The organism is Ignavibacteriales bacterium, assembly GCA_016709765.1.
In the GTDB taxonomy this organism is placed as follows: domain Bacteria; phylum Bacteroidota; class Ignavibacteria; order Ignavibacteriales; family Ignavibacteriaceae; genus IGN3.
The window spans coordinates 1,153,431-1,211,101 of the sequence record JADJMD010000013.1 but is presented as its reverse complement, the minus strand read 5'-3'; the positions used below and the strand labels follow the sequence as shown (position 1 = coordinate 1,211,101).

The following is a 57,671-nucleotide window of genomic DNA, read 5'->3' as shown; positions in this document are numbered from 1 at the left end:
CCTGAAAAACCTAAACGTATTTTTTTGTTGTTAGACTCTTCAATCTCCAATAACACGCCTGCGGAACCGAGAATATGTCCGGCATCTCTAAAACTAAACTTTATTCCCGGAAATAATTCAATTATTCTGTTGTACTGAACACCAACAAACTGACTCATTGCTTTTTCTACATCATCTAATGTATAAAGAGGTTCAATTGGACTTTCATTTTTCTTTTTTCTTTTCTTATTAACCCACTCAATATCTCTTTCTTGCAGATGTGCAGAATCGCGAAGCATAATCTGACATAAATCTACTGTTGCAGAAGTCGCATAAATCAATCCATCAAAACCTTTGCTAACAAGGTTTGGAATGTTTCCACTGTGATCTATATGAGCGTGTGAAAGTATCATCACATCAATATCGGCAGGATTAAATTTGAAGTTTTTATTTTTCTCGTAGGTTTCACTTCGCCTGCCTTGAAAAAGTCCGCACTCTAAAAGAATTTTTTTACCGTTGATGTGAAGTAAATGTTGTGATCCTGTAACGGTTCTTGCGCCGCCGATAAATTCTATTTGCAATTTGTGCTCCTTAAAGTATTACCAAGTTATTGCTTCTTATAAACTCAGCTTTACTATTTGTTTGATTAAAGTCTGTTATCAGTTTAAAAATTAATGGAGTTTTTTCCTTTAACATATCAATTACATCAGGGTGTAAATTGGATTTGTTGAAAGGAACTTGTTTAACATATTCATGAATAATTCCCGCTGTGCGACCGTATTTATATTCGTACGTAAAATTACCAAGCGAGTCTAGTTTTATATTTTTATTCTGAACATTCGGAACTGAAATATAAAATTCACTATTGTTCAATTCATTATCGCCAAACAGATTATTCTCTCTAAGATATTCATACAATTCCTTGGCTGTATTTAATGCGGGATCAATCAATTTAATTTCTTTATGCATATAGTTTCTGTAAACATATTTCTCATTCTCTTTTAAATTATATAACTCATCGAGTTTTTGAGCAAATATGTTTTTGTAGAATGGATAATGAGTGCAACCAAGTATTATTTTTTTAAGTGGCTTTGTGGTTTGAGACACTTTTAATTGCTCAACCAGAGAAACAACATTATAGTATATATAATTTTCTATTGAATTAAGCTGTATTTCAGTTGGATTGTTTTTTTCGCCCGAGTATAAAATTTTATTATTAGACCAATCAAAATTATATCGATTCAAAATACTTAAATCAATTTTGGCATCAATTGATGTTAATGATGGTCCCTTATATTCTTTTCTTATTTCTGTTGCCTGTGTGTTAATATAATCTATCACACCATCAATAGCTCCGGCTAATCCAATTCCAGCTTGCTGAAATGTCTGGATTTCTCCTTTATAATTGAGATCTGAATGATACTTATTTATTGTATTCAGATATCCATTTGATAAAACCGTACCCTCTGTTGCCATTACTCCGATGCTGCAATCTTCATCCTTAGAAATATTCTCAAAAGCACCTTTAACTCCGGCATTAATCACTCCAATTACTTGAATATCCAGCTTTGCTTTTTTTAAAAATGCCTCAATGTCATCCATTCCGTATGCTGTTGCAGTATTACATGCAATTACAATTGCTTTAACCGGAGATTTATCGATTTTAAATTCTTCATCACCAGATGATTGATAATATTTATTACTTAGAAGAAATTGAAGATCCTTAAGAATATGTTCCTTTAAAACATCAGTTTTATTTAGAGAAGGATAATTGCCATAAGGCATATTGGCTTGATCAGCGAGATAAATAAAATATTCTTTTTCAAAATCCAGAATACCATCAGAATTAAGATTTTTGTTTTGATTGTTAAAGCCATCATAATTTACGATTGCATCCATCACAGTCAATCCGCCGGTACCGGAATCAAAAATTCCTATTGGCAGTTTTTTATTTTTTACAGGATAGTTTTTTACATTAACATAGAAAAAGCTTGAAGCGTCTGACAGAATAGAATGCTCAAGATTTTTTGTTGTTGGGTCTTGTTCTGAATTACAACAAATAAAGAGAAGAGAAGAAAGAAGGAAAGTAAAGATTAATGTTGCTTTTGAATGTTTCATTTGCTCTTTGTTCGTTTAGAGTTTTTGAGATGCACTGGTACAGATATAAATTCCATTTAAACAATCACTTATGTAGATTGAAATATATCAAAAGTAATTTAATTATTTCTGAGAAGTTTTTATAAAGTCTTATTAATATTATTCATCATTTGATTATTTAAAACTATATTTTTTTATGTTTGCACAAGAAATAAATACAGGTATTTATTGCACAAAGCCAGCAGATTTTTGTTGTATATGCGCCATTTTGTGGCAGATATAAACGAGTTACCTCCAAGGTTAAAATAACAAGAACTAAATAGCTTCTTATGAAAAATCTATTTGTGGGGACTCTTTCTATCATCTGATCATTTTTTTTCTATATTGTTAAAAAATAGATTTTGAGGTTATCAAACTGCGAAGCCTGCAATTTATTAGGATGCCCTGTTATTACATTTTAACGCAAACAAAATATAGATAAGTGAATTTTAAATTATTTTACTTAACTAATAAAGTCAACATTAAAGAATCTGAACCAATACATGTATTCACAAAAGTGACATTATTATGAAGGAAAATAAATTAATAGACAAAAGTTTTACAAAGGAAATCACAAATATTGATCAAAAAGTACGTATTGCCCAAGTTCAACTACTTTATAAGCAAACCAAGACTGGTCTAATTGGTGTTCTAATTGTTGCACTTACTGCCTGTGTAGTTTTTTGGCAGGTTGTTCCTCAATGGAAACTCTCCTTGTGGACTGTTATAACAGTTCTCCTCACTTTAATTAGAGGAGGTGTTGTATTTGCCTTTCAAAAAAGAGCGTCTTTAAACTCTAATATTGATCAATGGGCAAGCCTCCATGTCATCGGTGTTGTGGCTTCTGGCTTGCTGTGGTCCATCCCATTTATATTCTTATGGCCTACTACAGAACATTCTGTATTTCGGCTAGTTTGGCCAATATTCATTTTACCTCTGAGCGCAGCAGCTGTTGCAACTTACTATACTTGGACTCCATCTTATGTTTTATTTCTCGTCCTCACTGCATTACCGATATCCCTAAGGTTTTTCTTTGAAGGGGGAGAGCTCTACTATATAATGGGGCTCCTTACTTTATTCTTCATTGCGGTCTTACTACGTGCTGGAAAAGTGATGCATGCAGCCAGTGTAAGTTCATTTGAATTCGGTATTAGAAACGAAGCGCTTAATATTGAATTGAATGAAGGCATATCAATAAGGGAACAACTTAATTTACAACTTCAACAGGAAATAGTCGAAAGAAAGTTGGCTGAAAATGAAATCCGAAAACTCTCCAAGGTATTTCTGGATGGAACAAATCCAACATTCATAGAAGATTTAAATGGCCACATATTGGAAATGAACAATGAAGCTGTGAATTTTTATGGCTTTTCAAGAGAGGAATTAGTTGGCAAATCTATAAAACTACTAGTGCCCGATGAGAAGCATGAAAAAATCGATGAATTGATTAAACTTTGTGTGGAAGGTAAATTGGTTCGTGATGTTGAAGGTTTACAACGGAAAAAGGATGGCAGTAAAATCCCTGTTCTTATAACTCTGTCCTTGTTAACTGATGAAGAAAATAATCCTTTTGCAATAGCCTCTATTGCTTCAGATATAACCGAACAAAAAAATATTGAGAGGGAATTAATAAAATCTAAAGCTGCCGCTGAAAGTGCCAATGCTGCCAAGGATAAATTTTTTAAAATTATTTCACACGACCTTAGAAGTCCCTTTAATAGTATAATTGGTTTTTCAAACTTATTGAATGAGGAATATGATTCATTTGATGATTTGAGAAGGAAAGAGTGTATTCGGCAGATTAATATGTCCTCTCTTAATGCCTATAACTTACTAGAAAACCTTTTAACTTGGGCTAGAACTCAAACGGATGAAATTACAATAAATAAAGAAGAATTAAATCTGAAAAAATTGGTTGAAACAAGTATTGCTACAGCTTTGTTAAATGCCGATGCTAAAAATATTAGTGTAATCAATAACGTTCAGCCTGAATTGTTTATATCAATTGATAAAAACACAGCTTTAACATTTATCAGAAATATAGTAAACAATGCTATAAAATTTACACATAAAGGAGGGCATATTACAATTGATTCACACGTCAATGAAGATAGCATTAGCCTCCATATCACCGATACGGGTGTGGGTATATCTCCTGAGGTTATTGATCATTTATTTCAAATAGGCAAGGATATATCAACTAAAGGAACCAATAACGAAAAGGGCACAGGATTGGGGCTCATTCTGTGTAAAGAATTTATTGAAAAAAATGGAGGTTCGATTACCGTAAAGAGCGAAGTAAATAAGGGCAGTGAGTTTATTATAATATTGCCACAATAGAGTGATTAGAATGCATTATTTAATTATGTTTTACTTTTAACAGCGAAAACAAACCCCACAATCAATTCATACAAACCAGCACACTGCCTAAAATGGTAAAATCTTATTTGCTGCTATTATTATCAAAAAAAACTTTTTCAATTCTCTTATCAGGAATTAACCAAATTAGGGCAACCAAAAGATAAATTCCTTGTGCAATTTTAGGATGATAAAAAACTGAAATAATAGCGACCACATACAATATAGGTGAAGCTTTGCCTTTTAAATCACGACCAATTGCTTTTGCTAACAGAGAGTTTTCACCTTGTGATTTTACAATTACAGTTTGAAGCATAAAGTACGAAATAGCTGCCATTAACAAAATAAACCCATATAATGCGGTTGGAATCTGTGCAAAATGATTTTCACCCATCCAGCCTGTTGTAAAAGGCACTAGTGATAACCAAAAAAGTAAATGTAAATTTGCCCAAAGAATGCCGCCCTTAACGTTGTTAACTGTTTGTAATAAATGATGATGGTTGTTCCAGTAAATGCCAAGATATATAAAACTTAAAATGTAACTTAAAAATACTGGAATCAATGGCTGGAGTGTAGATAATTCTGTACCAAGCGGGACTTGAAGCTCTAGGACCATTATTGTAATTATAATAGCAATTACACCATCACTAAAAGCTTCTAATCTATTTTTTGTCATAAGTTAATTTATTATTAAATGCCGTGCTAAGAAAATTTGGAAACCATTTTTTTTATCGTTGTTGAATTGCGCACAGTTATTTCCATATCAAGTTTCTTTTCTAATTGTTTTCCTGTAATTCCGGAATCGCTAAAATTTTTTCTGCAAAGCCAATACATTTCATTTTTATAAAAATTGAACTCATTCGCTTCCTTTTGAAAAGCTTTAACTTTGTTTTGATTTTCTTTAGACGGTGGATTTTGTAAAAAAGCAATGTAAAGCGAATTATTGGCATTATTTAGTTCAGATTCTTTAAAAGGTTTAAACTCTGATATTTCTTTAAGTTCTTTTGTTGTTCTGATAAAAGTGGAAACCTTATAACCGAGAGATTTTTCTAACTCAGTTTCTATTTTGTTTTTTATCGAACCAACATTTTTTAAATTTGTTTCGAAAATAACATTTCCACTTGCAATAAATGTTGCAACATTTTCAAATCCCATTTTTTCAAAAAGCGTTTTTAGATAATCCATTTTAACGTTATGTCCGCCTACGTTAATTGCTTTTAGAAATGCGATGTATTTTTGCATAATTCCTTTAACATATAGTTAATGCTTTAAACTTTTATTGGTGGATAGAAAATTGCGAAGGGATATCATCAGAGTGTTTGAAATTTTTTTTTAAAAGGCTGTCCAATATTTAAACAGCCCTTAAAATTTTATCAGTTACCACTTTCTGTTGTAATTGGTGGATTTTTATCTTCTGGATTACCTTTCTTCTTAAACAGAAAGACAAGAAGACCAATCAAAACTAAAGCACCAACTGCACCTAAAATATAATAAAGCATATTGTTCTGGGGAGATACAATTGATTTCCATTCTGACATTTTTTTCTCAATAGTATCTTTTTGCTGTGCTGTTAAAAGATTATTATCAAGTAAATACGGCATCCATTCAGTTGAAATTGTCTTAAACCAAACGCCATCTGCAAAAGAGTTATAAGCAGCTTCGGAATCTTGTTTGCTTTTTACACCATAGTTTTTTATCTCATCAGAGATAAACTGTGTAACTACGTTTGTAAATTCTGTTCCGTTAGAAAAATTTTGTAAGTTAATATTGTTTAATGAAAAATCTTCATTAATAGATTCCCATGCTTCCCTCTGAATTCTGTTTGACCACACATTAAAAAGATTATCAATGTCATTCAACTCAGCAGTTTTATCTCCCTTTCCTGCATAAACATCAACAAGCTTTGGTCCAACTTTTTGCCACATAGTTACAAAATTTTGCTGCTGTTTTTTTACATCGCTAAGATCTGCAACTTTTAAAGTAGTAACTTCAAGAAATCTACTATTATCTCTAAGTGATTTTTTTACAGCGGCAAGTATATTGTTCTTTTCAACCTGAGAATAAACAGCTTCTTTATCCTGCTGTGTCATTGTTGAAATATCACCGGCAAGTTTGGGAGTCAAACTATCCACAATACTAAAGACCAATTGATCTCTTTTGAGAATAGTTGCACGTAAATCAGAAACAAGTTTTTCTAATTTTGATATTGCCGCAGCATCTTTCACACGTTGCGATTCTAAAACAGTAATCTGGTTTATCAATTCATTATTTCTTCTATTTAACAGATCCACTTCTGATTTTAATGTGGTAACTTCTGTCTGCAAAACAGTAATTGATGTAAAATCACTTTTTCTTAAATCAAGCGAAGCTTCAAGATTTTCAAAAACGGAACCAAAATTTTCAGGATAAAGACTTTGATCTAAAATATTTTTTTTAGCAGAAAAATCTCTTTTTAGATTATCTATCTCTGATGATATTTTATCAAGCTCTTCTATGCTTGCTGCCGATTTAATTCCCTCTGATAGTGTCTGATATCTTTCTTTAAAACTTTGAACCATTTCATAGTCTGATTGGGCAAATAAGGTTGTTGTAGTAAACAGAAAGAACACAAGTAAAATATTATTAATAATTAATCGTTTCATTTTGCACCTTCCTCAATTCCCTCAGAAGTAAGTTTGTAGATTATTCCATCATCAAGCATCTCAATAAATTGGCTTCGTTGATTGAATGCTGGGTTTACTAATCCGGTTTCATTTATAGGAATTTTATTTTCCAGGCTAAATGCATTTTTCTCTACGGTAAAAACATAAACATTTTTAAAATCAGTAGAGGTCATAAAATAAAAACCTTCATTATTTCTAATAAGCCTCAGTGTTTTTCCCGCATATGAAAGAGTATCTTGTGTCTCCTCAAAAAACAACGCCTTAGTATTAAAATTAATAGAGTGTCTTTCTTCCTTTACAAACCCGTCTTTATCTATTTTTAATACGGACTCAATTGGCCAGCTAAATTGTGCCGGCTCTAAAAGCAAAGAAGAGCAAGAGGCAAATAAAGTTATTGATAGAAAGATTAAAATAATTTTTATGTAATTCATTTTTTCTCCAAGGTAAAAATCGTGTGTGTAAACTTAAGAAATCAATTTGCTTCACAAAAGACCAAAACAGCAAAAATCGTTTCTAAAACTGCAAAAAACTTAATAATTAGTTAGGATTTTGTTTGAATTGATTTTAATTGTCAGAAATTGATTTTTCTGGTTCCGAATTATCGTTCTCTGGTAGGGACTTGTTTAAACTAATTCTTCCTGATTTTTTTAATGCATCAGTTAGCAAAAACTCTATTTGTGCATTGATACTTCGTAAATCATCAGCCGCCCATCTTTCCAGGGCGGCATAAACATTACCATCTATTCTTAATAAAAATTTTTTCTTTTCACTCATATTTAAATATCAATTTCATTATTATCATTTTATCCTGTAGAGTTATGTCTTTTGTTTTTCAAAATCAAATACCAAATCATCATAACTATCCAGGGATTTTCATCAATCAAAACAGAAGGTGCTTCAATTATTATTATATTTCTATCCTTAATCGAGAATTTATTCTGAAATAGTAAAAGCAACTCCTCAGATTCGGATAAAACCTGGCAGGATTTTTTAAACGCACCAAGTTTGAACAATACTTTTTTCCCGTTTTGTAAATTAATTTCTCCCTTTGTTCTAAAAAAGTTTAAGTGTTTTAGCGTTGCAAATGTTAAATCGTAACTTTCCTTGCGAATTGCAATATCTAATTTCCAGAAACTTGGTCGAAATATTTCATACTTTTCAGCAAACCCATCAACAATTGCTGTTTGACTAAAAAATTTAGGAAAGTACATTTTTGCCAGCAGTTCATTTGAAGATCTAAACTCATATTCGCGTTTCCAGAATGATGGCTGGATAAGGGATAACTCTTCACCGATATATTTTGATAGAGGTTTCATCTTATTTATTGATAGATTGTTCCAGTATTTATAACTGGTATAGCTTCATGGTCGGCAACCAAGGCGACCATAAGATTATTTACCATTTGTGCTTTTCTCTCTTCATCAAGATTAACAATGTTTTTATCGCTTAAATCCTGCAATGCTTGCTGAACCATTCCAACAGCACCTTCAACAATTTTAAATCTTGCTGCAACAATTGCCTGAGCCTGCTGTCTGCGTAACATTGCCTGTGCAATTTCCTGAGCGTATGCAAGGTGAGTGATTCTTGCTTCAACAATAATTACTCCCGTTACCTCAAGTCTTTTTTGAAGTTCTTTCTGAAGATTTTCCGCAACTTCGGTCGGGCTGCTTCTCAATGATTCTTTCTCGCCTTCATTAGTGTCGTACGGATATTCTGATGCAAGAGTACGAATCGCAGTTTCAGCCTGTATCGCAACAAACTGTTCGTAATTTTGAACATCAAATATTGCGCGAGCAGAATCGACAACACGCCATACAATTACGGCCGCTATCTCAATTGGATTTCCGTGTAAATCATTTACTTTTATTTTATCGCTGTTAAAGTTTCTTATCCTCAAAGAAACATGTTTTTTTACTGTAAAAGGATTAACCCACCAAAAACCAGATTCCCGGACGGTTCCGGTGTATCGACCAAATAATATTAACACTTTAGATTCATTTGGCTGAACAATCATGAATCCACCAAAACTCAGGAATGATATTATTATCAAGGGAATCAGAAACCAGAGAACATCGGGATTGTTTAATCTTATTCCCGTTGAGATTAAATAAATATCAATTGCAAACATTGCGATAACTAAGAACAATGCTATAAAACCATTTAGTTTACTAGCAGTTTTTTCGGTAATCTTGTCCATTTTTTACTCCTTTTTAAAATTGCTATCGTAATGATATCATATTGATAGCAATAAATCAAGCGCTTTTTGAAAAAATTTTTTAAGGGTATTAAATATTTAGTTTTATTACTGTTTTTGAATTATCTATCAGTTATAAATGTTTTAACTGTATAATTATTAAGGTATTATGAAAATACTTCTAACTGGTGCCACCGGCTATATTGGTAAAAGACTTCTTCCGGTTTTGATTGAACAAGGTCACACTGTTGTTTGTTGTGTAAGAAATAGAAATAGGTTTCCATCTGATGGAGTCTATCATCATCCAAATGTTTCTCTCTTTGAAGTTGATTTTCTGAAAGAGATTCCTTCCTCAGAATTAATTAAAGACATTGATGCCGCATACTATCTTATACATTCTATGAGTTCTAATATTAAAGACTTTGGTTCATTAGAAGAAAGATCTGCAAATAGTTTTGTTAATCTGGTTGAACAAACTTCGGCTAAGCAAATAATTTATCTCGGTGGGATTACAAACGAAGACAAACTTTCCAAACATCTTGCCTCAAGAAAAAAAGTTGAAGAGATATTATCAAAAAGCAAAGTTCCTTTAACATCTATAAGAGCAGGAATAATTGTTGGATCAGGAAGTGCCTCATTTGAAATTATTCGTGATCTTGTTGAAAAACTTCCTGTTATGGTTACTCCCAAATGGTTAAACACGAGACATCAGCCAATAGCAATCAGAAATATTCTCCAATATCTTTCCGGTGTGTTGCTTAGACCTGAAACATTTAATAAATCTTATGATGTAGGTGGACCGGATGTTTTATCCTACAAAGAAATGCTGTTACAATTTGCAGAAATAAGGGGATTAAAGAGATTTATTTTTACTGTCCCTATTATGACCCCTCGTCTTTCCTCATATTGGCTTTACTTTGTTACATCAACATCGTACATGCTTGCAATAAATCTTGTTAACAGTATGAAGATTGAAGTAGTTGCAAAGAATAATGAACTTGAAAAAATGCTGAACATAAAACCCTTCACATATAAAGAAGCTGTACAGCTTGCCTTTCAAAGAATAGAACAAAACAATGTAATCTCCAGCTGGAAAGATTCTCTTAGTTCAAGCTACACTGATAATTCATTACTTGAACATATTAATGTTCCCAAAGATGGATGCTTTATTGATAAAAGAGAAAAAGAAATCACACAAGATGTTGAACAGGTGTTAGATAATATCTGGTCTATTGGAGGAGAGCGTGGCTGGTATTACGGTGATTGGCTCTGGCACTTAAGAGGATTTTTAGACAAACTCGCTGGTGGAGTTGGCTTGCGAAGAGGAAGAACTAATCTTCATAAAATAAATACAGGAGATACGCTGGATTTTTGGCGCGTACTTGCTGCGGATAAACAAAATAAACGATTGCTTCTTTATGCAGAAATGAAATTACCCGGAGAAGCATGGTTAGAGTTTGATATTATTAGTAAGAATGAAAAGTGTTTTTTAAAACAAACCGCAACATTCCGTCCAAAAGGAGTATTGGGAAGATTATACTGGTACTCAGTGTTACCTTTTCATTATTTTGTATTTGATGGAATGGCGAAGAATATCATTAATTATAAGATAAAAACATGAACAATTTAATAATAATAGCGCATCCTGATAAGAAAAGTTTTTGCCACAATGGTATTTTCAAAACTATTCACGAAACACTCTTTGCCAATAAAGAAAATATTGATGTAATAGATTTATATGAAGAAAAATTTAATGTTTTCGGAGATGAAGAGAAAACGAATTTATACAAAGGACTAATCACCAAATCAAATCGAATATACATTATTTCACCGGTGTGGTGGTTTAGGTGCACACCATTATTAGAATCATTTTTCGATCAGGTATTAAGTCCTGGTTTTGCATATAAATTCATACCTATTACAAAATCATTAGGTATTCCTAAACCGTTTTTAGGTAACAAAAAAGTAAGAACCTATTTAACGCACGGGGCCCCTGCCTTTCCTGTGCTTACCTTATATGTAAATTCTGTTAAACTTAGACTTGTTATGGGCGTTTATTCATTTGTATTTGGATGGTTCAAAACTAAAACTCGTCAATTCTGGTCGGTGCCCTTTGTCTCTGAAAGCAAAAGAAAAAAATATCTTGAGAGAGTTGTTAAAGATGTTAAGAAAGATATTAACAAAATGAGATAGTAATGTTTTTATCTTTTAAATAAAGGGAAAATTTGTAAAGTGATTCCTGTATTGGTTTCTCTAATCCTGAAAATTGAATATAACCATTAACTGCTTTAATAAAAGTTTCAATGGTTTTAACTGAATAATTTCGCAAAGAAAGGACTTCTCGCAATAAATTAGTTTTATTTAATTTCATAAACTTAAGCTCCCTATTTGGTGGTTTCCCTGAAGTAAAATAAAAATTAAATCAATATTTTTTTTATTGCGGTAAATAATAAGTTGTGACCATATCAAAAACAAAAAGCGAATAAAATGGATATTGAAATAAGGCATTTGACTAAAGATTTACAAGACGATTACTTGTTTCTTTTTGACAATATGATTCACAAGGAAAACCCTGATTGGTCAAAATGTTATTGTAACGACTATCACTTCCTTGGAGATGTGGAAACATGTACTCGTGAAGCCAGCCGTGCCATGATTATAAATCGTATCAACGAGAATGAGTTGAGAGGTTATTTGGTTTTTGAAAATGATAAACCGATTGGATGGTGCAATGCAAATAACAGATCGAATTATCAAAGATTATTAAGAGACTATGATTTAATTGATAATCCTGATGATAAAGTTTGTTCTATTGTTTGTTTTTTAATACATCCCGATTATAGAAGACAAGGGATTGCTCAAATGATTCTTGAAAAAATCATTGAGGATTACTCGAATGCGGACTATGATTATCTTGAAGCATATCCAAGAAAAGGAGAATCGAGCGAGAGTAATTTCAAAGGACCGTTGGAATTATATAAGAGATACGATTTCAAGATAAATAAAGAGTATGATGATTATTATGTAATGAGAAAAAAAATAAAATAAATACGGTGCACAACAATAGCTAAAACGACAAAATGGGCTACACGCCCATACTTCGTTTAGCTTGACGTTTAAATCGTACATATCATTATTATTCTTCCTTACCATTTGCTTTTTGAAACCTTCTGAAACAAAGTCTTGTTGTTCTAATTACAATTAAAACTTTAAAATCACTTTAATACGTTCAGAAAGAGCAACAAATGAATTTTCTTTCAATTATACTTGCGGCAATAATTATGAATAACTCCTTACTACTAAACGAAGACAACATTTTGCTAAATTCGTCTTTTATGCAAACAGAAAATAAATGGCGCATTGTAAATGACGGAGTAATGGGTGGATTGAGCTCTTCAAATGTAAATGTTAATGAAGACAATAAAATAGTTTTTAAAGGAAACGTTTCTCTAGAAAATAATGGTGGGTTTGCCTCGCTAAGAAGTCCTATTAAAAATTACAACTTTGAAAAGTTTTCTGGTATTGAACTAAGAATGAAAGGTGATGGAAAGCGCTACAGCATCTCGATGAAAGAGACTGCTTATTTTACTGGCTATTTTTATACAACATCATTGGAAACAAAAAAAGAAGAGTGGATGGTTATAAAAATTCCATTCGATGAGTTTAAACTTTATTATTATGGAAAAGAAACCGGCTCAAGCAAAAAAATTCCTCTTAACAATATCAAAGAAATATCTTTGCTTATTGGGGACAAACAGGAAGGGACTTTTATTACTGAAATTGATTATATAAAACTTTACTGATTAAATTAGTATATATTAAATAATAATTATTGCAGAAATGAATCGAGAAAAAGTAAAACAATTTGTAGAGAAGAGTTCGGTACAAAATTTCATAATCGCTTTAATAGTTTTTAATTCCATAACGATTGGAATGGAAACTTCCAGCGTAATAATGAACTCGTTTGGAAGAACGCTTCTGCTTATCGATAAAATAATTCTTGCAGTTTTTGTAATTGAAATATTATTAAAGCTTTATGCTTATGGATTTTCATTTTTTAAAAGCGGCTGGAATGTTTTTGATTTTTCAATTGTAGCGATTGCTTTACTGCCAGCTTCCGGAGTTTTGGCGGTTTTACGGTCATTAAGGATTTTTCGTTCTCTTAGATTAATCAAAAATGTACCGAAGCTAAGATTCATTGTTGAATCCCTATTTCATTCACTTCCTAGTCTTGTTTGGATATTTGTTCTGCTGGCACTGGTGTTTTACGTGTTTGCGGTCATAGGTACAAAACTTTTCGGAGCTGGGTATCCGGAGTGGTTTGGTAATATTGGTGCATCAATGTTTTCATTATTCCAGATTATGACTCTTGAGGGCTGGGCAGAAATTTCCAGAGCAATAATGGTTAAATATCCTTTTGCTAATATTTACTTTATAATTTTTATACTGCTGGCGTCTTACACGACATTAAATATATTTATTGCTATCGTTGTGAACACAATGAGCGAAGTGCAGCAAAAAACCAGTAAAGAAGGAATTGAGAAAATAGAGGATATTATTCAAGATGAGAAGGAAGAGTTAAGAAAAGATATTTTAAGCCTGAAGGAACAGATAATTAAAATGGAAGAGAAATTGACGAAAAGAGTAAATTGAAATTCCATACTTTATACTACATTCAAGATAATATTTTATGGTTCTATTCAAGATTATATGGATAACTAAAGCAGATTTATAAAAAATGAAAAATAAATTTTCACTTGCTGTAGCATTAATTTTATTGATAAGCGTTTGTCTAACAGCATCATTAAATGCCCAGGTAATTTTGGATGTTGAAACTGGTCTTGTAAGCACGGGATATAATGATGTGCGCATTCCTGGTAATCAAGGAACACTTATCTCCTTTAAAGATGATCTGACACCAAGTTCCGGTATTTTTTATAGGATAAGACTCAATTACACTTTTAGCACTGCCCATACTTTATCTTTACTATTTGCTCCATTAACTGTTAAATCTGAAGGACGAATAAATAAAGATGTTAACTTTGCCGGCAGTGTATTTTCCGAAAATGAAGATTTAAACGGTTCATATAAATTTAATTCGTACAGATTAACATACCGTTACGATTTTGTGCAAAATCCTAACCTTGAATTTGGTTTAGGATTTACTGCTAAAATTAGAGATGCAAGAATTGCACTTTCGTCTCCTGGAATATCTGCTGAGAAATCCAATGTTGGTTTTGTCCCAATTATTAATTTCAGATTGTTCTGGCATTCATACGAAAAGCTTGGCTTTCTTTTAGAGGGTGATGCTCTCGCGGCTAAACAGGGAAGAGCAATTGATTTTCTTTTCGCCGCATCATATAAATTATCCAGGCAGCTTGGAATTAAAGCTGGGTATCGTATTCTAGAAGGAGGTGCAGATAATGATGAAGTTTACAATTTTGCTCTTTTCCATTATCTGTCTTTTACTTTTTCATATACTTTTTAATTATTTATGAATTTAGAACAAATAATCTTTACGGGTATTTTAAAATTAAACCCTTACAATTGAGTTAGGAGAATTTTAATTAATGCGGAACATTATTATTAAAACTCAAAAGCAAGCCAAAAGGTTAATCATAATAGTAGTAGGTTTTACAGTACTTCTTTTAGGAGTGGCCATGATACTATTGCCTGGACCAGCATTCATTATGATACCGCTTGGGTTAGGCATTCTTGCAACAGAATTTGTTTGGGCAAGAACATTGTTAAATAAGTTTAAAGAAAAATTAGGCAGAATTACTAAGACTAATTTTACTGATAAAACAAAGTAATGTGGTAAATATCAGATGCATTGTTTTACACAATAGTCTTTATTTTTATTAATTCTGATAAAATTAAATCAAGACAAAAACAGTTATGAAAATATCTCACACTATCAAACTGATTATATCCATTTTATTACCATTATCCGTTGGCGCTGCAGCAGGAATGTTTACTTCTCAAGCTGTACCTACTTGGTATGCTTCATTAAATAGACCTTCCTTTAGTCCTCCTAATTGGGTTTTCGGTCCGGTATGGACTTCTCTATATATCCTTTTAGGAATATCATTTTTTCTTATTTGGAAAGAGGAAGCATCGAAAGAGAGAGACCTGGCTATCAAGTTATTTTCAATCCAAATGCTCTTAAACTTTGCATGGAGTTTTCTATTCTTCTATTTCAATTTGATTGGTGCTGCGCTTATAGAAATCATTCTTTTATGGATTAGCATTGCTGCAATGATTTATCTGTTCTATAAAATTAAACCGGTTGCAGCTTATATGAACATTCCATATTTGCTCTGGGTAAGCTTTGCTACTTTTCTTAATGCCGGATATTATTTCTTAAATTAAAAAATGTATGAAGGTAATTTTATGAATCAAACCATTCGAAATCGTTTGGTATTTATTAAAATTGGCTTATTAAACTCATTAACCATTAGTATTTTAAATAAATAAATTGTTATAAGAGAGAATTAACCCATGGAAAATATTATCCTGTTTCCTTTTGCAGATTACTGGTTGTTTTATGTTGGATTTACTGTATTTGTTTTAATGATGCTTGCTTTGGATTTAGGTGTGTTTCACCGGGATGCACACGAAGTAACTTTTAAGGAATCATTAACGTGGAGTATTATTTGGATTTCTCTCGCGCTCATTTTCAATTTTCTTTTCTTTAAATATGCCGGCTGGAAGTTTGAAAACGATGCACGGCTACTTGCAATTCCTGGTTTTGATGGCAATGCTGCAGCCAATCAAGTCGGACTGGAATTTTTAACCGGGTATATAGTTGAGAAAACTTTAGCAATAGATAACATTTTCGTTTTTGTGGTTGTATTTAGTTTTTTTGCTGTACCGTTAAAATATCAGCACAGAGTTTTATTCTTTGGAATTCTCGGAGCACTAATATTTCGTATAATATTTATTGCTATGGGTTCCATTCTGCTTCAGTATCAATGGATCGTTATTTTCTTTGGTGCGTTTCTTATTCTAACAGGTTTTAAGATAATCTTTGCGCCTGAAAAACCGATTGATCCGGAAAAGAATCCTGTTATAAAATTGTTTAAAAAGTTCTTTCCCGTTACATCCACTTTTGAAGGACAAAAATTCTTTATACGAAAAGAAGGAGTGCTTTATGCTACTCCATTGATGGTTGCGCTGCTTTTCATCGAAGTATCAGATATTATTTTTGCAGTTGATTCCGTTCCTGCAATCTTTGCTATCACAAAAGAACCACTAATTGTTTTTACTTCCAACGTTTTTGCAATTCTTGGTTTACGTGCAATGTATTTTATGCTTGCCGGGGTAATTCATAAATTCCGCTATCTAAAATATGGACTTGGAATAGTGCTTGTGTTTGTTGGATTAAAGATGGCGTGGTTAAATGAAGCATTTGGTGGGAAGTTTCCTATTAGCTGGTCTCTAATAATAATTGTAACTATTATCGGTTCATCAATTTTAATTTCATTATTTAAAAAACAAAAAGGAGTATAAACATGTTATGCCCAGTATGTAAAGTAGATTTATTATTAAGCGAAAACAGGGGATAGAAATCGATTACTGTCCCAAATGCAGAGGGATATGACTGGATAGAGGGGAGCTTGATAAGATTGTTGAAAAATCAGCAAATGTTGAAGATAATTTCAGACAGAAAGAAAGAAACACTAATACTAATTATAGAGATGATGATGATAATAAGTATAGATCACAAGGATATAATAAGAATAAAAGAAAATCCTTTCTTGGTGATTTGTTTGATTTTTAAATTCTATATGTTAAAACTCAAATACTTATTATTTTTTTAATAAACAGGACGAGGAAAAAATGGATATTTTAAACACAATTCAATCAGCACTTGGCGGCGGAGATAAAAAAGATGACCTGATGTCTACTGTTATGGGAATGCTTGGAGGACAAGGTGGATTGCAAAATATTATCAGCCAGTTTGATTCAAAAGGACTCGGCGATATAATTGGTTCTTGGGTTGGAACCGGAAACAACCTTCCTATTTCTGCGGATCAACTTCAGAGTGTCCTTGGCGCTGACACTGTTAAAAATCTTGCTTCAAAACTTGGAATGGACAGCAATGCACTTGTTGGACAGTTATCAAACTTTCTTCCACAGGCAGTTGATAAATTGACTCCTGATGGAAAAGTACCCGAGGGCAATATAATGAGCAAGGGAATGGATATGCTCGGCGGATTATTCGGCAATAAATAATTTATTAAATGAATATATTTTACTTAGGACGTAGTAGAAATATTGCGGCTTTTGTTAATTCAAGTTTAATCTGAGCATTTTTAATTTTGAACTTATATAAATAAAAATAATTATAATCGAAAAAATGATAACTATTAAAAAAACAGTCTTGCCAATTCTGCTTTCAACGATATGGATAAGTATCTCTGAATTTGTAAGAAATGAATTATTAGTAAAGTCATATTGGATTGAGCACTATCATAAACTTGGGCTTGTTTTTCCATCCGAACCAATTAACGGAGCAGTTTGGGGATTATGGTCTTTATTATTTGCAATTTCCATTTTTATAATTTCAAAAAAGTTTTCGCTCTTAGAAACTTTTCTATTCTCCTGGTTTGTTGGTTTTGTTTTGATGTGGGTTGTGATCGGTAATCTGAATGTTTTACCTTTTGGTGTTTTGGTTTATGCTATTCCCCTAAGTTTGCTTGAAGCATTTGTGGCAGCATTTATTATTAATAAATTCTCTTAACATAATCTGCTAACAAATTCTTACTTTTAAACCTTTTCACTTTTTCTAAGCGGAAAGCTAAATGTTTTGTTTTCCCTCCGCCTAATATATTTGACGTCAGATTTTAAAAATTGCTAGTCTTTGTAATTGAACGAATTAAAGATGATTATTGTTTTTATTAGGTATAAAAATCAACGAAAACGAGGATAAAATGAAAGATAAAATAGTAATAATAACAGGAGCTAATCGCGGAATTGGTAAAGCAGCAACTGAAGAAATTGCAAAATTAGGGGCAAAAGTTTATATGGCTTGCCGTTCAGTTGATTCTGCAAATAAAGTTAAAGAAGAATTAATCTCTGAAACAAAAAATAAAAACATCTTTGTAAAAGAATTAGATCTTTCTTCCGTTCAATCAATAAAGAAGTTTGCCGAATCATTTCAAAAAGAAGAAACCAAACTTGATGTATTGATTAACAATGCTGGTATTATGTCTCTGACTAAAAAATTAAATGAAAATGGTGCTGAGTTGACTTTTGCTGTTAACGTTCTCGGACACCATCTTTTAACCAAGTTGCTTGCCAATTCCCTAAAGAAAGCAAGCCCATCACGCGTAATTAATGTTGCTTCAGATTATGCGGGTGGACTTGATCTGGAAGATATAAATTTTGATGTAAGAAGTTATGATCTGACTGCTGCTTACAAACAATCAAAGCAGGCAAACAGAATGATGACACGTGAATGGGCAAAGCATTTAGAGAAAGATAATATTTCTGTTTATTCAATGACACCGGGCTGGGTGCCCAACACTGATCTCTTCAGAGAGCAAACAACTTTGAATAAGGCTGTTCTAAAAACCGCCGCCTTTGTTGGTGGAAGAACTGTTGAGCAGGGTGCAGATACAATAGTGTGGCTAGCTTCGAATGATAAGATTGATGGAAGCAATGGCGGATTCTTTAAAGATAGGAAAGAACGGGGATGCGGATTTACAGATCCAAAGGCAGAAAAAAGACTCTGGGATATTTGTGAAGAGTTTCTAATTAAGAATTAGTATATCGCCCAACAGAATTATTTTTGCTTAGCCACTTATGATTAATAATTTTGATATTTAATAAAATTCAATGGGTTTATATAACAGGTTTTTGTTTTTAAAATGAAAGGTTACAATGGATCTTTCCAAATCAATTAAGATGCTCAAAACCGAACGACAATTAATTTTAAGGGGGATAGAAAATTTATCTAATGAACAACTGCTTAAAATCCCCGAAGGAGGCAAAAACAATATTTTGTGGAATCTGGGTCACATAATTGTAACCCAGCAAGTGCTTCATTATACTTTATCACGACTCGAAATGAGGATCCCAAAAGAAATCTCTTCAATTTTTAGAACAGGCACATCCCCAGAGGTATGGAGAGAAACTCCCAACATAACAGAGCTTAAATCTCTTTTACCTGAACTCCCAGACAAATTACTTGAAGATTATAACAACGGAATGTTTAAAGAATTCAGACCTTATAAAACTTCAACTGGGGTTGAGTTGAATACATTTGAGGATGCAATTACTTTTAATCATTTCCACGAAGGAACACATACGGGAATTATTTTGGGATTAATAAAAAGACTTTAATTATAATTGCAAACCAAAGAAAAAATTTAAATCTTTATTAATTAACATTAAAAGATGTATACAAGATGGATTTTCAAATTTTAATTTCAAACATCACAAATCCTACTCTGCTATTTTTTGTTCTTGGTATTCTCGCGGTAATTATTAAAAGTGATCTGCAAATTCCAGAATCATCAAGCAAGTTTATTTCACTTTATCTTCTTTTCGCTATCGGGTTTAAGGGCGGACAGGAATTGGCACATAGTCAATACAGCAGTGAGATAACCTATACGCTATTGTTTGGTGTTTTTATGGCCGTGGTTGTTCCCGCATATACTTTTTTTATCCTTAAAAGAAAACTTAGCGCCAGTGATTCAGGGGCTATAGCCGCTGCATATGGATCAGTGAGTGCCGTGACTTTTGTTGCCGCAGTTTCTTTTCTTGAGATGCAGCAAATTTCTTATGGTGGATATATGGTCGCGGTAATGGCGTTGATGGAATCCCCGGCAATTGTTATTGGAGTAATTTTAATGATGCAATTTGGAAAAGAATCAGGTAAACAAGTCAAGTGGAAATCAATAATACAACATTCATTTACCAATGGAAGTGTTGTTATGATTTTGGGAAGCCTGGTTATTGGAATTATCGCGGACACAAAACAGGCAGAGGGCATTAAGCCTTTTACTAATGATATATTTAAAGGATTTCTTGCAATATTCCTGTTGGAAATGGGAATGGTTGCTGCAAAAAGATTTTCAGCATTTATAAAATATGGTTGGTTTGTGTCGCTGTTTGCAATAGTAATTCCAATTATTAATGGTTGTGTAGTTGCTTATTTAAGTCAATTTGTAACTCCGGATATTGGCAACAGATTTATTCTTGCAATACTTTCAGCAAGTGCATCGTATATAGCCGTCCCTGCTGCAATGCGAATCGCTGCTCCCGAAGCAGATCCCGGACTTTATATTCCAATGTCATTGGGTGTTACTTTCCCGGTGAACATCACGATTGGAATTCCACTTTATTTTACATTAGTTAACTTTTTTGTTTGATGGAGAAATTAGTAACATCAGAAGTTAAGCTTGGTATTATTGCCGGCGGTCAATTAGGAAAAATGCTTGTGCTAGCTGCAAGTAACTGGAATGTTAAAACATACGTGCTTGATAAAGATGATCACTGCCCTGCGTCCTCTTCGTGCACTTTCTTCTTTAAGGGGGATCAGCTGAACTATGATGATGTTTATAGATTTGGTCAGCTAGTAGATGTACTAACTCTCGAGCTTGAAAATGTAAATGTAGATGCTCTTAAGAAACTAAAGCAGGAAGGCAAAAGAATTTATCCAGATCCGGATAAACTTGAAATCATTCAGGATAAAGGATTACAGAAGCAATTTTACGAAAAAATAAAAGTTCCTTCATCATCATTTTCACTTTTTAATAACAAGCAGGAAATTATTTCGGCGGTTGAATCAGGTAAGTTACCTTTGCCATTTGTGCAAAAGCTCCGTAAAGGAGGATACGATGGAAGAGGTGTTTTAATAGTTCATTCAAAAAATGATTTGGTTAATCTGATAGAAGGTGCTTCGGTAATAGAGGACTTGGTAGATATAGATAAAGAAATCTCTGCAATTGTTTCACGTAATGAAAGAGGAGAAGTGAGATGTCATCCAACTGTAGAAATGGAATTTAATCCGGAAGCTAATCTTGTTGAAAAATTAATTTGCCCCTCAACATTGCCAATTAAGATTGAGAATGATGCTGAAGATATTGCAATAAAAATAATTACCGAGCTTGATCTTTATGGTTTGCTTGCTGTGGAAATGTTTGTTGATAAAAACAATAAAATCTGGGTTAATGAAATTGCTCCGCGTCCGCATAACAGCGGACACCATACAATTGAAAGCGCCATAACCTCACAGTTTGAACAATTGCTTCGTGCGATTTTCAATCTTCCTCTTGGCAGCACAAAATTAAAAATGCCTGCGGTTATGATTAATCTTTTGGGTGAACCGGGTTATGAAGGTAAAGTTAGATACGAAGGTTTAACAGAGTGTATGGCTGTGGAAGGCGTTAAAATTCATCTATATGGGAAAAAAATTACTAGGCCATTTAGAAAAATGGGACACGTAACGGTTCTTGCCCCAACTATTGATGAAGCAAAAAGTAAAGCTGATTTTGTAAAACAAAAAATGAAGGTTGTGTCATGATAAAACCTTTGGTTAGTGTTATAATGGGTTCAGATTCAGATTTAAACATAATGCAGGAAGCGGGAAAGGTTTTAAAGGAATTTAATGTTCCTTTTGAGATAACCATTGTCTCTGCACACCGAACCCCGAAAAGACTATTTGAATTTTCCGAAACTGCGCATAAAAAAGGAGTGCAAGTTATTATTGCAGGGGCAGGAGGCGCAGCCCATTTGCCGGGAATGGTTGCTGCAATATCACCATTACCAGTTATCGGAGTTCCTGTAAAATCTTCCAACTCTTTAGATGGCTGGGATTCAATTTTATCTATTCTTCAAATGCCCGGCGGTGTTCCCGTTGCAACCGTCGCATTAAACAATGCTAAAAATGCCGGATTGCTTGCCGTTCAAATTCTATCTGTAGCTGATAATAAATTAAGAGAAAAGTTAATCAATTATAAAAGTAAACTTAGCTCTGATGTGATGATAAGGTTAGAGAAGGTAGAAAAAAGTTTTGACTAAATATTAAATAAATCAAATGCCGCAATTAGGCTTAAATTTCTGATATTTTCAACTCCAGGCTTAATATAAGTTAATCTTGTCGTTCTTTTTGTTTTATGATACTATCCAATCCGCTGATTACTATTGAGCCCGCTTTTTCAATATCAACAGAACCATCCTTTGTGACAACATTATTTGGAATAATTACTTCTAAAAATTCATCCACTCAATTTCTTGTTCATCCCTCAATTCTACACGCTCATCGCCTTATTTTTTAAAACGCTAGATACATCGTTTAAGTTTGAATCATAAATTAAAATTTATTTATCACAAACTTAGAAGGAAATAAAAAATGAAAAGATCAATTTTAACAGTCGTTGCACTTTTAACTTTCTTCGCACTCTATCAAATCGAATCTCAGGCACAAGATCGATGGAGCCTTGAATTTAGGCCAGCTGTTGATTTCGCGGCCAAGGATATTTCCGATGCAGACCTCGGAACAGGATTCGGTTTTGAAGGAACAGTAGCTTATCGTTTTATGCCTCACCTTGCAGCTTATGCGGGATGGAGCTGGAATTATTTTGGAGTAGATCAATCTTTTGCTGGGCCTGATGCAAGTTTTGAAGAAACCGGTTACACTTTCGGTTTCCAATTTATTCATCCTATTGGCGATTTAGATATTAATTATCTTATAAGGTTAGGCGGAACATACAACCACATCGAAATAGAAAACAATGACGGTGATATAATTATTGATTCCGGACACGGTTTGGGCTGGCAGGCCGAAGCAGGAGTAGTGATTCCTTTAAGTGAAAAATTTTCTTTGCTGCCAAGTGTTAGATATCGTTCTTTATCAAGAGACAATGATATTAATAATGTCAGCACTTCTGTTGATTTGAATTATGTTTCAGTAGGAGTTGGTTTAAGCTGGTCATTCTAAATCTGGGCATGTCATTCTGAACGGAACGAAGTGGGGTGAAGAATCTTAAACAAATACTAATTCGATTCTTCGCTCCATCCAGGATGGTGAGATAAATATTGAGTATCTTAATTATTTTTTAACGAATTTTGAAGTGTGAAAATGAAATTAACCAAAAATATTATTCTAGCTATCCTTACGCTTGCCGGTTTTATACAGCTGATCATAATTAGCTACAATTATTTAACAGGTTACATAGATATTCCCGGCATCGGAAACTTTTTTGCAAGACTAATTATTGGAACCTCATTCAGTTTTGTTTTTGCTTTGCTTCTGGTTTTCCTAGACATCCAGATAATCAACAAACTTGATAAAACATTTCGATTGCCGGAAAGATTACATGCAAGGATTCCTTCCGAATTAATTCTTGCTATAATTTTGGGTTTTCTTGTTGGAGCAACTGTTTCTGTAATTGCCGGATCAGTTATGCCTTATCAGGATGGACTGATGAAAAATGTAATCACAAATTCACTTATAACTTCGGTAATTAATATTATAATGATTAGTGTTATTGAAGCAATCTCCTGGTTTAAAAGAAGCCAGGCTTCGCTGCTTGTTGCGGAAGTTTTATTAAGAGAAAACTCACAAATAAAATTTGAAACGTTAAAGAATCAGCTCAATCCACACTTTCTTTTTAACAGTTTAAACGTTCTTTCATCTTTGATTAAAAAAGATTCTGATAAAGCCCAAAACTTTGTGGATGAGTTTTCGTCTGTTTATAGATATACTTTAGATGTAATTGAAAAACCAGTTGTTGAGTTAAGAGAAGAACTGGCTTTTGCAAAATCGTATCTGTTTTTACAGAAGATACGGTTTGATAATGCTGTTGATATGCAAGTAAATGTCAATGCGTCGAAGTTGAATTATCTGGTTCCACCTCTTGCTGTGCAAACACTTCTCGAGAATGCTTTTAAGCATAATAAAACTTCTGCTGAACAAAAACTGACAATTAGAATTAATAATGAAGATGATTTTTTAGTAATTGCAAATAATCTTCAACCAAAGATTAAAGGATCTGATTCAAATGGCGTTGGTTTAAGTAACCTGAAAAAGAGATATGAATTGCTAGGAGAAGAGCTCCCACAGTTTTCTGTAACTGAGAAAGAATATGTTGCAAAAATTCCATTGATTAAACCAGAGCAATTATGAAAACAATAATAATCGAAGACGAAAAACTTGCTGCAGAAAGATTAGAAGAATTAATCCACGAGATTGATTCTTCAATTGAAATTTCTGCTAAGCTTGCATCAGTCGAGCAGTCCATAAAATATTTAAAGCAAAATAAACCCGACTTAATATTTCTTGATATTCAACTTGAAGACGGATTAAGTTTTTCAATATTTGATAAAGTTGAAATAGATGTTCCTATAATTTTTACAACGGCTTACGATCAGTACGCAATTAAAGCATTCAAGCTTAACAGTATTGATTATCTTTTAAAACCCATTAAAAAAGATGAGCTTCGTGAAGCATTGAGTAAGTATAAAAACATTAAGACAACTTACTTGATGGACTTTGAAGAAAATATAAAAAGCATTCAGAGCAAAGAAATCAATTACAAGAAAAGATTTTTAATTCAGTACGGACAGAAGATTAAAAAGGTTGAAACAGAAGAAATTGCATATATCTATGCGATGGAAAAGAATGTATTTCTTACAACATTATCGTGTAGCACTTACCCTATTGATTATACTCTTGATAAACTGCAGGAAGTTATTGATCCTGAAAAATTTTTTCGTATCAACAGAAAGATGATTGTATCATTTGATGCAATAAAAAATATGATCCCGTATTCCCGCTCAAGAATTAAAATAGAATTAAATCCACCTGAACCGAAAGATATTGAAGCGCTTGTAAGTGTTGAAAGATCTTCATCATTTAAAGAGTGGATGGATAAATAAATGGAAAAATCTAACAAGCAAAATGAAGAAAACCATGGTGTACATATTAGGATTCTTTGGATTAGTGATTATCAGCCTAATTATTATATTAATCATTCTGAGTCCTGGAAATCCAAAACAATTTTTAGATAAAAACAGAATCAAGCTTAATAATAGCATTTCAGAGAAAATATTCCTTGATATAAATGGATCTAAACAAGGAATGTTTATAAAAGGTAAAAATCTTGATAACCCCATTATTTTATATTTACATGGTGGAATGCCTGATTACTTTTTAACAGAAAAATATCCCACTCACCTTGAGGATAATTTTACAATGGTTTGGTGGGAACAACGAAATTGCGGAATATCATACAATTCTGGTTCAACAAAAAACACAACTACATTGGAACAATTGGCTGATGATACCATCGTATTAACAAAATACATATTAGAACGATTTAATAGGAAAAAAATATATCTAATGGCTCATTCAGGCGGGACTTTTCTTGGTGTCTATATTATTGATAAGGCACCGGAGTTGTATGACGCATATATAGGAATTGCTCAAATGTCAGATCAGCTTTTGTCAGAAAAGATTGCTTATAAATATATTCTAGATCATTATAAAGAAACGAAGAACAAGAAAATGGCGGATTATTTTCAGAGTATCAGTTTTAATGATCAAAATAAAATCCCTGAGGAATATTCGAAGATGAGAGATGTTGCAATGCATGAGCTAGGAATTGGAACAATGAGAAATATGAGGAATATAGTAACCGGTCTATTTCTGCCATCGTTGTATTTTAGTGAATATACATTGTCTGAGAAATTTTATTTATGGTATGGTAAATCAAAATCTGGTATCAGTCAAAACTGGGAGGAAATGACACAAACTAACCTTATGGATATTAAAAATAATTTTAAGATACCAGTTTATTTTTTTCAGGGATTTTATGACTACACATGTTCATACGAATTGGCAAAAAAATATTTCGATAAAATAAATGCACCTATAAAAGGTTTTTATACTTTTAATCAATCTGCACACAGTCCATTATTTGAAGAACCTGAGAAAATGAATAGAATCTTAATCAATGATATTAAGAATTTAAAAGTGGAGTTTGCTGATAAATAATAGAATTAAAGTTTGTGAAAGTCATATTTATGAAAAGACTAGATGGATAAATAAAAAGCCCACAAATATCTCTGCGGGCTTTTGACAAAAAATTAACCAATTATCTTACAATAATTCTAAAATTCAATCTTTATTCCGCCAGCCGGTAAGAACTTCCATTGATAAATATAATCTACTTTTTGATCTTTCTGATTCCAGATAATTTGCTCAACGTTTTCAATATTTAGCATGTTCTGGAAATCAAGATAAGTTGTAAGTGCCCAACCGAACAATTCGAACCTGTAATCTACTCGAATGTCAAGTCTTTGATAATCTTTGTATCTAACTCCGTTATACCTCGAATAATCATAAATAGTTTGATTGTACTGTGCTGATGCTGCTTCATCAAGCGGAGTATATGGTCGTCCGCCCATAAATCTGTACTTTGCTGATACTTCAAAGTTATTGGTAATTTTATATCCTAGAATTGCAGTAAGCACGTTCTGATAATCAAAGCTGCTTGGTCTTTCTATTCCATCAAGTGATGTGAATCTGATTTTTGAAAACGAATAGTTAAACATCCCATATAATCCATTCGTTAATTTTTTCTGAATAAAAAACTCAATGCCCCTGGCGTACCCATCACTTGCAGGAACAAGTGGTTCAAGTCCGAGAGTAAAATACTCGGCACCTGCATTTGCATAAGTAACCTGCGGATTCAGCACGCTGTTCGGATAGTCTGAGTATTGTTTTTCAAAATATTCAACTGTTATTTTTACATCACTTGCTGGATAATATTCTATTCCTGTAACAAACTGTTCTGCTTTAATTTGTTTTAAATCTTTGTTTTGATTGTAAGAGACTAACCATAATAATGGTGGAGCTTGATGATAGATTCCGTAAGCGGCATTTAGTTTTAAGTTATCAAGAATATAGAACCCGGCAGATGCTCTTGGTGATATTGTACTTTTATCATTAAGATAATTAAAATAATCATATCTTAATCCTGCTGTTAGATCCAATCTTCCAAAAAGATTTTTAGAATACTGAACATAGGGTCCAAACTTATATGCATCCGCAACAGCAGAATAATTCAGTTCTGGTAACACATTGCCGTAGATATCAATAGCTTGGGCCCGGAAAATAGTATTGTCATTACTTAAATATTTTGAAGTAAATCCAACTTCTAATAAATCTGTTGGAGAAAATCTTTGTGAAAGATCTGCACGAAGAATATATTCCTTATCCAAAGATTCGTTATTAAACACAGGTCTTCCGACAGAATCTTCTGCCACCTCACGTTGATATTGGTTTGTTGAAATTGATGTCTGAAGGTAAGTCTGGTTTCCAACTAACCACTTGTGTACAACCCCAAGAGCCGCTTGCCAGCCCGAGAAATTGGTGCTATTTATAAAAGGGTCATCTTCACTTTCATATCCTTTAAAATTAATTTTATCTATTCCTCCCAACCCAATAATTGAAAGCTTATGTTTTTCAGATAATTCATAGGTTGTTTTCAAATTAAAATTAGTATAATTAGGCACGGCTGTTAGCCCCGTTGAGGACAGAATTAAATCAAGATAACTTTTTCTTGCGGAAAAAAGGTATGAGCTTTTACCTTCTTGAATTGGGCCTTCTAAAATAATTCCTCCGCCAGCAATTCCAATATCAACTTTTCCATTAAAATTATTTCTATCACCATTACGATACTCAACATCCATTATTGAAGAAAGTCTATCGCCATACTTTGCTGGAAAACCACCTGCACTAAAAATTACATCGTTTAGAAAATCTACGTTTATCATTCCAATTGGTCCTCCAGATGCACCTTGTGTTCCAAAGTGATTAATATTTGGACACCTCTACCCCCTCTACTAAAATAAAATTTTCAATAGGGCTTCCACCACGAACAATTAAATCGTTCCTGCTATCCGTCGCAGTTGTTACACCTGGTAAACTCTGAACCATTCTGTTGAGATCTTCTACAGCGCCTGGTGCCCTTCTTATTTCCTCTGCAGAAAGGGAGTTCGTGCTAGTTACTAAATCATTTGGTTTATCAAAAAATCTTTCTCCCGATACAACCACTTCTTCAGTTTCATAAGAAGCAAGCTTTAGCTCAATAACAATTTTTGTGCTTTGCTTTCCAGTTACAAGCACATCGGTTTTATATGTGGTCACATAATAAGGTGCAGAGATTTTAAGGTTATAAGTTTTAGGATCAAGTCCTTCAATAGTAAAATCTCCGTGTACATTGGTAGCTGTAAGTAAGCCAGCATTCATAACTTCTATAACTGCTCCGGGTATTTCTTGTTTTGTATCTCTATCTATCACCTGTCCCGTAATCATTCCTTTATTAGCTTCATTTGCAAATGTTGAAAATGAAACTAGTGTCACTAAAATCAGCATCTTTGAATATTTTATTTTCATTTTTACTCCTTATAATAAACATTTATTATATAATGAACATTGTTTAGTCGGTCAATAAAATTTTTTAATATGCCCGCTCTATAAATTCTAATGCCCCGGTAACCAATGGCTTTACTGACTCGAAAGGAACCAACATCATTCTGTCTCTTACAAATAACGAAGAAATTCCATGAACAAATGACCATAGAGAAAAAGCCGCAACTTCAATATCAGTGTCTTTAAAGTACCCGGCAGCCTTTGCCTGGCTAATATTTAATTTCAAAATTTCGTAAGTCCTATCTCCTGATTTCCACTCATGCTGCTCACTAATAGTCTTCGCTGGAATTCGTGAGATAAACATTAAATCATAGTACAATGGCTCTTCAATAGCAAATTGTATGTATGCAAGTCCGTGCTCAGTTAGGCGTTGCAAAGGATCTTTAATATCCTGAATCGCTAACTGCCTTTTATAAAATTGTTCAAAACCCATTTTATGAAGTTCAAAAAATATCTCGTCTCTGTCCTTAAAGTACAAGTATATTGTTCCGACACTATATTCAATTTCATCGGCAATTTTTCTCATAGATACATTATCATAACCTTCATCAGAAAATAATTTAAGAGCTGCCTCAAGAATTAAATCCCGCATCTCAGTTTTCTGTCTTGCTTTTCTTTCTTTAATGCTCATAATAAAATTTTATCTAAACGTTGTTTATTAACTGAACAATAATAATTATTTTTCAAATATTTGTCAATAGTTCTGCTTTTTTTTTTAAGTTTACATTAAGTAGAAAAGGCCTGCGAATTTCTCAGCAGGCCTTAGTGGAGATAATATTATCATTTAAACTTCAATCTTCGCTGATTTTTATAGTTCCATCAATTTCTTTATCAAAGTGTCTTTTATACAGTTTTTTGTATTGTTCGTGTTTTTCGTGTGTTACATAAACGTCATTAACCTTTGTATTGTTTTTATCCATCTCTAAATCGAAATCTTCATCAACTGAATTGATGTAGCCATCTTTGACAAGTTCTAATTTAAGCTCATCCAAAAACGAATTAAATTTTTTCATTTCACCCTTCAGGTCGTGCATTTCTATTTTAATTCCATTTATGTTCTTCTTTAACTCTTTCATATTGCTGCGTAATTCGCTCATATCAAACTCAGAACTGTCAATTTTAATATCAAAATTCTTAAAAGATTCTTTAAATTTTTGCATACCCTCTTTAAATGCATCCATGTCTATATGAACATCTATATCAACATCCGGCGGATTTGGAGGAATAGGCATATTCTTTAAGTTTTCTTCCAGCTCTTTCATTTTTTCTTTAAAGTCTTCTGAATCAAAGTAAAGTTCTATCTTTTTATCTTTCAAATGTTTTAAACTTTCATCAAGTTTTTCCATATTTTTTTCAAATTCATCTTCATCAAACTCAAGTTTAAAGTGCATGAATTTGTCATTATCAAAATCATTTTTAAACTTTTTCATATCATCACTAAACTTGTCCATATCAAAGTAGAACTTGTGAACATTACTATTTAAATCTTTATAATTAGATTTTAACCCTTTAAGTTTTTCATAAATCATTTCTTTATGCTGATCAATTTCATTATCCGGCACTCTTGTTCCATCTTTATATAAGGCTGATATTTGATCATCATTAAAATCTACCCGCCAATTAGACCCTTCATCCTTGAATGAAAAAGATTTATCACCGGAAAAGCTTGTTTGATTGGCAGTGTTATTTTGATTAATATCAGAAGAGCAGCCGGATAGTGATCCTAAGACTATAAATACAAATAAGGAAAACAATAGCCCAAAGAAATTTGCTCTAAAAACAGTTTTTGTACAATTACGCTTCATACTTAACCTCTTCTATTTTGTTCTTTCTGATAGTTAAGACAGAGTTAAATGTGAAAATGTTTCGCTGTATTTAAGCTTTAATTAAGAAAGGAATAATTTGCTGATGAAGGGAAGAAAAAGGTTATTACTGAATCTATTTAAAAAAACCATATTTCTTGATATGCTTATAAGCCAGGTAGCCAACTGCACCAGCTTGCGCCATTCCAAGAATAGATCTTATCGGATCAAACTTTGAATCCTCGTAATATTTTTTTTGAAGTGGTGATAAAAAGTGAGGTGCAAACTTTTGATTTGAATTATCGGTATTTGAAATTGCAATCGAAGTTCTAAGCCAAACGGTTTGCGGATCGCCATCTAGTGATAAGTTTGTTTTTAATGAATTGAATTCCCGACGTAAATCGAACTCATCAAACTTAATTTGAAGTTGGGTTAATGGGTTAGCTTTTATTTCTAAGGAATCAATTGTGATAATTTTCTTTGTATCATCGCTGTTTTGGGCAAAGGAAAAGAATGAATATAAAAAAAGGATAGCTAATATTTCTATTATACTTTGCACATATTTAAAATAATGATTAGCATAAAGATTGTCCAACCACTAATCAGTAACTGCTGCTGTTTGTTTTGTTAGTGTTTTATAATCTACCGAATGTGTAATAAGATCAACAACTGTTTTTATTGCAGTAAATAAAATTATTATTGCAAGATTTGTGTTTGCAGAAAATATCCCGCCAGCAACTCCAATAAATCCTCCTAAAATGATTGTTAAGTGCATTGGAAAAATTCGAGCATAGGGGGCAAACATTATTTGTCCGATATTTGGAAGTTCATCATTTTCTTCTTTTCTAGAATTGATAAACTCAATCAAATAACTAATAAAAAACGTTCCGGCGGAGATAAGCAAAAATGTGGTGCCGGAACCTGTCGAAGTGGAATTAGAAAAAGTTGAAAAGGCTCCAAGAAAAACAGCATATACTAAGTGAAAAAATCCGTAGTGGAAAAGAAAAAATACCGCACTTGATATTGCTACCGCTCTTGTAGGGAGCACTATTTTACCCCCCTGTTTAAATCCTTCCACTGAAAAATCTTTAAGAGTAATCATTTTTATGAAATTAAAAACTCCAATTATTACACTTTGCCACCAGTAAATCCACAATACATCAATTGCAGAAATATCATCAACAATTGCAAAAAATATTACCAGCAGGTTAGAAAATATTAATGAAAGTGTAGAGGTTTTTGTAAAATCAACCTGCCGCCAAAGTTCTGAAAATTTTATTTTGGGTTTTTTGTTTGCCAATTATTTACTTGTTGCCCAACTTCTTACTATGTCTTTTTCTTCCTGGGTGAGCACTTTATCGCTGTGAAAAATTTTGTATTGCCATGGCGGCATTTGTTCTTCGCGCACTTCATCCCAAATTTCATCTTTCATTTTTTCCGTTTTGCTGGTATAGTTACCCCATTCAGAAAAATTTAAATGCCTTCTTCCGTCTTCAACATCTTTAACGGCAAGAAAGGATGCGGGTGCAACTTTTGTGTACCAAGCCCAATTGGTTTCGTTTGAGTGGCAATCGTAACAAGCCTTTTTAAAAATTGCTTTTACATTAGCGGGTGCATCAATATCAGATTGAACAGGAGGATTAGTTCTTTCCACCGGTATAAATTGAATGCCAATTAAAATCAATGCAATAAATGCAATAAACTTTTTCATTTAATTCCTCTTAGCTTGTTAAATATATTTACTTTTGTTTTTTCTTATCTTTGTTAAATTTCTTTTCCCCTTCTTTCTGTCCAAACTTTTCTCGATAAGTATTAGCTATTTTACAATCACTGCAAAATTTTCCACAGCAATCATTCCAATCTTTATCAGAAAATTTTTTTCTTACCTTGCTCATAAACTATCATAACTTCCGATCAATTAATTTTTTTGCTGTTGTAATAATATTATCAACAGTAAACCCATATTTCTCATATAAAATAGAATCAGGAGCAGAAGCACCAAAAGTTTCAATACTTAAACACTCGCCATTTTCTCCAACATATTTATGCCAGCCAGCAGCAACACCCATTTCAACAGAAAGTTTCGTTTTAACATTTTTTGGGAAGATAAATTTTTTGTACTCATCACTCTGCTGTTCAAAAATTTCCCAACTCGGAAAACTAATAACACGAACATTCTTTCCTTCTGCTTCAAGCTTTTCAGCAGCCTTTATTGAAAGTGAAACTTCTGAACCACTAGCAATTAAAAGAACTTCTGGTGTTTGTTTAGAATCTTTAATTATGTATGCGCCTTTTTCTAATTCTATCGCAGGTGCATATTTGTTTGGATTAATTACATCAAGCTTTTGTCTTGTTAAGATAAGCGCAATTGGGCCGCCTTTATGATTTATTGCAAACTTCCAGGCCTCAACAGTTTCATTAGCATCTGCAGGTCGAATAACTGTTAAATTTGGTATAGCTCTTAATGATGCTATTTGTTCGATTGGTTGATGTGTTGGGCCATCTTCTCCAAGTCCAATGCTATCGTGAGTAAAAATATATATAACTTTTAATTTCATCAATGCGGCCAACCTAATTGCAGGACGCATATAATCTGAAAAAATTAAAAATGTTGCACCAAATGGAACTACTCCGCCGTAGATGGCCATTCCGTTTAAGACAGCACCCATTGCATGTTCACGAATTCCAAAATGAATATTTTTTCCAACTCTGTGTTCTGATGAAAAAGATTTTGATGATTTTATTTCAGTCATGTTTGATTCATTCAAATCCGCTGAGCCACCAATAAGTGTGGGAATATCAATAGCAGCAGCATTAAGAACTTTGCCGGAAGCTACTCGTGTTGCAATCTTTTCTGTGTAGTCTTCAAACTTTGGTAAATGATTTAACCAATTGTTATCAAATTCACCTTTTAGAACGGATTCATACAAAGCAAAGTCTTTTGGATATTTAGCCTTATAATTTTCTAAGGTTTTTGGCCACAAATCTTCTGCCTCTTGCCCACATTCCGCAATTCCCTTAAAATGCGAGTGAACCTCATCAGGGACATAAAAAATTTTATCCTCTGGCATCCCGAGGTTTCTTTTTGTAAGCTTTACCTCCTCTTCACCAAGCGGCGCACCATGTGAGGATGATTTATCCTGTTTATTCGGGCTTCCAAAACCAATGTGTGTTTTAGTTATAATAAGAGTTGGCCTTTCGCAAATGGATTGAGCCATTTTAATTGCTCGATCTACTTGCGCAACATCATTAACATCCAGGATTGTAAGCACTTGCCAGCCGTATGATTCAAACCTTTTTGCCACATCATCTGAATATGATATATCCGTTTTACCATCAATCGTTATATTATTATCGTCATAAAAGAAAACTAACTTACCAAGTTTTAAATGCCCTGCTAACGACGCAGCCTCGTGTGAAATGCCTTCCATCAAATCTCCGTCGCTACAAATTCCCCAAATACCGTGATCAATAATTTTACTATCATCTTTATTAAAAAGTGCCGCCAAGTAATCACGTGCAATTGCCATTCCAACTGCGGTTGCAAAGCCCTGCCCTAAAGGGCCTGTTGTAGTTTCAACTCCAGCTGTATGTCCAAGCTCCGGATGACCAGGCGTTTTGCTATTCCACTGTCTAAAATTTTTAAGATCATCTAAAGAAACTTTGTAACCGCTTAAATGAAGAATAGAATAAAGCAGCATACTTCCATGGCCTGCAGAAAGAATAAATCTATCTCTGTTTAACCAATTAGGATTTGCAGGATTGTGTTTCATTGTTTTGTAATAAAGCGCATAAGCAATTGGTGCCATTCCAAGAGGCATTCCGGGATGACCTGAATTTGCTTTTTGAACACCATCAATAGCAAGTGTACGGATTGTATTTATAGAAAGTTGTTCAATATCAAGTCTGGTTTCGGGCATAGAATTTCCGTTTAAATTGAAGAATTAGGTTGTTAAAGATAAAAAAAATATCATCTAATTTTTGCCTTATTTAAGCGGTTCTATTTTAAATTTGTATTAAACTTTTTATCATCCAATTTTTGGATAAAGATTATAAAAATATCCGCATAAACTTTGGAGAAACGATGTTTACTTCATCAAAAAAAGTCTATTTAATTATTCTTTTTGGGATTTTCTCAATCCCACTTCAGTTTTATACAACTGCACAAAATAAACAACTTACCTTTAACCAGGTTTACATGTTTGGTGAGCCAAGAATTTTAAAACAAGTTCCGCGTCTGCAAGGCTGGTATGATGATGAACATTATCTAATGCAAAAACGTGATGCAGCAACAAGTGCAATTGTAAAGGTAAACGTCAAAACGAGTGAAGAAACAATCGTGTTGAATTTCAATGCAATCAATCCAAATCTAGATGAAGCAGAATTAACTGCCGAGGAAAATATTGGAATCACAAAAGATTACACGGGCTTACTTTTTTATAATGATAGCGATTTGTTTTTCTATTCCATTCCCAAGAACAAACTAACGCGATTAACAAACAACAAAGATGAAGAATCAAATCCAATGCTTTCTCCCGATGGAAAGAAAGTCGCATTTACACGCAACAGAGATTTGTACTTGGTTGATATTGAATCTACAAAAGAAACACGATTAACTAATGACGCAAGCGAGGTTGTCTATAACGGTTATGCATCATGGGTTTATATGGAGGAAATAATTGGTCGCTCACTTAACTATCGTGCTTTCTGGTGGGCACCGAACAGTGAGATGATTGCATTTTTGAGATTTGATGATTCACCTGTTCCTAAATTTCCGTTAGTTAATTATAGCAGTATTCATGGTGAACTCGAGTGGCAACATTATCCAAAACCAGGTGATCCAAATCCAATTGTTAAAATGGGTATTGCACATATTAATACAAATAATGTTATTTGGGTTGATGAAGATGAAACTGCCGACCAATACACAGCATGGCCGTTCTGGTCCCCGGATAGCAAACAAATGTTTTACCAGGTTTTAAATCGTAATCAAAATTATATCCAAATATTATCTGCAAACCCTGAGACAGGAAAAAACAGATTAGTGTATGAGGAAAAAAGTAAGACATGGGTTGAGTTTTTTGAAGACATTTACATCTTAAAAAACAACAAGGGTTTTATTCTTCGTTCCGAAGCTGATGGATGGAGACATTTATATTTTTATGATATGAATGGCGAGCTTAAGAAACAGTTAACCAAAGGTGAGTGGAATGTTTCAGATATTAAGTTGGTTGATGAAAAGAACGAAAGAGTTTACTTTGAGGCAAATAAAGGAGACAGATTACAAACTCATTTATTTGTTGTTGATTTTTATGGCGATGATGTTGAACAGCTATCAACAATAAATGGCACACATAAGGTTACTCTATCTCCAAATGGAAAATATTATTATGACTCTTATTCAGAAATAAATTCGCCGGGTAAATTAGATTTGTACGATGGCGAGGGAACGCTCATAAAAAATTTAGGTGATAGAAAATCAAAATTGTTCGATGAATATAAACTTGGTAAAACAGAACTGTTTTCAATTAAAACTGAAGATGGATTTGATCTACCGGGATTGTGGGTTCTTCCACCGGATTTTGATGAGAATAAAAAATATCCTGTTTTGTTTTCTGTTTACGGCGGTCCGGGTGGAACTGATGTTACGAACTCTTTCTCCGCATATTTAGATAGATATTTTATTTCGCAAAGTGGAATAATTTATTTTGTTGTTGATCATCGCGGCTCGGCATACTTTGGAAAAAGGGGAAAGGATTATTTATTTCACAATCTTGGAAAGTGGGAAACAAATGATTACTCTGAAGCTGTTAACTGGTTGAAAACAAAATCATTTGTTGATACAACAAAAATAGGAATTACCGGAAGCAGCTACGGCGGATATGTTACATGTTTGGCGCTAACTCTTGGTGCAGATTATTTTACTCACGGCCTTGCAGAATATTCTGTTACAGATTGGCAACTTTATGATAATGTTTACACAGAACGATATATGGATTTACCTTCTGAAAATAAAGAAGGTTACAAGTTTGGGTCCGCAATGACACACGCAAATAAGTACAAAGGATTGTTACGCATTACCCATGGGACTCTAGATGATAATTGTCATATGCAGAACACACTTCAGCTTGTGGATAAGTTTACGAGTATGGATAAACATTTTGAGTTAATGCTTTATCCAAATGAAAGACATGGTGTTGGATTTCCCAAATGGCAAGATGCACAACGAGAGTATGTACAATTCTGGTTTAAGAATTTTCTTGGAAAGGATTTTATAAATGAATGAGAATAAAGATTATTCATAAATTGTCATTCCCGTGGAAACGGGAATCTACATTAATAAAATCGATTCCCACTTTCGTGGGAATGACAAATTAAATAAATATTAGACTTTACATTTTAAACAGCTCGAATCACTTTTCTAAAATGAAATCCATAAACAGCAAGCGTCATTGCTGTGGGGAACTTACGCGGATATTTCCACAGACTAACAAATAAAAGTTTCCAAAAGTATTTTTTGCCGCGCTCAATAAATCCAAGTAGCCAAAGCAATCTTACAAATGCCTTTAGTTGCTCAAAATTAATAATTGTTGGCGTCCATTCCGGTACTTTATATTCCTTTAAAAAGATTTTCAATCGTTTATAATATTCTTCTTGCGAGTAAATTTTATTCAGCAATCTGCTGTAACCACGAATTAAATTTTTAAATTCCATTTTAGGAACAAAGTTTATACTTGCGTCCATATTATTTCCGGACCACATTTCAATTAATCTTCCCTCCTCTTTCATTCTATTGTATAACTTAGTTCCTGTGGGTGCATTTAGTAATCCAACCATTGCATTTGGTATTCCACTTTTTTGAATAAAGTTAATCTGCTCATCAAACACACTTTCGGTATCGTTATCAAATCCGACAATAAATCCACCGGAAACAAGCATTCCGCTTCTTTGTAATTTATTAACAGATTCAACAAGATCACGTTTTAAGTTTTGCATCTTGCCGCACTCAACAAGGCTATCGCTGTTTGGGGTTTCTATTCCAACAAAAATGCTGTTAAATCCTGCTTCAACCATAAGTCGCATTAACTCATCATCATCTGCAAGATTGATTGAAACTTCTGTTATAAAAAAGAATGGATATTTTTTTTCTTTAGACCATTCAATCAAAGCGGGTAATGTATCTTCTTTAAGTTTGCGTTTGTTGCCGATAAAATTATCATCGACAACAGAAATTCCGCCGCGCCAGCCAAGTTCATACAAGCGATCTAATTCGGTTATAAATTGTTCGGTACATTTTGCCCGTGGTTTTCTTCCATTAAGCATCGTGATACTGCAAAATTCGCAATCGTAAGGGCAGCCGCGCGAATACTGCAAACTCATCGAAGCATATTTTTTCATATCCAGCAATTCCCACATAGGAATAGGGGTTAATGCAACATCTGGAAATTCATCAGTTTGATAAACTTGTTTTGGATTTCCATTTTTTAGATCTTCTAAGAATAGCGGCAAAGTAATTTCAGCTTCATTCAAAATAAAATGATCAACACCGAGCAAGTCTTTATGCTGGGTTGTGCAGAGCGGACCGCCGGCAACAACTTTTACTCCAAGTTTGTTGCATCTTCTAACAATATCTCTAAAAGATTTTAAATGTACATTCATTGCGCTGATAAAAGCATAATCAGCAGCTAGAATATCTTTATCGTTCAGTATGGACACATTAAGATCGATAAGTTTTTTGCTCCAATTTTTTGGAAGCATTGCAGCTACAGTAATTAAACCAAGAGGAGGTTCTGCGGATTTTTTGGAAACGAATTTTAGTGCTTCTTTAAAAACTCCAGAACGTTGATGGAGTTTCAGGATAAATCAATAATACTTTCAACGTAGTTTCCTTTATAAAGTTACATACTAAAACTGCAAAGAATTTTAATACACTTTTGTAAAACAAATGTAAAATGGAAACTACGTTTTAAATGGCTTGTTAGTGGTCAACTAAGTTGGTGTGTTTTTTATCCATCTTTTTACGAAGTAAATAGTCTACACTAAATTTTCCTGCGCCATAAATTAAAATTACAAGTAATAGTAAAATGTAGTAAACCGGAATTTCAAAACCATTGTTGCCGGATTCGAATCCATTGCTTAAATGGACAGTTACAATTGCAACAATCATAATAAATATTAACGGGATTGATATTATACGATTTGCCAAACCAAGTGTTAACAATATAACACCAGCCATTTCAGTAGAGGCTGATAAATAGGCATTTAATCCCGGCAAAGGTATGCCTAAATCTTTAAACCAATCAACTATAGAACCAATGTTTTGCCACTTCATAATTGCAGGATTATAAAATCCGTAAGCAAGAATTAATCTTATTGCAAGAAGATGTAAGTCTTTAAGTTTGGTAATCTGTTTAAATACTAAATTATATTTTTCTAACATTTTTCATCTCCATTTGTATATCCAAGTATAAATCCTTTTGATTGCATTGATTTTATAAATTGATAAATATTTTCTCTAACTAATTCTTCCGGAAATGTTTTAAATGATTGAATTGAGTCCATCACAATATTTTCAATCAAATTATTTCCTTCGTTTATTTTTTTTATTAAAAAAACAAAAAATGGTGACAAATCATAAAATTGTACTTTATCATTTGCGCGGAATATTAAAACAAAATATTCGCGCTTATCTTCTTTCATAATTTCATTTGCTGGTTTTGTATGAACAGGAAAATCAAGCTTTAATATTCCAAATTCTTTGTTTAAGGTTATCAGGCTATGATCGTTAAATTTTGATTCAAATGTTTTTTCATCATCATTTAAATCCTGCATCATATAAATTTCAATTTCTTTCCATTCAAGTAAAAGCAAATCCATTAGAAATGGATGTTTTAATTTTATATCAAAGTTGTTTTCTTCTATAAAAGAATAAAACTCAAAAGGCATTTGCCAGATTTGCGGAGATTGACAATTATGTTTTTCAATAAAATTATCAACCAGATATTGCCACTCATCCTCTTCTAAAAGATTTTCTGTTAATGGATAGGCTGATCGCAAACTATCATCAATAACACCATAAATTAATCTTCTGTAATGATCAATTCGGTTTTCTGTTAAGCCATCAATTTGTTTCAGTTCTGTAGTTTTACAGAAATTTGCAAAATTATTTTGCTGTGTTGATGTATAAATACTAAGCTGCATATTCAATGCTCCAGGATTGTTTACAAATTCTTTCTAACTCATTCATTTCAAAGGCCAGCTCATCAAATTCAGGAATGTTAAAATCTCTTTCTAATAAAACAGGAACTGGTTTTTCAAGTTTATTAACCGTGTATTCAAATAAGCTATAAACTGGATCAATAATTGGCTGACCGTGAGTATCAATTATCAAGTCTTCAGCAACTTTTTCATGTCCCGCCATATGGATGTAAGAAACTTTATCAAGTGGAAGATTATCTATAAAATTAACGGCATCATATTTATGATTGAATGCATTAACATAAATGTTATTAACATCAAGCAGGAGATTACAATCAGATTCTGCAAGTATTGAGTTTATAAATTCAAGTTCGCTCATCTCTGCAGCAACAGGAGTATAATAAGAAACAATTTCCATTGTGATTTTTCTTTCCAGAAAATCCTGGACTTGTTTTATTCTTTCAACAATATGTTTAACCGAGTCGTGCCTAAATGGGATAGGAAGAAGATCATATAAATGTGCATTATTGCATTTTGAATAACTTAAATGTTCTGAGTAAACATTAATATTATAATCTTGCAAAAATTGTTTTATTTCTTTTAGAAAATTCCAATCTAATTCTTCCGGACTTCCGATTGAAAGTGAAAGACCGTGCGCTGTGATTGGATATTTATTAGTTAATTTCTTTAAAATCTTTTTCCAATAACCGCCAATGTTCATCCAGTTTTCAGGCGCAAACTCAATAAACGATGGCTGCAGAACTTCAGAGGCAAGAAATTCTTCGCCAAAATCTTTTCGGTATCCAATACCCACGAACTGTTTCATCTAATATTCCTTTTTATTAATAGCTGTCCTTTGCAAAAAAGGACAGCTTAATCATTAGCAGCTAGTTATTTTTTATCTGTGGTTTTCTTTTCAGTTGATTTGCTATCTCCGCACTTGCCTTCTCCACATTTTGCATCTTTTGTTTTACTATCCATTTTTTTCATGTCTTTCATATGCATTTTTGTGGTATCACTTTTATCTCCACATTTTCCATCACCGCATTTGTGTTCTGTGGTTTTTGAGTCGCCGCATTTACCTTCTCCGCATTTTGCATCTTTTGTCTTACTATCACTCTTGGAATTGTCTTTTGTTTTTTCACCACAAGACAAATCCAAATTGTACTTTTGAGATATAAGATTATCCAGCAATGCTGTTCTTAGTTGTGAGCCTGAGCCAAGATCTGTAAAACTGAATGGATTTGCCGAAGCTGTGCTTGTGCTTAGCAGTGAACCTGCAACGATTGTTCCAGTGAAGAGAATGCTTTTTAAGCTTTTGTTTGTCATAGTAAACCTTTCGATTTGTTAAAGTTAATTTGTTAGTTCAGTGGTAAAGACGAAGGGAGTTTGGATTCCTTACAGGGAGAAAAAATAATTTTAAATTATATTTAATCCTTTTTCGATTTCTGATTGCAGCTTGTTTTTATCAGATTTTGATAGTTTTTTGCTTGTTTTCCAATTTTTAAGAAGCTTATCTATGATTTTGTTTTGTTTTTCAAACAAACGGCAATATTGGCAAATCAATAAATGCATAAATAAACGCAACCTATCCTTTAAAGGAACACTAATGTCTGCTTTCTTAACAGAAATCATTGTTGCTTCTTTGCAAGTTATCATAAATTTTTTGTTACTGTTCTTTTCCATAAAATAATTTTTCTATGCACTTTCTTATCTTTAACTTAATTCTGTGGATAAGCACCCAATAGTTAGACGAATTTATTTCCATTTCCTTACAAATCTCATCTGACTCCATTTCATCTAAAAATTTCATTGCAAATAAGTTCAATTGAATTTCGTTCAATTTCCTTTTACACTTTTCTAATATTTCATAAAATTCAAAGGAATAATTACTGTTTTCAACTGTACTGTTGAATTGTGAAGGTAAAGCTTCTTTTTTCCAATGACCTGCATCGTTAAAAAATTCATCAAGCTCTGATTCTTCTTCAATTCTTGTAAGAGGAGTTTTAGATTTTTTTCTGTAATGATCTATAATTTTATTTTTTAAAATCAAGTAAAGCCAGTTCTTTTCAGAAATTTCGCCTTTAAATGATTCTAAATTTTTTAATGCAGAAAGGAATGTATCCTGAATTAGATCACGAGCAGTTTCTTCATCGTTACAACGAATATAAGCATAACCGAACAGCTCATCGCTGAATTTTCCTACCCAGTCGTGAGGATTTAATTTGTGAGAAATATCCAAAATTCTTTTTATGTTTATTTTTAGATAGTTTAAATCTATATCAAGATATTAAGAATCAAAAGATATAAATAAAATACTAACTCAAACGAAAGAATATATTAATTATTTCAACTATAAAAATTAGTATATATATCTTATTAGATTTGATGTTGGCAGTATTATAAATGATATTTGAACAGTTCATTTTAAATGGTCAAGCTGAACTTGTTTCAGCTTTCCACAACCAGTTTATAACAGAGCTTCCGAAACGAGTTCGGAATAACTTAATTATCTAAAACTTATGTTACGCAGAAGACACTCATTTGCTTATAATCTTGTAATCTTTATTCTGGCACAGCTAGTTTGGCTTGCTGTGTTATTGCTTTGGATTTACTGGTATGTAAAGAACAACTTAATATTTGAGCAAGTTGGCGAGAATATTTCTCCGCAAATTGTGTATGATGCCCCAAGTGTTTTTCCATTTGTTGGCGGAATTGTTCTTCTTACCGGATTATCTGTTAGCCTCGTGTTAATTTTTCGTCATCTAAATATTCAAATAAAATTAAATGCTCTTTATGATAATTTTATAGCAAATGTTACACATGAACTTAAATCTCCGTTATCATCAATTCAACTTTACCTAGAAACACTAAACTCACGCGAGGTTCCCGAAGAAAAAAGAAAAGAGTTTTATGGTTTGATGATGCGAGATGCTGAAAGATTGAAAAATCTTGTTAACTCCATTTTGGAAATTGCATCAATGGACAAGAAAAAAAATTATAGGGATTTTGAGGTTTATAAAGCTGATGAAATAATTAAAAAAATTATTTTAGAATCAGCAGCACAATTTCAGTTAGAAGAAAGTTCAATAAAATTTAGTGGTGATGCAGGTTGCGACATTTTATTAGATAGAAATTCGATAAAAACAGTGTTTGATAATCTTGTTGATAATTCTATAAAATATAGTACTAATCCATTAGAGATCAATATAAAATTTAAACGCAACACTAAATGGGCAGAAATAGAATTTTCAGACAACGGAATCGGAATTCCGGGTGAGGAAATAAAAAAAATCTTTCAGAAGTTTCATCGAATTTATGATAAGGACATACCTAATGTAAAAGGCACCGGTCTTGGTCTTTTCGTTGTTAGAGAAATAATAAAAAATCACAAAGGAAAAATTTTTGCGTTCAGCGAAGGAAAAGGTAAAGGTTCAAAGTTTAAAATAGATTTGCCAATCTATATCGATAAGAAAAAATCGGCGAAAGAAAATAAAAAGGATTTTAAGAATGAGTGAAGAACAATTGGAAAAATTAAAGATTCTTTTAGTTGAGGATGAAGAAAATCTTGCGCTTGGATTGGAGTATAATCTTACTGCCGAAGGATACTCCGTTACTTTAGCAAGGGACGGTAGAGAAGCAATAAAATTCTTTGATGAAAATGAGTTTGATTTGATAGTGTTGGATATAATGCTTCCTTACTTCAATGGATTTGAAATTGCAAAGCATATTCGAGTCAAACATCCGCAAATGCCAATACTTATGCTAACTGCCCGTACTCAGATTGAAGACCGTGTAAAGGGACTAGAACTTGGAGCCGATGATTATCTTACGAAACCGTTCCATCTTAAAGAATTGCTGCTTAGAATAAAAGGTATGCTAAAACGAAAGAAATGGTACCAAAAAGTTGTTATAGACAACCCACTCTACAAATTTGCTAACATCGAAATCAATTTTGAAAATTTAAAATGCCTGAAGAATAAAAAAGAATTCCAACTTACATCTTACGAAGCCATGATTATAAAATACTTAATTGAAAATAAAAACAAAGTTGTAACGCGCAAAGAATTACTTGAGAATGTTTGGAATATGAACCCGGAAATTGAAACGAGAACGGTTGATAATTTTATTGCACGACTAAGGAAACATTTTGAGGATGATCCGTCAAATCCAAAATACATTATAAGTGTTAGAAGCGCCGGATATATTTTTCAAGCTTAACTTCTAATAAAATATTTTTTTCCTCCCTATTGTTATTAAACACTGAATAAATAATATTTACAAAAAAAATTCAGGAGAATAACACAGGAATTGAACAAACAAACTCCCCAGCTTAAACGCATACTTGGTTTATCTGATCTCTCCTTCTTTTTAATCGCAGCTTTAGTGAATTTAAATAGTGTTCCGGTTGTTGCAAATGCTGGTCCGGTTGCATTAGTGTTATGGGTTGCAGGATTTTTTCTTTTCTTTATTCCCCAAGCAATTGCTGTTCTAGAATTTTCAAAAAGAGCACCGCAAGAAGGTGGAATTTATGTATGGAATAAAAAAGCATGGGGGGATTTTCACGGTTTTGTTTCCGGATGGGCTTATTGGGTTAATAATATTTTTTATGTGCCAACTCTCCTTTTTTATATCATAGGATTTATTCTTTACATTGGAGGAAGTAAAACTGCCTCTTTTGCAACAAACCCATTCTTTATGATGAGTGTTTCTCTGGCCTTATTGTGGGTTATAACATATCTAAACATTCGTGGATTTGGCGTTGGAAAATGGATTCAAAACCTTGGTGCTTCCGGCACTTTTATCACGGCAATTACAATACTGGTTATTGGAATTATTACTGCTTTTACTCGCGGGGCATCAAATGATATTTCAATCTCTGCAATCATTCCCTCGTTAGGTAATTGGCAATTTCTTGCTTTACTCAGTATTGTATGTTTAAACTATGTTGGATTGGAACTTGGGTCTGTTATTTCTGATGAAATTAAGAAACCAGAAAAAAACATTCCACGAGCTGTGATGATTGCGGGAGCATCTACAGTGTTATTGTTTCTTGTTGTTACATCGTCACTACTTATTGCAATACCTTATAAAGAGATTGGAATTATAGAGGGGATTTTGCAAGGCATTGAGCATGCCGCAAGCGCAATTGGTTTTGGCTGGATTGTTTTTCCAATGGCAATACTTATGATAATGAATGCCGCAGGGAATACTTCTGCCTGGCTTTCGGGTGCTGCAAGAATACCATATGTGATCGGAATAGATAAATATCTTCCTTCATCACTGGGTACTGTGCATCCCAAGTATAATACACCTCATATGTTGCTTTAATAGTGCAAGGAGTTGCATCAAGCTTTGTAATTGTTATTGCAGCAATTGGTTCCTCTGTTGGTGACATGTATTTGTTTCTACTTCAAACAACTGTTGTACTACAACTTATCCCATATGTTTATATGTTTGCGGCATTAATAAAAGTCCGTGCAACTTATGGTAATGAAAATGCATACTTTAAAAACAAAGTTGTAACTTTGGCTGCGGGATTTATCGGTGGTGGAATGACAATCTTTGGAATTGCATTTGCATTTGTCCCCACGGAAAATGTTTCATCAATTTTTGTATATGAAATAAAATTAGTTTTAAGTTGTGTCGGCTTTATTGTCCCTGCAATAATTTTTTACTACTTAAATAATAGAAAAGTAAAACTAAAAGAGGCTGCTGAATTAGTTATTAGAAAGTAAAAGTAAATATGAACAGATTAATTCCTATCACTTCAATAAACGATATCTTGCCTGAGTATAAAGACACACCAATTGGTTTGCTGCTTGAATACCACAACCTACAGCGTGAGTTTGAAAATTATTCAGATGCACAATTGCTTGTTGGAATGTGTATGGATAATCGTAAGCATCTTCATATGCCTGATAACTTTGCTTTTATAATACGTACTGGCGGGGCAAATTTGCGTTATAGTGAATTTAAAGTTTCATTTGCTATCTCGGTGGGCGGTGTAAAACACATTGTACTTATTGCACACAGTAATTGCGGGATGGTAAATCTTGCTTCAAATAAAGATCTTTTTATAGAAAAGCTTTCAGAAAATGGCGGATGGACTAAAGAGCAAGCCGAAGAACATTTTAATAATTATGCACCGATGTTTGAAATCAATAATGAAATTGATTTTATTTTAAGTGAAACTTTAAGATTAAGACAGCGTTATCCAAAAGCGCAGATTGCCCCAATGTATTATAAATTGGAAGACAATCTGCTTTATATGATTAAAGAAACTTAAGGCACAACATCTAAATTTAATTCCCAATCCGCTGAGCCAGAACCTGTACTTACAGAAACATGTGAACCTGTCATTACGGCTTCGTCTAAAGAAAAGACTAAACCACCATTCCAAACTGAGTTGATGTTTTCACTAAACGCTTGAGTCCAGTTAACGCCATCTCCATACCAAACAGTCATTGTTTCATTGATTGTAGTATTTTCTTTAACATCAAACTTATCACTCATATTATCGAAAAAATAACTGCCATTTGGATTAAGTGTTAGTGTTCCATTTCTTCTAATCCTTGTTTGTCCATTATTCTCATCTGCATCATATGAAACAGAGCCAGTTCCAAAAGTCATGTCGCCGTACTTATTAATTTGGACATTGACAGAAACTGTTTTATCAATTGAGGGAAAATCATTTGTAAAATGCAGTCTTAAAGTTCCCGTGTATTCATAATCTAAATATTCTTTTGGTCCTGTTTCGGTTTCATCTTTTGAACATCCAGTAAAAAGCACAATAACAAATACGATTATTCTAATAAAATATTTTAATGGAGACATTATTAATACTCCTTATTTTTATTTACGAAACTTAAAATCCAGGCATCTCAGAAAATTTTATGTTCTTTGGTATCTCAAAATATTTTTCATCAACCGGAATATTTGTTTTTATGGAAGTGACTTCTTGCTTTGTTTTTACACCGCTGTAATTCATATCCATTAACATTAGAATTCCGTTCCAAGTTAGAACTTTACCCATATCACCTTTAAAGACAATACAGTCTTTGTCTAAAAATTTTTCTGTTCCAGCTCGTTTCATTCCTATTTGTGAATACAAATCTTCTGCTACTCTATCGTAATCTTGTTTCTCCATTTTCAGTAAAGATTCGATCATTGGATTTTTCATCTTTAATCCTTTACCAGGTTGTGCAGGATCGAACATATATTGATACTCCTTAAATGAAATTACCCAGCCTTTGTTTGGTTTGTCATTCGTTTTAGTGTCCATTTTCATCGCACTTTTGTAACCATATTCATCAAAGTACATGGTGCCCACTCCTACTTGTGACCCGGAATACTTGTATTCAATAATTCCGCTTTTTATACCATAAGGTTTTAATGATACTTCTTGTGGAATTATTTTATACGCGTTTGCAAGTACCATAAAACTTGTTAAAAATATTATAAATGCTTGATGTTTATTTTTCATAATAGTTTTCCTAAAAAGTTATAGTTTTATCAGTTCAACTCTTCTGTTTTTTGCTTTTCCTTCCTCGGTATTGTTATCTGCAATTGGTTTCTCCTCGCCAAACCCTGTAGAGCTTAATCTGGATTTGCCAATTCCTCCTTTAACAATTGCATCAACAACAGCTTTCGCTCTTTGTTCAGAAAGCTTTAAATTTGATTCGTTTGTACCATCACTGTCTGTGTGTCCATCAACGCTAATTTTTATATCACTCGCTTGCTTCATCATTTCTATTATCTGATCAACAATAGGAAGAGATTCTTTTTTAATTGTTGATTTACCAGAATCAAAATTGATGTAAAGTATTGCTTTTCCTGTTTCGTTTAACTCTTGCAGAATAGCATTCGCAGTAATTTCCTGTTCAACTTCACCTTTTTCAATAATTGTAAGATCATAATCATAATCGCCTGCAAAAACTTCCGCCCAGGTTTCTTTGTTGCCTTGTTTGATATTCAAATAAACTCTGTTGCTGGAAGATTCAAGCGCTTTACCTCCAATTTTTTAATTGCATTCGTAAAGTTCCTTATGATTTTTAATGCTCCGACTTTCTTTTCGCTTTCATATTTAATGAAAGTCTTTTCCCCCCTCAACAGTTTTCTCATTGTCGTTTTCATCATAAAAAAGATGTGAACCAAAATCTTCAACAGAATAATCTGTAATTATAAATCCAGAAAGTCTGTTAAACATCGGGTGATCTTTACTTCCTACAACATCTTGTGCGGGGCAGTAAGAAGTAAAGAGCAAAATTATTATCACAACAAATACAAACCATATTGTTTTCATAATGACTCCAAAATATTATTTGATTGGTAAACTTCTCCTATCTATAATTTTAGATTTAATTGTTTTCACTTTCCAAGTTAGGTTTCATCCGATTTAAATATTTTTTTACTGGTCTAATCGCAACAATCAACCAAACAATAGCAGAGTACTCCAAAATTTTGCAAGTAGTAAAGTGTCTACAAAAGCTTCTATTTTTATCAAGTGAACATCTATCCAATCTGCCAAATAGCTGTTAAGTTTTTCAATTAACTCATTTATTATCTAAATGAGTTAATTGCTTCCTCGAGTGCTACACGAATTGGCGTATATTTTATACCAAGCTCTCTTTCTACTTTACTTCCATCAACATTAAAACCAGCTTTCATAACCTTCATCTGATCTATAGCCATTCCCCATAGTGGCGGTTTCTTAATAATATTTGCAATGCCTGTTAATAAATAAGCATTCATCATAGTTAGTGCATCCGGCAACTTGAATATTGGCAATGACACGCCTGAAATATCACTGATCATTTTATTTATTTCTTCCCATTTGTAACGATAATTACCAACCAAATATTTTTCGCCAATATTATTTTCTTTTTCCAAAGCATTAACTATTGCCTGGGCAACATCTTTTACATAAACAAAAGTGAAAGTATGATTGTTAAATATAGTTGCAGGTAACTTATGGTTAATTAGATCTTGAATGTATCTCCCGCTGGCCTTTGTATCTCCGGAACCCAAAACACAAACAGGATATATTACAACAACTGGCAATCCTTTTTCCTCAAATAAATTCCATACAATTTTTTCAGCTTCAAATTTTGTGCGGAAATATTCACTATACTGAATTGGACCAACAGGGCTTTCCTCGTTGAAAGGATCATCTTTAGGTTTACCATAAATTCCGGCAGTACTTATATGAACTATTTTCTTAATCCCAGATTCGAGAGCACATTCCATAAAGTTCCGAGTCCCTTCAATATTTACTTTGCCATAAATGTTATTGTCCGATTCCCAGAATGTATAGTGTGCAGCTAAATTTATTACAGAGTCGCAGCCCTCCATTCCCTCAAGCAGCGAGCTTCTATTATTTAAGTCACCTTCAACAAATGTTATGTTGGAATATTTCAGTGAAGAAGTATCGCTGGATTTCCTGATAAGTAATTTTATCAGATAATTTGATTTACTTAATAATTTGACAGTATGCTTTCCTATAAAGCCTGTTCCGCCTGTAATTAAGATTTTCATTTTTCATTCTCCTTTTTACTTTAAGAGAATCATCTTCTTTGTGTTTATATATTCTCCAGCTTTAATCTGATAGAAATAGACTCCGCTACTAAAGCGAGATGCATCAAAAACAGTTTCGTGATTTCCCGCATTGAGTTCTTCATTAACAAGTATCGTTACTTCTCTACCTAACACATCATAAATTTTTAAAGTGACTAAGCCTGTCTTTGGCAATTGCCATTTAATAGTTGTGCTTGGGTTAAAGGGATTAGGGTGATTTTGAGAGAGTGAATAGTCTGTAACAGTTAATCCGGTTCCCTCAATTGTCGTTGGAACATAAGCATAAGTTTGTTTTTGCGAATTTACCCATTCTGCTCCATTCCACAGTTGGCGTATTTCTTCAATCAGGTTTGCTTGAACATTATTCGTTTTGCATAATGCGGTTCCATCATACGTATATTCATACTTGTAATAATTCACCCAATTTCCCTCTTGCCATATTTCAATCAGACCCACTGTTAAATTATTGTTTACATCATAGGTTAGTGTAGATTTCATAGAATTAACCCAGGATGAGCCATCCCATCCCTTAGTAACTGATTCGATTAAGTTGTTATTTAAATTGTAAGTGTTCTCAACAAGTGCCCAGTCTACCCACATATTGTTTTCCCAATGTTGTCTTAGGGTTGAGGTTCGATTATTTTGACCATCATATAAATGGGTCCAAATGTCTCTGTTCATCCAATTCCCGGCAGACATAAGTTGATAAAGTTCTTCTATAAGATTGTTATTAGGATCGTAACTCAGTAAATGCCGAGTGTCAAGAAATCTTAATCCATATAACCTTAAGATCAGATTCTCATTAGAATCGTAGAAATATCTTATAAGGTTTGTACTATACCAGAGATATTCTAACATGTCCCAGCTTTGGTTTAATACTCCAGTTGGTAAATTACTCTGAGCATTAGCTAGTCCGTTATTTATTTGTGACCAGCTAAACCCATTATCTGTTGAAAGAAATATTCCTCCCCCGGAAGTTCCGGCAAAAACATCATCACTTGAATTGATAGCAAGTGAATTGATATACTGATTAGTTAAACCATTATGTAATTGGGACCACATTGCCCCATTGTTAGTTGAACGAAATACTCCCCCCCCCGAAGTTCCGGCAAATAAATCATCACTTGAATTGGTTGCAATACAATTGACAACATCATTAGTAAATCCATTGTTTATTTGTGTCCAATTTGTTCCATTATTTGGCAAGAGGAATACCCCACCTCCATAAGTTCCGGCAAAAACATCATTACTTGAATTGATTGCAAGAGACAGGACTTTATCATTAGTCAATCCATTATTTAGATGTGTCCAGATTGTGCCATTGTCTGTTGTTAAAAACACTCCATCATTATTGGTCCCAACAAAAACATGATCGTTTGAATTAATAGCAATAGAACTAATATTACTAAAATCATAAATATTACTTATTAGTGCCCAGTTTTCTCCATTATCGGTGGAAAGGAATACTCCTATGTCGGTTCCGGCAAAAACATTATTGTTTGAATTTATTTCAAGACAATTGACAATATCACCCGTCAATCCACTATTAATCTGTGTCCAGTTCGCTCCATCGTCTGTTGAAAGAAAAACGCCGTCTCCATAAGTACCAGCAAAGACATAATTCATTGAGTTGATTGCAAGGGAATTGATGAGATTATTAGTTAATCCATTGTTTATTTTTGTCCAATTGGCTCCATTGTCTGTTGAGAGAAATACGCCTCCTCCATAAGTTCCGGCAAAGACATAGCCAACTGAATTAATAGCCAAATAACGCACGCTTGGGCCATAAGAGTATACGTACCTATAGTCATTTAACCAGTTGCTTTCATACCAGGCCTGATGTGTGATCGTGTCAGGCAAATTGTTTTCTGTATATAAATAGTTAGTTCTTGAATGATTTTCCCATAAGTTGTTTTCCCACAATTGCTTCAATAATTCAATAAGCCTTTCGGTGTTATCATAAGTATATGTTTCCATTATGGAATTAACCCAATCTGAACCATTCCAATCTTGCCGAATATGCTCGGTTATTAAATATCCATCATCAAGCATTTTCTTGTTCATTTTTTTTATTTCATCACTCGCATTGGATGGAATGATTTGGTTGGGAGATAGACCTATCCCTGAATCTGAATTGGATTTAACACCAACTTGTGGGTGGTTTGTCACAAACAGAAAAAGCACGAGAAATGCTATGAGTTGCAATATAGTCTTCATAGATCCTCCAATAAATATTTTTTTTAAAACTATTTCATTAAAATCATTTTTTTTGTTTCAATAAATTTACCTGCCGTTAATTGATAGAAATAAACTCCGCTTGGAAGATTTTCTGTATTCCACGTTATCTCATAAGTACCAACTGGTTTTTCTTCATTAACTAATGTTTCCACTTCCTTTCCAAGTACATTAAATATTTTAATTACAACATTATTTGATTGTGGAATTGAGTATTGAATTTTTGTACTTGGGTTAAAAGGATTGGGAAAATTATTACTCAAGGAATATGTGGTTGGTAATTCATAAATCTTTTCTTCTTCAAGAAACGTTACACCGCCATTTGTCGTATGAAGTATTGTACCGTTATTACCAACAATCCATCCGTCATTATCATTTATAAAATCAATCCCATTCAGAGTTTCATATACACCACTTTTTTGCATTTGCCAGGTATAGCCCCAATCATCAGAATGGGCTATTGATCCATAAAATCCAACGGTCCAGGCTTTTCCGGTTTCAGAAAGAAAAACTTCCTGCCAAACTTTACTACCATTGGGTCTTTCTTCCCAGTTTGCACCACCATCGCTCGTATATAAAGTTTTTCCATTATTTCCGACCGCAATTCCCCTCTGATCTGTGACAAAACAAACATCACGCATATAGGGTTCTATTATAGGATTAGTCTGCTCTACAAATGTGCCCCCGCCATCTGTGGTGTGCATTATTGTAATAGTATTAACAGTGCTTGGTGCCCCAACAAGCCATCCGTTATTTTTATCTACAAAACTACATCCAAGGAAGTTACCATTAGTACAAGCATATCCTCCACTCCAAGTTTCACCCCCATTTGTACTTTTCCAGAAACCAGCCAATCCGCCGCAAGCAAAACCAAACACTGGTTCACCGGGCAGGCCTTTAACAAACTCTACATCAAAAATTACTTCATTAGGTTGAGGCAAATAGAGTTGCTGTTCCCAACTCAAACCCCCGTTTGTTGTACGATAAATATAATGAGAAGAAGCAACCCAACCAGTATCTAGATTTATAAACTGAACTTTACCTAAACCTACAGTTATACTAGTTGGTAATAATGGCCAGGTTAACCCTCCGTCTGTTGTGCGATAAATTTTTCCATTTACTCCTGTAGCATATCCAATATTGTCAGTTACAAAGTCCAGACTTAATAGATTATCCGTGAATCCTGTCGATTCAAATTCCCAGGCCTGACCGCCATTAGTTGATCTTAGTATTATGCCAGTTTCACCCACAATTCTATTACCAGAAACTCCATATAAAATATTTTCTGTGCCCGAGTTTTGAAGATTCCAATTCTGTCCAAAGTCACTTGTATAAATTATCACGCCATCATCGCCAACGGCATATCCATTACCTTGATTATCATAATCTGCATCCATCAGATCACTTGTAGTTTTACTATCAGCTAAATACCAATTAAGCCCTGCATTTGTTGTATACAAGACTGTTCCATTTTCACCAACTGCTACACCATTATCAATATCTTTAAAGTAAATTGATCTTAATCGATTATTTAGCGCTGGATTGATTTGACCTGGCCAATATGTCCCACCGGTTGTAGTTTTAAGAATTATTCCTTTAGAGCTTGAAAGGTCGTAACCACAGGCGTATCCAACAGATTCGCTAATCATAAAAACAGAGTACAGATGAGTGTTTCCACCAGAAGATTGAACTCCCCAATTTTGTCCACCATCAGAAGTATTGAGTATTGTACGTTCTAAACCTACTGCCCAACCTTTTTGGTCGTCCAGGAAAAAAACGGAACGCAATTGTTTATCCACTCCGCTTGTTTGTGACTCCCAGGATGTTCCGCTTCCATCACTGCAATGCAAAATGGCCCCATCAACACCACTTGCCCAAATATTATTTCCAGATATACAAACTGAAAATAAAACATCTTCAAATCCTCCATCCCTTATCTCCCAACCGCTGCCGTTGTTAGTCATTATTGTACCACCATAACCTACTGCAACACTAAGATTTGCCGTTACTTCAATATCGCTCAAGTGATTTCCCTGTGGAAGCGGATTTACCCAAGACCAACCGGATTGTGCGGTAATATTAAGTTGAAATAAAATTGAAATGACAAGTGTAACAAATAACTTTTTCATAACCCTCTCCTTAATTATTGATAGTTATTATTCTATTTGGGAAGACAATATGTTTCTGCACAGCATATTAATACATCACTGCGCCTTAATGGGGAGAGAAGATAAACGTAGACGATATAAGAATACTACAACAGTTTGCCCAAAAGGTGCTGGGTCAACAGTTGGAATAATTTCTTATTTAATAAAACCTTTTAAATAGTTAATGTCAAGAAAATAAAGCTTTACGTTTATTTACTGTTTATGTTTGGCAAACAATAAACAATTACAGCCAAACTGACTAATCTTACTTCAGAAAAACAATATGTAAAGTTTTATTTAATTAATATCATTTTCTTTGTTTGAATAAAATCTCCTACTTTAATTTGATAGAAATAAACTCCACTGCTAAAACTTGCTGCTTCAAAAACAATTTCGTGGTTACCCGCATCTAATTCTTCATTAATAAGTGTGGCAATTTCTCTGCCCAACATATCATAGATTTTTAGTGTTACTAATCCTGTTTGAGGCAATTGCCATTTAATTTTTGTATTTGGATTAAATGGGTTGGGGTAATTTTGAGCTAAGTTAAATAAAAATAATTGAGGTTCGGGATTTTCTATATCTGTTATTGCTGGATTGAAATCTGTGTCAATCCTGGATAGGCTGATGTGTGAACTTGATATGGTTGTTTCATTAGACCCATCAACACCAACACATTTTACCAGATCAGCCAAATAATCCACCCAATAGACCTTGTTGTTTGTTGCATCAATTGATAATCCATCTATCTTAGCGGAGCTGACAATTGTTTCTATCCCGCTTCCATCTGTATTGGCTTTTTCTAATCCGTCCATATCACCCCAGAAAAGTTTTCCATTATAATATTCAATATCGTGTGGATTGCAAACGGGATTTAGAATTATTGTTAACCCACTTCCATCCGTATTTATTCTTTTAATGTAACTGGAATAACAGTTTCCGCCTCTTTCTGTAAACCAAACTCGACTGGTAACAACATCTAATGTAATTCCCCATAAATCTCTTGATGATACTGTAGCAGAATAGATTTGTTGAATAGAAGAATTTAAGCTATCCATATTCGCTCTAAAAATTCTGTCATCATTATAGGTGTCCTGCACCCAATAAATTTTTCGATTTAACAAGTCAAGTGCTATCGCATTAAGCCCAATCAGATTGGTCAGAACATCTTCCTGATTGCTTCCATCGATATCACAACGAATTATTTTGCTATCACCTATCACATCAATTAGCCCTACGTATAACTTTTGAGGGACACTTTTCCAATCAACAGCAATTGCATGTGGTCTAATGGGCAGTGGTATTGTAATCTCATTAGATCCATCCAGATTAGCCTGGTAAATGTTCATTTGTGTTAAGCTATACTGGCTGTAGTATATCTTTGATGTGGACTGAGAAAAAAGATTACTTATTGTAATAAGTAAAACAATAATTGGTAAGTAAATTTTAATTCTCATTAAGCTCTCCTGTTAGTAAATTTTAGATATAAATTATTTTAATAATATCATCTTTCTTGTATGAGCAAAACTTCCAGCTTTTAGTTGATAGAAATAAATCCCAGTTGACAATTCAACGGCAGAGAACTCAACTTCATAACTTCCCGCAGGTTTATACTCATTAACTAAAGTAACAACTTCATTACCCAAAACATCATAAACTTTTAAAGTTTGCCAACTGCCTATTGGCGACTGCCAACTGATTTTTGTACTTGGGTTAAAAGGGTTTGGGTAATTCTGAGATAAAGAAAAAGAAACTGGTTCAAATTTAATTTCTTCTACATCTGTAACTGTAGATGTTGTAGTTTTGAACATAGATTTACCACCTGTACCTGCATACACGTAATTTTCAGAATCAACGCCAACAGATCTAATATCCATTATGGGCAAACCTGAATTTATTTGTTCCCAGGTATTGCCACTGTCTGTCGAGCGCCACACACCACTGCCAAAGTTAGTTGTTCCACAGAAAATATGTCCAATCGAGTTTTCAGCAAAGGCAGTATATCCAGAGTTCATACTTAAATTAGTCCACGTAACTCCATTATCAGTTGAACGACTACCTCCGGCATAGATGTAATCATTACTAGCTATGAAAAGACTTGCTAACCAGTTGTAACCGTAGTTTGAAGTGAGGTCAACCCAAACAGTATCTCCTGCAGGTAGTTTCCAGAACCCTCCACCCCAGCTTGCCATAAATAAATCACCTGCCGAATTGAATGCTACTTTTCCCCAACCAATATTTTGTCCGTAGCTAATATCCTGCCAGGTAATGCCATCATCAGTCGATTTTTTACATATATAAGAATAACCCGTAGCTGTGGCAATAATTTCACCGCTAAGACCAACAGCCAAACCATTGATAGCTATTCCGCTTGGAAAATTATCTACTCTTACCCAGTTCTCACCATTATCAGTCGAGCGAAATACAGTTCCGTTCTGGCTATCATTTGTTCCCGCAAAAAGATATCCATTGCTATTTTTCGCAATCAAGGCCAGCACATCGTAATTACCCAATCCATTGTTAATAGGCTTCCAGGTAATACCTAAATCTGTTGAGCGGCTAATACCCCATACACTAACAAAAATATCATCGTTAGAATTTATAGCAAATTTTTTTACACCAGCAACATATAATCCAACCTGTGTCCAGCTTTCACCCTCATCTGTAGATCGATAAATTCCACCACCGTCTAATCCTGCATAAACATCACCGTTTAATGCAATGTGCATAGACCGAACATAGTAGTGCCCAAGTCCAGAATTATTTTGATTCCAGGTGTCACCGTTATCGGTAGACTTCCAGATTCCGTAGCCCCAGCTGCCGACAATTATATCTCCATTATTATTTATCACTATATTTTTACTGAAATTAACCCTGAATCCTGGCTTTACAAAAGACCAGCTATCTCCATTATTTGTTGATCTATAAATCCCAGAGGTTGAGTGGTATTCACCCCAACTTCCAGCAAATATATGCCCGCTATCATTTATGGCAATTGATCGAGCCTCGTCTGATAACCCATTACTTAATGCGGTCCAATTATACCCATTGTCTGTAGAACGATATATAGGTCTCGAGGCAAGAAAAATATGGCCGCTATCATTTAGTGTAATATCATTTACACCGCCAAGGGGAATGAATCCTGGGACCCAGGTTTCTCCACCGTCGGTGGATCTATGATATTGTTGATAACCAGTATGGGCAGCAAATATTTGTCCGCTATCTATTTCTGCCAAACATTTCGTACCGAGATTTGCAACTGAAGCCCATGTGCTTCCGCTGTTTGTTGATTTATAAATTATTGAACCAATATGACTATCAGTACCGATAAATATATGCCCGCTGTCATTAACAAGAATACATTCAATCCGTCTGTCGGTTAAATATATTCCATCGCTTGATTGATGCCAAAACATCCCTCCGTCAGTGGAGCGGTATACTCCATACTGATTTTGATCGGAGCCAGCAAAAATATTACCGTCAGCAGTTGAGGCAAAAGATAACGCTGTCCCGCCGTGGGGACCACTTAACTGCTGCCAAGAAATTGATTGTGAAAAAAGAAAGGAAGTGAAAAAGAAAAACGAGAGAAAAATTAGTAAAAATATTTTCATAACACCCTCCGGGCATTTAATATTAGTGTAATATTAATTATAGTCTGTTACGAGAGTGTTTTCTAAATGTAATCTCAGAATATTAACAGAATCTTTCTCAAACTTCTAACTCTCTCGAAGAGATGAAAAACACTTTTATAAATAAATATTAATTTATTATTAAAGCAAGAAAATAAAGATTTATGCTTGTCCACTGTTTATAATTAGCAAGCAATTAAATTTCACTTTAAATCAAATTAATTGTACCAAACAAAACGGCAGAATAAAATTTTCATTTTAATAATATCATCTTTCTTGTTTGAGCAAAACTTCCAGCTTTTAG

General features: G+C 33.4%; 61 protein-coding genes and 2 pseudogenes (2 of these 63 cut by a window edge). 28 read left to right on the top strand and 35 right to left on the bottom strand.

All coding sequences use genetic code 11. The features are described from left to right. Window positions 1-560 carry the beginning of an MBL fold metallo-hydrolase gene (locus tag IPJ23_15015; protein ID MBK7631986.1) on the bottom strand. Its footprint begins 841 nt before the window's first position, so the window shows 560 of its 1,401 coding nt (coding positions 1-560); the start codon lies at window positions 558-560; the stop codon falls past the left edge of the window. 10 nt (window positions 561-570) lie between these two features. After that, on the bottom strand, window positions 571-2,097 hold the full coding sequence (locus tag IPJ23_15010) for an aspartate/glutamate racemase family protein (GenBank protein ID MBK7631985.1): 1,527 nt from the start codon (window positions 2,095-2,097) through the stop codon (window positions 571-573). A gap of 546 nt (window positions 2,098-2,643) precedes the next feature. Here IPJ23_15010 and IPJ23_15005 point away from each other — a divergent pair. Then, window positions 2,644-4,455: a PAS domain S-box protein gene (locus IPJ23_15005; GenBank protein ID MBK7631984.1), complete on the top strand. Its 1,812-nt coding sequence runs from the start codon at window positions 2,644-2,646 to the stop codon at window positions 4,453-4,455. 103 nt (window positions 4,456-4,558) lie between these two features. Here the strand turns inward: IPJ23_15005 and IPJ23_15000 are convergent, their stop codons facing one another. From IPJ23_15000 to IPJ23_14970, 7 genes are all read right to left on the bottom strand, one after another. Further along, complete coding sequence (locus tag IPJ23_15000; protein ID MBK7631983.1) at window positions 4,559-5,149, bottom strand: DUF1211 domain-containing protein; 591 nt, start codon at window positions 5,147-5,149, stop codon at window positions 4,559-4,561. 26 nt (window positions 5,150-5,175) lie between these two features. After that, window positions 5,176-5,715 (bottom strand): DUF1697 domain-containing protein, encoded by a 540-nt coding sequence (locus tag IPJ23_14995; protein MBK7631982.1) that lies wholly within the window; start codon window positions 5,713-5,715, stop codon window positions 5,176-5,178. Window positions 5,716-5,846: 131 nt separating this feature from the next. Further along, window positions 5,847-7,115, bottom strand: coding sequence for a hypothetical protein (locus IPJ23_14990; protein ID MBK7631981.1), 1,269 nt, complete (start codon window positions 7,113-7,115; stop codon window positions 5,847-5,849). Further along, a complete protein-coding gene (locus IPJ23_14985) occupies window positions 7,112-7,567 on the bottom strand; it encodes a hypothetical protein (GenBank protein ID MBK7631980.1) in 456 nt (151 codons plus the stop codon). The genes IPJ23_14990 and IPJ23_14985 overlap by 4 nt, the downstream gene beginning before the upstream one ends. 133 nt (window positions 7,568-7,700) lie before the next feature. Beyond that, window positions 7,701-7,910, bottom strand: coding sequence for an Arc family DNA-binding protein (locus tag IPJ23_14980; protein MBK7631979.1), 210 nt, complete (start codon window positions 7,908-7,910; stop codon window positions 7,701-7,703). A gap of 29 nt (window positions 7,911-7,939) precedes the next feature. Next, window positions 7,940-8,452 (bottom strand): hypothetical protein, encoded by a 513-nt coding sequence (locus IPJ23_14975; GenBank protein ID MBK7631978.1) that lies wholly within the window; start codon window positions 8,450-8,452, stop codon window positions 7,940-7,942. A 5-nt stretch (window positions 8,453-8,457) separates the two neighbouring features. Then, window positions 8,458-9,333 (bottom strand): SPFH domain-containing protein, encoded by an 876-nt coding sequence (locus IPJ23_14970; GenBank protein ID MBK7631977.1) that lies wholly within the window; start codon window positions 9,331-9,333, stop codon window positions 8,458-8,460. A gap of 166 nt (window positions 9,334-9,499) precedes the next feature. On the opposite strand from IPJ23_14970, the gene IPJ23_14965 reads away from it, so the two are divergent. The 21 genes and pseudogenes from IPJ23_14965 (at window position 9,500) to IPJ23_14865 (ending at window position 26,338) form a co-directional block, all read left to right on the top strand. Beyond that, window positions 9,500-10,951: an SDR family oxidoreductase gene (locus IPJ23_14965; GenBank protein MBK7631976.1), complete on the top strand. Its 1,452-nt coding sequence runs from the start codon at window positions 9,500-9,502 to the stop codon at window positions 10,949-10,951. Continuing rightward, window positions 10,948-11,523 carry an NAD(P)H-dependent oxidoreductase gene (locus IPJ23_14960; protein MBK7631975.1) on the top strand — a complete coding sequence of 192 codons (576 nt, stop codon included), beginning with the start codon at window positions 10,948-10,950 and terminating at the stop codon, window positions 11,521-11,523. The genes IPJ23_14965 and IPJ23_14960 overlap by 4 nt, the downstream gene beginning before the upstream one ends. Before the next feature lie 294 nt (window positions 11,524-11,817). Next, window positions 11,818-12,378 carry a GNAT family N-acetyltransferase gene (locus tag IPJ23_14955; GenBank protein ID MBK7631974.1) on the top strand — a complete coding sequence of 187 codons (561 nt, stop codon included), beginning with the start codon at window positions 11,818-11,820 and terminating at the stop codon, window positions 12,376-12,378. A gap of 197 nt (window positions 12,379-12,575) precedes the next feature. Further along, window positions 12,576-13,133, top strand: coding sequence for a CIA30 family protein (locus IPJ23_14950; GenBank protein MBK7631973.1), 558 nt, complete (start codon window positions 12,576-12,578; stop codon window positions 13,131-13,133). Window positions 13,134-13,170: 37 nt separating this feature from the next. Continuing rightward, a complete protein-coding gene (locus IPJ23_14945) occupies window positions 13,171-13,983 on the top strand; it encodes an ion transporter (protein ID MBK7631972.1) in 813 nt (270 codons plus the stop codon). Window positions 13,984-14,101: 118 nt separating this feature from the next. Continuing rightward, window positions 14,102-14,818, top strand: coding sequence for a hypothetical protein (locus tag IPJ23_14940; GenBank protein ID MBK7631971.1), 717 nt, complete (start codon window positions 14,102-14,104; stop codon window positions 14,816-14,818). Window positions 14,819-14,900: 82 nt separating this feature from the next. Continuing rightward, complete coding sequence (locus IPJ23_14935; protein ID MBK7631970.1) at window positions 14,901-15,143, top strand: PGPGW domain-containing protein; 243 nt, start codon at window positions 14,901-14,903, stop codon at window positions 15,141-15,143. 85 nt (window positions 15,144-15,228) lie between these two features. After that, window positions 15,229-15,702, top strand: coding sequence for a tryptophan-rich sensory protein (locus IPJ23_14930; GenBank protein ID MBK7631969.1), 474 nt, complete (start codon window positions 15,229-15,231; stop codon window positions 15,700-15,702). Window positions 15,703-15,831: 129 nt separating this feature from the next. Continuing rightward, the gene (locus tag IPJ23_14925; protein ID MBK7631968.1) at window positions 15,832-16,842 is read left to right on the top strand and encodes a TerC family protein; all 1,011 of its coding nucleotides are present in this window, start codon (window positions 15,832-15,834) and stop codon (window positions 16,840-16,842) included. Window positions 16,843-16,844: 2 nt separating this feature from the next. Continuing rightward, window positions 16,845-16,933 (top strand): annotated as a pseudogene (locus tag IPJ23_14920) (zf-TFIIB domain-containing protein). Window positions 16,934-17,172: 239 nt separating this feature from the next. Next, on the top strand, window positions 17,173-17,568 hold the full coding sequence (locus tag IPJ23_14915) for a DUF937 domain-containing protein (GenBank protein MBK7631967.1): 396 nt from the start codon (window positions 17,173-17,175) through the stop codon (window positions 17,566-17,568). A 124-nt stretch (window positions 17,569-17,692) separates the two neighbouring features. Continuing rightward, window positions 17,693-18,076 carry a hypothetical protein gene (locus IPJ23_14910; GenBank protein ID MBK7631966.1) on the top strand — a complete coding sequence of 128 codons (384 nt, stop codon included), beginning with the start codon at window positions 17,693-17,695 and terminating at the stop codon, window positions 18,074-18,076. A gap of 190 nt (window positions 18,077-18,266) precedes the next feature. Beyond that, window positions 18,267-19,103, top strand: a complete 837-nt coding sequence (locus tag IPJ23_14905; protein MBK7631965.1) for an SDR family oxidoreductase — start codon at window positions 18,267-18,269, stop codon at window positions 19,101-19,103. A 115-nt stretch (window positions 19,104-19,218) separates the two neighbouring features. Then, entirely contained in the window at window positions 19,219-19,680 is a 462-nt protein-coding gene (locus IPJ23_14900) for a DinB family protein (protein MBK7631964.1), read from the top strand. A 65-nt stretch (window positions 19,681-19,745) separates the two neighbouring features. Beyond that, window positions 19,746-20,711: a sodium-dependent bicarbonate transport family permease gene (locus tag IPJ23_14895; GenBank protein ID MBK7631963.1), complete on the top strand. Its 966-nt coding sequence runs from the start codon at window positions 19,746-19,748 to the stop codon at window positions 20,709-20,711. Continuing rightward, the gene (locus tag IPJ23_14890; protein MBK7631962.1) at window positions 20,711-21,865 is read left to right on the top strand and encodes a 5-(carboxyamino)imidazole ribonucleotide synthase; all 1,155 of its coding nucleotides are present in this window, start codon (window positions 20,711-20,713) and stop codon (window positions 21,863-21,865) included. The genes IPJ23_14895 and IPJ23_14890 overlap by 1 nt, the downstream gene beginning before the upstream one ends. Beyond that, window positions 21,862-22,362: a 5-(carboxyamino)imidazole ribonucleotide mutase gene (gene purE / locus IPJ23_14885; protein MBK7631961.1), complete on the top strand. Its 501-nt coding sequence runs from the start codon at window positions 21,862-21,864 to the stop codon at window positions 22,360-22,362. Before IPJ23_14890 ends, purE begins: the two co-directional genes overlap by 4 nt. 331 nt (window positions 22,363-22,693) lie before the next feature. Continuing rightward, complete coding sequence (locus IPJ23_14880; protein MBK7631960.1) at window positions 22,694-23,281, top strand: outer membrane beta-barrel protein; 588 nt, start codon at window positions 22,694-22,696, stop codon at window positions 23,279-23,281. Between the two features lie 141 nt (window positions 23,282-23,422). Beyond that, window positions 23,423-24,469 (top strand): histidine kinase, encoded by a 1,047-nt coding sequence (locus IPJ23_14875; protein MBK7631959.1) that lies wholly within the window; start codon window positions 23,423-23,425, stop codon window positions 24,467-24,469. Beyond that, window positions 24,466-25,221, top strand: coding sequence for a response regulator transcription factor (locus tag IPJ23_14870; GenBank protein MBK7631958.1), 756 nt, complete (start codon window positions 24,466-24,468; stop codon window positions 25,219-25,221). Before IPJ23_14875 ends, IPJ23_14870 begins: the two co-directional genes overlap by 4 nt. 22 nt (window positions 25,222-25,243) lie before the next feature. Then, window positions 25,244-26,338 (top strand): alpha/beta hydrolase, encoded by a 1,095-nt coding sequence (locus IPJ23_14865; GenBank protein ID MBK7631957.1) that lies wholly within the window; start codon window positions 25,244-25,246, stop codon window positions 26,336-26,338. Window positions 26,339-26,454: 116 nt separating this feature from the next. Here the strand turns inward: IPJ23_14865 and IPJ23_14860 are convergent, their stop codons facing one another. The 9 genes from IPJ23_14860 to tkt all read right to left on the bottom strand — a co-directional run bounded on the left by IPJ23_14860 (window position 26,455) and on the right by tkt (window position 34,502). Then, a complete protein-coding gene (locus tag IPJ23_14860; GenBank protein MBK7631956.1) occupies window positions 26,455-28,122 on the bottom strand; it encodes a TonB-dependent receptor in 1,668 nt (555 codons plus the stop codon). A gap of 40 nt (window positions 28,123-28,162) precedes the next feature. After that, a complete protein-coding gene (locus tag IPJ23_14855) occupies window positions 28,163-28,744 on the bottom strand; it encodes a carboxypeptidase-like regulatory domain-containing protein (GenBank protein MBK7631955.1) in 582 nt (193 codons plus the stop codon). A gap of 64 nt (window positions 28,745-28,808) precedes the next feature. Beyond that, the gene (locus IPJ23_14850) at window positions 28,809-29,411 is read right to left on the bottom strand and encodes a TetR/AcrR family transcriptional regulator (GenBank protein MBK7631954.1); all 603 of its coding nucleotides are present in this window, start codon (window positions 29,409-29,411) and stop codon (window positions 28,809-28,811) included. 160 nt (window positions 29,412-29,571) lie between these two features. After that, window positions 29,572-30,585 (bottom strand): hypothetical protein, encoded by a 1,014-nt coding sequence (locus IPJ23_14845; protein ID MBK7631953.1) that lies wholly within the window; start codon window positions 30,583-30,585, stop codon window positions 29,572-29,574. Between the two features lie 133 nt (window positions 30,586-30,718). Then, window positions 30,719-31,177, bottom strand: a complete 459-nt coding sequence (locus IPJ23_14840; protein ID MBK7631952.1) for a hypothetical protein — start codon at window positions 31,175-31,177, stop codon at window positions 30,719-30,721. A 3-nt stretch (window positions 31,178-31,180) separates the two neighbouring features. After that, window positions 31,181-31,882 (bottom strand): hypothetical protein, encoded by a 702-nt coding sequence (locus IPJ23_14835; protein MBK7631951.1) that lies wholly within the window; start codon window positions 31,880-31,882, stop codon window positions 31,181-31,183. Then, a complete protein-coding gene (locus IPJ23_14830; protein ID MBK7631950.1) occupies window positions 31,883-32,293 on the bottom strand; it encodes a heme-binding domain-containing protein in 411 nt (136 codons plus the stop codon). A 28-nt stretch (window positions 32,294-32,321) separates the two neighbouring features. Beyond that, window positions 32,322-32,477 (bottom strand): hypothetical protein, encoded by a 156-nt coding sequence (locus IPJ23_14825; protein MBK7631949.1) that lies wholly within the window; start codon window positions 32,475-32,477, stop codon window positions 32,322-32,324. A 6-nt stretch (window positions 32,478-32,483) separates the two neighbouring features. Next, window positions 32,484-34,502, bottom strand: coding sequence for a transketolase (tkt, locus tag IPJ23_14820; GenBank protein MBK7631948.1), 2,019 nt, complete (start codon window positions 34,500-34,502; stop codon window positions 32,484-32,486). A 164-nt stretch (window positions 34,503-34,666) separates the two neighbouring features. On the opposite strand from tkt, the gene IPJ23_14815 reads away from it, so the two are divergent. Next, window positions 34,667-36,868 carry a DPP IV N-terminal domain-containing protein gene (locus IPJ23_14815; protein MBK7631947.1) on the top strand — a complete coding sequence of 734 codons (2,202 nt, stop codon included), beginning with the start codon at window positions 34,667-34,669 and terminating at the stop codon, window positions 36,866-36,868. Between the two features lie 113 nt (window positions 36,869-36,981). Here the strand turns inward: IPJ23_14815 and IPJ23_14810 are convergent. From IPJ23_14810 to IPJ23_14780, 7 genes and pseudogenes are all read right to left on the bottom strand, one after another. Beyond that, window positions 36,982-38,461, bottom strand: a pseudogene (locus IPJ23_14810) (B12-binding domain-containing radical SAM protein). A 99-nt stretch (window positions 38,462-38,560) separates the two neighbouring features. Continuing rightward, the gene (locus IPJ23_14805) at window positions 38,561-39,022 is read right to left on the bottom strand and encodes a DoxX family protein (protein ID MBK7631946.1); all 462 of its coding nucleotides are present in this window, start codon (window positions 39,020-39,022) and stop codon (window positions 38,561-38,563) included. After that, window positions 39,016-39,783: a putative DNA-binding domain-containing protein gene (locus IPJ23_14800; protein ID MBK7631945.1), complete on the bottom strand. Its 768-nt coding sequence runs from the start codon at window positions 39,781-39,783 to the stop codon at window positions 39,016-39,018. Before IPJ23_14800 ends, IPJ23_14805 begins: the two co-directional genes overlap by 7 nt. Continuing rightward, window positions 39,773-40,606, bottom strand: coding sequence for a DUF692 domain-containing protein (locus tag IPJ23_14795; protein MBK7631944.1), 834 nt, complete (start codon window positions 40,604-40,606; stop codon window positions 39,773-39,775). The genes IPJ23_14800 and IPJ23_14795 overlap by 11 nt, the downstream gene beginning before the upstream one ends. Window positions 40,607-40,671: 65 nt before the next feature. Then, complete coding sequence (locus IPJ23_14790) at window positions 40,672-41,109, bottom strand: hypothetical protein (GenBank protein MBK7631943.1); 438 nt, start codon at window positions 41,107-41,109, stop codon at window positions 40,672-40,674. A 90-nt stretch (window positions 41,110-41,199) separates the two neighbouring features. Next, window positions 41,200-41,415, bottom strand: coding sequence for a hypothetical protein (locus IPJ23_14785; GenBank protein ID MBK7631942.1), 216 nt, complete (start codon window positions 41,413-41,415; stop codon window positions 41,200-41,202). Between the two features lie 34 nt (window positions 41,416-41,449). After that, window positions 41,450-42,022 (bottom strand): sigma-70 family RNA polymerase sigma factor, encoded by a 573-nt coding sequence (locus IPJ23_14780; GenBank protein MBK7631941.1) that lies wholly within the window; start codon window positions 42,020-42,022, stop codon window positions 41,450-41,452. Between the two features lie 280 nt (window positions 42,023-42,302). Here IPJ23_14780 and IPJ23_14775 point away from each other — a divergent pair, with 280 nt between their 5' ends. The 5 genes from IPJ23_14775 to IPJ23_14755 all read left to right on the top strand — a co-directional run bounded on the left by IPJ23_14775 (window position 42,303) and on the right by IPJ23_14755 (window position 46,069). Further along, window positions 42,303-43,298 (top strand): HAMP domain-containing histidine kinase, encoded by a 996-nt coding sequence (locus tag IPJ23_14775; GenBank protein ID MBK7631940.1) that lies wholly within the window; start codon window positions 42,303-42,305, stop codon window positions 43,296-43,298. Further along, a complete protein-coding gene (locus tag IPJ23_14770; GenBank protein MBK7631939.1) occupies window positions 43,291-44,001 on the top strand; it encodes a response regulator transcription factor in 711 nt (236 codons plus the stop codon). The genes IPJ23_14775 and IPJ23_14770 overlap by 8 nt, the downstream gene beginning before the upstream one ends. A 90-nt stretch (window positions 44,002-44,091) precedes the next feature. Continuing rightward, window positions 44,092-45,111 (top strand): amino acid permease, encoded by a 1,020-nt coding sequence (locus IPJ23_14765; GenBank protein ID MBK7631938.1) that lies wholly within the window; start codon window positions 44,092-44,094, stop codon window positions 45,109-45,111. A 2-nt stretch (window positions 45,112-45,113) separates the two neighbouring features. Next, the gene (locus IPJ23_14760; protein MBK7631937.1) at window positions 45,114-45,518 is read left to right on the top strand and encodes a hypothetical protein; all 405 of its coding nucleotides are present in this window, start codon (window positions 45,114-45,116) and stop codon (window positions 45,516-45,518) included. An 8-nt stretch (window positions 45,519-45,526) separates the two neighbouring features. Then, the gene (locus IPJ23_14755) at window positions 45,527-46,069 is read left to right on the top strand and encodes a carbonic anhydrase (protein ID MBK7631936.1); all 543 of its coding nucleotides are present in this window, start codon (window positions 45,527-45,529) and stop codon (window positions 46,067-46,069) included. On the opposite strand, the gene IPJ23_14750 is transcribed toward IPJ23_14755, so the two are convergent. From IPJ23_14750 to IPJ23_14705, 10 genes are all read right to left on the bottom strand, one after another. Beyond that, window positions 46,066-46,617 (bottom strand): hypothetical protein, encoded by a 552-nt coding sequence (locus tag IPJ23_14750; GenBank protein MBK7631935.1) that lies wholly within the window; start codon window positions 46,615-46,617, stop codon window positions 46,066-46,068. The two genes, IPJ23_14755 and IPJ23_14750, sit on opposite strands and share 4 nt — an antisense overlap. A gap of 31 nt (window positions 46,618-46,648) precedes the next feature. Next, entirely contained in the window at window positions 46,649-47,266 is a 618-nt protein-coding gene (locus IPJ23_14745) for a hypothetical protein (GenBank protein ID MBK7631934.1), read from the bottom strand. Window positions 47,267-47,284: 18 nt separating this feature from the next. Continuing rightward, window positions 47,285-47,758: an OmpA family protein gene (locus IPJ23_14740; protein ID MBK7631933.1), complete on the bottom strand. Its 474-nt coding sequence runs from the start codon at window positions 47,756-47,758 to the stop codon at window positions 47,285-47,287. A 108-nt stretch (window positions 47,759-47,866) separates the two neighbouring features. Further along, entirely contained in the window at window positions 47,867-48,085 is a 219-nt protein-coding gene (locus IPJ23_14735) for a hypothetical protein (protein MBK7631932.1), read from the bottom strand. Between the two features lie 257 nt (window positions 48,086-48,342). Further along, a complete protein-coding gene (locus IPJ23_14730) occupies window positions 48,343-49,317 on the bottom strand; it encodes an NAD-dependent epimerase/dehydratase family protein (GenBank protein ID MBK7631931.1) in 975 nt (324 codons plus the stop codon). Window positions 49,318-49,332: 15 nt separating this feature from the next. Then, window positions 49,333-51,573, bottom strand: a complete 2,241-nt coding sequence (locus tag IPJ23_14725) for a T9SS type A sorting domain-containing protein (GenBank protein MBK7631930.1) — start codon at window positions 51,571-51,573, stop codon at window positions 49,333-49,335. 29 nt (window positions 51,574-51,602) lie between these two features. Then, entirely contained in the window at window positions 51,603-53,720 is a 2,118-nt protein-coding gene (locus IPJ23_14720; GenBank protein ID MBK7631929.1) for a T9SS type A sorting domain-containing protein, read from the bottom strand. A gap of 311 nt (window positions 53,721-54,031) precedes the next feature. Continuing rightward, window positions 54,032-55,195 carry a T9SS type A sorting domain-containing protein gene (locus tag IPJ23_14715; protein MBK7631928.1) on the bottom strand — a complete coding sequence of 388 codons (1,164 nt, stop codon included), beginning with the start codon at window positions 55,193-55,195 and terminating at the stop codon, window positions 54,032-54,034. 33 nt (window positions 55,196-55,228) lie between these two features. Then, complete coding sequence (locus tag IPJ23_14710; protein MBK7631927.1) at window positions 55,229-55,753, bottom strand: T9SS type A sorting domain-containing protein; 525 nt, start codon at window positions 55,751-55,753, stop codon at window positions 55,229-55,231. A gap of 1,867 nt (window positions 55,754-57,620) precedes the next feature. Next, window positions 57,621-57,671, bottom strand: partial view of a T9SS type A sorting domain-containing protein gene (locus tag IPJ23_14705; protein ID MBK7631926.1) — the final stretch only. The gene runs 513 nt beyond the window's last position; the window shows 51 of its 564 coding nt (coding positions 514-564); the start codon falls outside the window, past its right edge — the gene reads right to left on this strand; the stop codon is at window positions 57,621-57,623.

Coding starts and splice junctions, on each gene's coding strand:
- IPJ23_15010 (MBK7631985.1), bottom strand. CDS start 2,097: ATGAAACATTCAAAAGCAACATTAATCTTTACTTTCCTTCTTTCTTCT.
- IPJ23_15005 (MBK7631984.1), top strand. CDS start 2,644: ATGAAGGAAAATAAATTAATAGACAAAAGTTTTACAAAGGAAATCACA.
- IPJ23_15000 (MBK7631983.1), bottom strand. CDS start 5,149: ATGACAAAAAATAGATTAGAAGCTTTTAGTGATGGTGTAATTGCTATT.
- IPJ23_14995 (MBK7631982.1), bottom strand. CDS start 5,715: ATGCAAAAATACATCGCATTTCTAAAAGCAATTAACGTAGGCGGACAT.
- IPJ23_14990 (MBK7631981.1), bottom strand. CDS start 7,115: ATGAAACGATTAATTATTAATAATATTTTACTTGTGTTCTTTCTGTTT.
- IPJ23_14985 (MBK7631980.1), bottom strand. CDS start 7,567: ATGAATTACATAAAAATTATTTTAATCTTTCTATCAATAACTTTATTT.
- IPJ23_14980 (MBK7631979.1), bottom strand. CDS start 7,910: ATGAGTGAAAAGAAAAAATTTTTATTAAGAATAGATGGTAATGTTTAT.
- IPJ23_14975 (MBK7631978.1), bottom strand. CDS start 8,452: ATGAAACCTCTATCAAAATATATCGGTGAAGAGTTATCCCTTATCCAG.
- IPJ23_14970 (MBK7631977.1), bottom strand. CDS start 9,333: ATGGACAAGATTACCGAAAAAACTGCTAGTAAACTAAATGGTTTTATA.
- IPJ23_14965 (MBK7631976.1), top strand. CDS start 9,500: ATGAAAATACTTCTAACTGGTGCCACCGGCTATATTGGTAAAAGACTT.
- IPJ23_14960 (MBK7631975.1), top strand. CDS start 10,948: ATGAACAATTTAATAATAATAGCGCATCCTGATAAGAAAAGTTTTTGC.
- IPJ23_14955 (MBK7631974.1), top strand. CDS start 11,818: ATGGATATTGAAATAAGGCATTTGACTAAAGATTTACAAGACGATTAC.
- IPJ23_14950 (MBK7631973.1), top strand. CDS start 12,576: ATGAATTTTCTTTCAATTATACTTGCGGCAATAATTATGAATAACTCC.
- IPJ23_14945 (MBK7631972.1), top strand. CDS start 13,171: ATGAATCGAGAAAAAGTAAAACAATTTGTAGAGAAGAGTTCGGTACAA.
- IPJ23_14935 (MBK7631970.1), top strand. CDS start 14,901: ATGCGGAACATTATTATTAAAACTCAAAAGCAAGCCAAAAGGTTAATC.
- IPJ23_14930 (MBK7631969.1), top strand. CDS start 15,229: ATGAAAATATCTCACACTATCAAACTGATTATATCCATTTTATTACCA.
- IPJ23_14925 (MBK7631968.1), top strand. CDS start 15,832: ATGGAAAATATTATCCTGTTTCCTTTTGCAGATTACTGGTTGTTTTAT.
- IPJ23_14915 (MBK7631967.1), top strand. CDS start 17,173: ATGGATATTTTAAACACAATTCAATCAGCACTTGGCGGCGGAGATAAA.
- IPJ23_14910 (MBK7631966.1), top strand. CDS start 17,693: ATGATAACTATTAAAAAAACAGTCTTGCCAATTCTGCTTTCAACGATA.
- IPJ23_14905 (MBK7631965.1), top strand. CDS start 18,267: ATGAAAGATAAAATAGTAATAATAACAGGAGCTAATCGCGGAATTGGT.
- IPJ23_14900 (MBK7631964.1), top strand. CDS start 19,219: ATGGATCTTTCCAAATCAATTAAGATGCTCAAAACCGAACGACAATTA.
- IPJ23_14895 (MBK7631963.1), top strand. CDS start 19,746: ATGGATTTTCAAATTTTAATTTCAAACATCACAAATCCTACTCTGCTA.
- IPJ23_14890 (MBK7631962.1), top strand. CDS start 20,711: ATGGAGAAATTAGTAACATCAGAAGTTAAGCTTGGTATTATTGCCGGC.
- purE (MBK7631961.1), top strand. CDS start 21,862: ATGATAAAACCTTTGGTTAGTGTTATAATGGGTTCAGATTCAGATTTA.
- IPJ23_14880 (MBK7631960.1), top strand. CDS start 22,694: ATGAAAAGATCAATTTTAACAGTCGTTGCACTTTTAACTTTCTTCGCA.
- IPJ23_14875 (MBK7631959.1), top strand. CDS start 23,423: ATGAAATTAACCAAAAATATTATTCTAGCTATCCTTACGCTTGCCGGT.
- IPJ23_14870 (MBK7631958.1), top strand. CDS start 24,466: ATGAAAACAATAATAATCGAAGACGAAAAACTTGCTGCAGAAAGATTA.
- IPJ23_14865 (MBK7631957.1), top strand. CDS start 25,244: ATGAAGAAAACCATGGTGTACATATTAGGATTCTTTGGATTAGTGATT.
- IPJ23_14860 (MBK7631956.1), bottom strand. CDS start 28,122: ATGATAAACGTAGATTTTCTAAACGATGTAATTTTTAGTGCAGGTGGT.
- IPJ23_14855 (MBK7631955.1), bottom strand. CDS start 28,744: ATGAAAATAAAATATTCAAAGATGCTGATTTTAGTGACACTAGTTTCA.
- IPJ23_14850 (MBK7631954.1), bottom strand. CDS start 29,411: ATGAGCATTAAAGAAAGAAAAGCAAGACAGAAAACTGAGATGCGGGAT.
- IPJ23_14845 (MBK7631953.1), bottom strand. CDS start 30,585: ATGAAGCGTAATTGTACAAAAACTGTTTTTAGAGCAAATTTCTTTGGG.
- IPJ23_14830 (MBK7631950.1), bottom strand. CDS start 32,293: ATGAAAAAGTTTATTGCATTTATTGCATTGATTTTAATTGGCATTCAA.
- IPJ23_14825 (MBK7631949.1), bottom strand. CDS start 32,477: ATGAGCAAGGTAAGAAAAAAATTTTCTGATAAAGATTGGAATGATTGC.
- tkt (MBK7631948.1), bottom strand. CDS start 34,502: ATGCCCGAAACCAGACTTGATATTGAACAACTTTCTATAAATACAATC.
- IPJ23_14815 (MBK7631947.1), top strand. CDS start 34,667: ATGTTTACTTCATCAAAAAAAGTCTATTTAATTATTCTTTTTGGGATT.
- IPJ23_14805 (MBK7631946.1), bottom strand. CDS start 39,022: ATGTTAGAAAAATATAATTTAGTATTTAAACAGATTACCAAACTTAAA.
- IPJ23_14800 (MBK7631945.1), bottom strand. CDS start 39,783: ATGCAGCTTAGTATTTATACATCAACACAGCAAAATAATTTTGCAAAT.
- IPJ23_14795 (MBK7631944.1), bottom strand. CDS start 40,606: ATGAAACAGTTCGTGGGTATTGGATACCGAAAAGATTTTGGCGAAGAA.
- IPJ23_14790 (MBK7631943.1), bottom strand. CDS start 41,109: ATGACAAACAAAAGCTTAAAAAGCATTCTCTTCACTGGAACAATCGTT.
- IPJ23_14785 (MBK7631942.1), bottom strand. CDS start 41,415: ATGATTTCTGTTAAGAAAGCAGACATTAGTGTTCCTTTAAAGGATAGG.
- IPJ23_14775 (MBK7631940.1), top strand. CDS start 42,303: ATGTTACGCAGAAGACACTCATTTGCTTATAATCTTGTAATCTTTATT.
- IPJ23_14770 (MBK7631939.1), top strand. CDS start 43,291: ATGAGTGAAGAACAATTGGAAAAATTAAAGATTCTTTTAGTTGAGGAT.
- IPJ23_14755 (MBK7631936.1), top strand. CDS start 45,527: ATGAACAGATTAATTCCTATCACTTCAATAAACGATATCTTGCCTGAG.
- IPJ23_14750 (MBK7631935.1), bottom strand. CDS start 46,617: ATGTCTCCATTAAAATATTTTATTAGAATAATCGTATTTGTTATTGTG.
- IPJ23_14745 (MBK7631934.1), bottom strand. CDS start 47,266: ATGAAAAATAAACATCAAGCATTTATAATATTTTTAACAAGTTTTATG.
- IPJ23_14735 (MBK7631932.1), bottom strand. CDS start 48,085: ATGAAAACAATATGGTTTGTATTTGTTGTGATAATAATTTTGCTCTTT.
- IPJ23_14730 (MBK7631931.1), bottom strand. CDS start 49,317: ATGAAAATCTTAATTACAGGCGGAACAGGCTTTATAGGAAAGCATACT.
- IPJ23_14725 (MBK7631930.1), bottom strand. CDS start 51,573: ATGAAGACTATATTGCAACTCATAGCATTTCTCGTGCTTTTTCTGTTT.
- IPJ23_14720 (MBK7631929.1), bottom strand. CDS start 53,720: ATGAAAAAGTTATTTGTTACACTTGTCATTTCAATTTTATTTCAACTT.
- IPJ23_14715 (MBK7631928.1), bottom strand. CDS start 55,195: ATGAGAATTAAAATTTACTTACCAATTATTGTTTTACTTATTACAATA.
- IPJ23_14710 (MBK7631927.1), bottom strand. CDS start 55,753: ATGAACTCTGGATATACTGCCTTTGCTGAAAACTCGATTGGACATATT.